Annotated in this window: 45 protein-coding genes, 1 tRNA gene and 1 pseudogene; 11 read left to right on the plus strand and 36 right to left on the minus strand. The window is 60.9% G+C overall.

What is annotated here, in order from left to right:
* Positions 1-41: 41 nt before the first annotated feature.
* From AB5Y76_RS01595 to AB5Y76_RS01605, 3 genes are all read right to left on the minus strand, one after another.
* Positions 42-392, minus strand: coding sequence for a TusE/DsrC/DsvC family sulfur relay protein (locus AB5Y76_RS01595; RefSeq protein WP_263717915.1), 351 nt, complete (start codon positions 390-392; stop codon positions 42-44).
* Positions 393-416: 24 nt separating this feature from the next.
* A complete protein-coding gene (gene yccS, locus AB5Y76_RS01600; RefSeq protein WP_263717914.1) occupies positions 417-2570 on the minus strand; it encodes a YccS family putative transporter in 2154 nt (717 codons plus the stop codon).
* Positions 2571-2823: 253 nt separating this feature from the next.
* Positions 2824-3480: a Bax inhibitor-1/YccA family protein gene (locus AB5Y76_RS01605; RefSeq protein WP_005338308.1), complete on the minus strand. Its 657-nt coding sequence runs from the start codon at positions 3478-3480 to the stop codon at positions 2824-2826.
* A 208-nt stretch (positions 3481-3688) separates the two neighbouring features.
* On the opposite strand from AB5Y76_RS01605, the gene AB5Y76_RS01610 reads away from it, so the two are divergent.
* Positions 3689-3776: transfer RNA gene (locus AB5Y76_RS01610), tRNA-Ser, on the plus strand.
* 138 nt (positions 3777-3914) lie between these two features.
* Here the strand turns inward: AB5Y76_RS01610 and exeN are convergent.
* From exeN to AB5Y76_RS01700, 18 genes and pseudogenes are all read right to left on the minus strand, one after another.
* Entirely contained in the window at positions 3915-4682 is a 768-nt protein-coding gene (exeN, locus tag AB5Y76_RS01615; protein WP_263717913.1) for a GspN family type II secretion system protein ExeN, read from the minus strand.
* Positions 4679-5170 carry a GspM family type II secretion system protein ExeM gene (gene exeM, locus AB5Y76_RS01620; RefSeq protein ID WP_263717912.1) on the minus strand — a complete coding sequence of 164 codons (492 nt, stop codon included), beginning with the start codon at positions 5168-5170 and terminating at the stop codon, positions 4679-4681. The genes exeN and exeM overlap by 4 nt, the downstream gene beginning before the upstream one ends.
* Entirely contained in the window at positions 5167-6351 is a 1185-nt protein-coding gene (exeL, locus tag AB5Y76_RS01625; RefSeq protein WP_263717911.1) for a GspL family type II secretion system protein ExeL, read from the minus strand. Before exeL ends, exeM begins: the two co-directional genes overlap by 4 nt.
* A 122-nt stretch (positions 6352-6473) precedes the next feature.
* Positions 6474-7475: a GspK family T2SS minor pseudopilin variant ExeK gene (gene exeK / locus AB5Y76_RS01630; RefSeq protein WP_083243736.1), complete on the minus strand. Its 1002-nt coding sequence runs from the start codon at positions 7473-7475 to the stop codon at positions 6474-6476.
* Positions 7476-7584: 109 nt separating this feature from the next.
* Positions 7585-8232: pseudogene (gene gspJ / locus AB5Y76_RS01635) on the minus strand (type II secretion system minor pseudopilin GspJ); the annotation flags it as partial.
* On the minus strand, positions 8229-8588 hold the full coding sequence (gene exeI / locus AB5Y76_RS01640; protein ID WP_021229089.1) for a GspI family T2SS minor pseudopilin variant ExeI: 360 nt from the start codon (positions 8586-8588) through the stop codon (positions 8229-8231). The gene exeI and the pseudogene gspJ, both read right to left, overlap by 4 nt.
* Complete coding sequence (gene exeH / locus AB5Y76_RS01645; RefSeq protein ID WP_263717910.1) at positions 8585-9157, minus strand: GspH family T2SS minor pseudopilin variant ExeH; 573 nt, start codon at positions 9155-9157, stop codon at positions 8585-8587. The genes exeI and exeH overlap by 4 nt, the downstream gene beginning before the upstream one ends.
* A 47-nt stretch (positions 9158-9204) precedes the next feature.
* Positions 9205-9636, minus strand: coding sequence for a GspG family T2SS major pseudopilin variant ExeG (exeG, locus tag AB5Y76_RS01650; RefSeq protein ID WP_005338297.1), 432 nt, complete (start codon positions 9634-9636; stop codon positions 9205-9207).
* Positions 9637-9733: 97 nt separating this feature from the next.
* Positions 9734-10954 carry a GspF family T2SS innner membrane protein variant ExeF gene (exeF, locus tag AB5Y76_RS01655; protein ID WP_005338296.1) on the minus strand — a complete coding sequence of 407 codons (1221 nt, stop codon included), beginning with the start codon at positions 10952-10954 and terminating at the stop codon, positions 9734-9736.
* A 1-nt stretch (position 10955) separates the two neighbouring features.
* A complete protein-coding gene (gene exeE, locus AB5Y76_RS01660; RefSeq protein WP_263717909.1) occupies positions 10956-12461 on the minus strand; it encodes a GspE family T2SS ATPase variant ExeE in 1506 nt (501 codons plus the stop codon).
* Positions 12461-14497 (minus strand): GspD family T2SS secretin variant ExeD, encoded by a 2037-nt coding sequence (gene exeD, locus AB5Y76_RS01665; RefSeq protein WP_263717908.1) that lies wholly within the window; start codon positions 14495-14497, stop codon positions 12461-12463. Before exeD ends, exeE begins: the two co-directional genes overlap by 1 nt.
* A gap of 21 nt (positions 14498-14518) precedes the next feature.
* Positions 14519-15352 carry a GspC family type II secretion system variant ExeC gene (exeC, locus tag AB5Y76_RS01670; protein ID WP_318528158.1) on the minus strand — a complete coding sequence of 278 codons (834 nt, stop codon included), beginning with the start codon at positions 15350-15352 and terminating at the stop codon, positions 14519-14521.
* Between the two features lie 227 nt (positions 15353-15579).
* Complete coding sequence (exeB, locus tag AB5Y76_RS01675; protein WP_227096043.1) at positions 15580-16275, minus strand: GspB family T2SS assembly factor variant ExeB; 696 nt, start codon at positions 16273-16275, stop codon at positions 15580-15582.
* Positions 16275-17843 carry an ExeA family protein gene (locus tag AB5Y76_RS01680; RefSeq protein WP_263717906.1) on the minus strand — a complete coding sequence of 523 codons (1569 nt, stop codon included), beginning with the start codon at positions 17841-17843 and terminating at the stop codon, positions 16275-16277. The genes exeB and AB5Y76_RS01680 overlap by 1 nt, the downstream gene beginning before the upstream one ends.
* Before the next feature lie 327 nt (positions 17844-18170).
* Positions 18171-19616, minus strand: a complete 1446-nt coding sequence (locus tag AB5Y76_RS01685) for an HD domain-containing phosphohydrolase (RefSeq protein ID WP_069526330.1) — start codon at positions 19614-19616, stop codon at positions 18171-18173.
* 49 nt (positions 19617-19665) lie between these two features.
* On the minus strand, positions 19666-20787 hold the full coding sequence (locus tag AB5Y76_RS01690) for a beta-ketoacyl-ACP synthase III (RefSeq protein WP_263717905.1): 1122 nt from the start codon (positions 20785-20787) through the stop codon (positions 19666-19668).
* 54 nt (positions 20788-20841) lie between these two features.
* On the minus strand, positions 20842-22005 hold the full coding sequence (locus AB5Y76_RS01695; RefSeq protein ID WP_263717904.1) for a VWA domain-containing protein: 1164 nt from the start codon (positions 22003-22005) through the stop codon (positions 20842-20844).
* 3 nt (positions 22006-22008) lie between these two features.
* Complete coding sequence (locus tag AB5Y76_RS01700; protein WP_013723987.1) at positions 22009-22851, minus strand: MoxR family ATPase; 843 nt, start codon at positions 22849-22851, stop codon at positions 22009-22011.
* 159 nt (positions 22852-23010) lie between these two features.
* Here AB5Y76_RS01700 and cysK point away from each other — a divergent pair, with 159 nt between their 5' ends.
* The 4 genes from cysK to crr all read left to right on the plus strand — a co-directional run bounded on the left by cysK (position 23011) and on the right by crr (position 27003).
* Complete coding sequence (gene cysK / locus AB5Y76_RS01705; protein ID WP_111805536.1) at positions 23011-23979, plus strand: cysteine synthase A; 969 nt, start codon at positions 23011-23013, stop codon at positions 23977-23979.
* Between the two features lie 440 nt (positions 23980-24419).
* A complete protein-coding gene (locus AB5Y76_RS01710) occupies positions 24420-24677 on the plus strand; it encodes an HPr family phosphocarrier protein (RefSeq protein WP_005338266.1) in 258 nt (85 codons plus the stop codon).
* 46 nt (positions 24678-24723) lie between these two features.
* The gene (gene ptsI / locus AB5Y76_RS01715; RefSeq protein WP_019446785.1) at positions 24724-26451 is read left to right on the plus strand and encodes a phosphoenolpyruvate-protein phosphotransferase PtsI; all 1728 of its coding nucleotides are present in this window, start codon (positions 24724-24726) and stop codon (positions 26449-26451) included.
* A gap of 42 nt (positions 26452-26493) precedes the next feature.
* Complete coding sequence (gene crr / locus AB5Y76_RS01720) at positions 26494-27003, plus strand: PTS glucose transporter subunit IIA (RefSeq protein ID WP_005338264.1); 510 nt, start codon at positions 26494-26496, stop codon at positions 27001-27003.
* Between the two features lie 98 nt (positions 27004-27101).
* Here crr and AB5Y76_RS01725 read toward each other — a convergent pair whose 3' ends face one another.
* The 5 genes from AB5Y76_RS01725 to pykF form a co-directional block, all read right to left on the minus strand.
* Positions 27102-28034: a GGDEF domain-containing protein gene (locus tag AB5Y76_RS01725; RefSeq protein WP_115522356.1), complete on the minus strand. Its 933-nt coding sequence runs from the start codon at positions 28032-28034 to the stop codon at positions 27102-27104.
* Positions 28035-28373: 339 nt separating this feature from the next.
* Positions 28374-30404, minus strand: coding sequence for a M13 family metallopeptidase (locus AB5Y76_RS01730; RefSeq protein ID WP_263717903.1), 2031 nt, complete (start codon positions 30402-30404; stop codon positions 28374-28376).
* Positions 30405-30458: 54 nt separating this feature from the next.
* Positions 30459-30863: a hypothetical protein gene (locus tag AB5Y76_RS01735; protein ID WP_042052664.1), complete on the minus strand. Its 405-nt coding sequence runs from the start codon at positions 30861-30863 to the stop codon at positions 30459-30461.
* Positions 30864-31269: 406 nt separating this feature from the next.
* Complete coding sequence (gene mscK, locus AB5Y76_RS01740) at positions 31270-34599, minus strand: mechanosensitive channel MscK (protein ID WP_263717902.1); 3330 nt, start codon at positions 34597-34599, stop codon at positions 31270-31272.
* A 150-nt stretch (positions 34600-34749) separates the two neighbouring features.
* Positions 34750-36162, minus strand: coding sequence for a pyruvate kinase PykF (gene pykF / locus AB5Y76_RS01745; protein WP_031227651.1), 1413 nt, complete (start codon positions 36160-36162; stop codon positions 34750-34752).
* A gap of 308 nt (positions 36163-36470) precedes the next feature.
* Between pykF and AB5Y76_RS01750 the strand changes: the two genes are divergently transcribed.
* Both AB5Y76_RS01750 and AB5Y76_RS01755 read left to right on the plus strand, forming a co-directional pair.
* Positions 36471-36713, plus strand: a complete 243-nt coding sequence (locus AB5Y76_RS01750; protein WP_263717901.1) for a hypothetical protein — start codon at positions 36471-36473, stop codon at positions 36711-36713.
* Between the two features lie 167 nt (positions 36714-36880).
* Positions 36881-37645 (plus strand): class III extradiol ring-cleavage dioxygenase, encoded by a 765-nt coding sequence (locus tag AB5Y76_RS01755; RefSeq protein ID WP_263717900.1) that lies wholly within the window; start codon positions 36881-36883, stop codon positions 37643-37645.
* A gap of 71 nt (positions 37646-37716) precedes the next feature.
* On the opposite strand, the gene AB5Y76_RS01760 is transcribed toward AB5Y76_RS01755, so the two are convergent.
* The 3 genes from AB5Y76_RS01760 to AB5Y76_RS01770 all read right to left on the minus strand — a co-directional run bounded on the left by AB5Y76_RS01760 (position 37717) and on the right by AB5Y76_RS01770 (position 43224).
* On the minus strand, positions 37717-41469 hold the full coding sequence (locus tag AB5Y76_RS01760) for an AAA family ATPase (protein ID WP_368177654.1): 3753 nt from the start codon (positions 41467-41469) through the stop codon (positions 37717-37719).
* On the minus strand, positions 41466-42692 hold the full coding sequence (locus tag AB5Y76_RS01765) for an exonuclease SbcCD subunit D C-terminal domain-containing protein (RefSeq protein ID WP_263717898.1): 1227 nt from the start codon (positions 42690-42692) through the stop codon (positions 41466-41468). The genes AB5Y76_RS01760 and AB5Y76_RS01765 overlap by 4 nt, the downstream gene beginning before the upstream one ends.
* A 103-nt stretch (positions 42693-42795) precedes the next feature.
* Positions 42796-43224, minus strand: coding sequence for a GNAT family N-acetyltransferase (locus tag AB5Y76_RS01770; RefSeq protein ID WP_005338252.1), 429 nt, complete (start codon positions 43222-43224; stop codon positions 42796-42798).
* A 177-nt stretch (positions 43225-43401) separates the two neighbouring features.
* Between AB5Y76_RS01770 and rdgC the strand changes: the two genes are divergently transcribed.
* Positions 43402-44313 (plus strand): recombination-associated protein RdgC, encoded by a 912-nt coding sequence (gene rdgC / locus AB5Y76_RS01775; RefSeq protein ID WP_263717897.1) that lies wholly within the window; start codon positions 43402-43404, stop codon positions 44311-44313.
* 191 nt (positions 44314-44504) lie between these two features.
* The gene (gene ggt, locus AB5Y76_RS01780; RefSeq protein WP_263717896.1) at positions 44505-46286 is read left to right on the plus strand and encodes a gamma-glutamyltransferase; all 1782 of its coding nucleotides are present in this window, start codon (positions 44505-44507) and stop codon (positions 46284-46286) included.
* Between the two features lie 144 nt (positions 46287-46430).
* Here the strand turns inward: ggt and AB5Y76_RS01785 are convergent, their stop codons facing one another.
* The 7 genes from AB5Y76_RS01785 to AB5Y76_RS01815 all read right to left on the minus strand — a co-directional run bounded on the left by AB5Y76_RS01785 (position 46431) and on the right by AB5Y76_RS01815 (position 55276).
* Positions 46431-46901 (minus strand): FKBP-type peptidyl-prolyl cis-trans isomerase, encoded by a 471-nt coding sequence (locus AB5Y76_RS01785; RefSeq protein ID WP_005338245.1) that lies wholly within the window; start codon positions 46899-46901, stop codon positions 46431-46433.
* A 174-nt stretch (positions 46902-47075) separates the two neighbouring features.
* Positions 47076-48224, minus strand: coding sequence for a Na/Pi cotransporter family protein (locus tag AB5Y76_RS01790; protein WP_263717895.1), 1149 nt, complete (start codon positions 48222-48224; stop codon positions 47076-47078).
* Positions 48225-48531: 307 nt separating this feature from the next.
* Positions 48532-49878 carry an APC family permease gene (locus AB5Y76_RS01795; protein ID WP_021230506.1) on the minus strand — a complete coding sequence of 449 codons (1347 nt, stop codon included), beginning with the start codon at positions 49876-49878 and terminating at the stop codon, positions 48532-48534.
* On the minus strand, positions 49878-50018 hold the full coding sequence (locus AB5Y76_RS01800; protein WP_005338239.1) for a hypothetical protein: 141 nt from the start codon (positions 50016-50018) through the stop codon (positions 49878-49880). The genes AB5Y76_RS01795 and AB5Y76_RS01800 overlap by 1 nt, the downstream gene beginning before the upstream one ends.
* Positions 50019-50682: 664 nt before the next feature.
* Positions 50683-52032 carry an APC family permease gene (locus AB5Y76_RS01805; RefSeq protein WP_005359067.1) on the minus strand — a complete coding sequence of 450 codons (1350 nt, stop codon included), beginning with the start codon at positions 52030-52032 and terminating at the stop codon, positions 50683-50685.
* Positions 52033-52398: 366 nt separating this feature from the next.
* The gene (gene gabT, locus AB5Y76_RS01810) at positions 52399-53688 is read right to left on the minus strand and encodes a 4-aminobutyrate--2-oxoglutarate transaminase (RefSeq protein WP_263717894.1); all 1290 of its coding nucleotides are present in this window, start codon (positions 53686-53688) and stop codon (positions 52399-52401) included.
* A 124-nt stretch (positions 53689-53812) separates the two neighbouring features.
* Positions 53813-55276 (minus strand): NAD-dependent succinate-semialdehyde dehydrogenase, encoded by a 1464-nt coding sequence (locus AB5Y76_RS01815; protein WP_263717893.1) that lies wholly within the window; start codon positions 55274-55276, stop codon positions 53813-53815.
* A gap of 413 nt (positions 55277-55689) precedes the next feature.
* On the opposite strand from AB5Y76_RS01815, the gene puuR reads away from it, so the two are divergent.
* Both puuR and AB5Y76_RS01825 read left to right on the plus strand, forming a co-directional pair.
* The gene (puuR, locus tag AB5Y76_RS01820) at positions 55690-56292 is read left to right on the plus strand and encodes an HTH-type transcriptional regulator PuuR (RefSeq protein WP_047440589.1); all 603 of its coding nucleotides are present in this window, start codon (positions 55690-55692) and stop codon (positions 56290-56292) included.
* A gap of 45 nt (positions 56293-56337) precedes the next feature.
* Positions 56338-57615, plus strand: coding sequence for an FAD-binding oxidoreductase (locus AB5Y76_RS01825; protein WP_263717892.1), 1278 nt, complete (start codon positions 56338-56340; stop codon positions 57613-57615).
* Positions 57616-57671 lie beyond the last annotated feature (56 nt).

Raw genomic sequence — 57671 nt, forward strand, 5'->3', positions numbered from 1 at the left:
GCAGTTGCGGCCCCCCGTTGTTATGGGATAGATGCATGGGATCAGATGCACTTCACCGGTTTGGGCAGGCCGCCAATCTTGGTCGCCTGCTTGGCGGGCCCTTCCGGGAACAGCTTGTAGAGGTAGCGGCTGTTGCCCTTCTCGGGGCCGTACTGCTTCTCCATCGCCTTGACCAGCGCGCGGATGGCGGGGGAGGTGTTGAACTCCAGATAGAAGGTGCGCACAAAGCGCACCACTTCCCAGTGCGGCTCCTCCAGCTCGATCCCTTCCTGCGCGGCCAGCACCAGCGCCAGCTCCTCGCTCCAGTCGTTGCTGTTGAGCAGGTAGCCCTTGGCATCGGTCTCGATGAGTTGGCCGTTGAATTCCAGCTGATGTTTTTCGGACGCAGACATGGGGGCTCCTCGCTAATGGGGCTATCAGGATTGGGCGGGCATGGTAGCGCCTTGATCCCCGGTGAGCAACCGGCTCTCGTTGGCCAAATGCAGCAGCTGATCCGCCAGCTCGCTGATCAGGTTGAGCTGCTGGGTCAGCATCAGCTGCTCCTCGCTGCTGTCCGGACTTATAACCGGGCACTGACCTCCGATGGAGCTGGAGGGGTTGCCCGCCAGATGGCCGGCGGCCTGCTCCAGGGTGTGGCAGATGTGGTGGCGCACCTCATCCAGCCCGCTGATGGCCTCCAGCTTGTCGCGATGGGCCCCCAGCGCCGAGATGTAGGAGAGCAGGGCGTGGTTGCGCCAGGTGAGGGTAAAGCAGAGATCGAGGAAGCGGCGGCGCTTTTGCGGCTCCACCAGCATGCTCTGCCAGGCGGTGGCCAGCTCGCTGTCCGCCAGATGGGCGCTCTTGCGCGCCACCCGATAGTCGATGGACTCGTCCCGCTGCTGCTTGAGGCTCGCCAGCACCGCCGAGAGATAGCGGGCGTTGGCCGAGAGCGAATTGGCGATAAGCGTCGGCAGCCGCTTGTACTGCCAGTCCGGCCAGAGCCAGGCCACCAGCCCGTAGGAGATCAGGCAGCCGAGCAGGGTATCGAGCAGCCGTGGCCCGAGAATGGCAAAGCCGATGCCATCGAGCAGGTTGAACGCCATCAGCACGTAGAGGGTGATAAAGCAGACCGCGGCGCTGTAGTTGTTGCGCACCTGGGTGAAAAACAGGAAGGCGGCCAGCCCCATCACCACCAGCTGAACGTGCAGCTCGGGGAAGAGCCAGAGCACCGGAATGCCCACCAGAATACCGGCGAAGGTGCCGAGCATCCGCTGCACCAGTCGGCGGCGAGTGGCGCTGTAGCTGGGCTGGCAGACAAACAGCACGGTCAGCAAAATCCAGTAGCCCTTTTCCAGATCAAAGGCTTGCAGTATGCCGTAGCCGATCACCAGACCAAGCGACAAACGCAGCGCGTGGCGAAACACCATGGAGTGCAAGGTGAGGTGCTGCTTGAGCTGGGTCAGCAGCGGCAGGCGGGGCGGCCGCGCCAGCGCGGGCAGCTCCTGCTCCGGCTGCTCGGGGTTTTGCAGCACTTCGGCGCTGCCCAGCAGCTGGTTGATGCTGGCCAGATTGCGGCGCAGGAACTTCATCGGTGTCAGCAGGGTTTTCGGGTAGTGCTGCTTGAGATTGGTGAACTCCAGCTGATCGCCAAGGGCCTCAAGCGTCCAGTGAATGCGCTTGTTATGGGCGTAGGGCTTGTGCACCAGAATGGCGTAACCGAGCAGCTGGCACGCCTCGGAGAGTTGCAGGAATACCTCCTGAAATCCTTCCAGCACTATGCCCTGCTTGAGCTCCGCTTCCAGCCGGCTGTAGGGATAGTGGCTGGAGGTGGCGCGCTCGTGAATTTCCAGCGCCAGCAGGTAGAGACGCAGCAGGCTGGCAAGCTCTGGACTGGCCGGATGGCGGCGGCTCAGGCGGGCGTTGAGGGCCGATTTGGTGAGGGTCAGCGCGCTCACCAGATTGATATTGAGCTGGGCCAGATTGTGGCGAATGGCCTGGGCGCCGTGCTCGTCCGCCGGGAAGAAGCGGGACTTTTCCAGCAAGTAGCGGCCAAGGGCGAAGTAGCTCTGGGCCAGTTGCTCGTGCAGGGTCTTGTAGGGCAGCAGCCAGAGCCAGATAAACGAGACCAGCCCGTACCAGAGGGCGCCAGCGCCGAGGGCCAGCGGTTGGTAGAAGAGATCCGGCGCCTTGGCGGCACCCAGCATGGTGTAGATGGCGATGAGCAGCGAGCCGAAGCTGATGGTGGCGTAGCGGGCGCCGAGCGCCCCCACCATCACGAAGATAAAGGTGGAGCTGGCGAGCCCGATGGCAAACAGCCAGGGGGTGGGGTAGAGATACTGCACACAGAGGGACGCGAACATGAAGCAGATAAGCGTCATGGCGAGGTTTTTGAGCCGTCCCCACAGGCTGTCGTCGGTTTCGGCGATTGCACCCGCCACTACCCCGAGGGAGAGCAGCACGGTGAGCTGGATATTGCCGGTGGCCAGGGTGAAGGCGAGCAGACCGAGAATGGCCAGCAGCACCTTGAGAGCGAAGTAGATGTGACTATCGGTCAGCAGTCGGCGTAACAAACCGGAGAATTCCATGGGCATGCTAGGCACCACCCTTGAGCGAAGCAAAATCGATGTGACTATCAATCAGCAGTCGGCGCAGCAGGCCAGAGAGATCCATCGGCATGAGACAGGTGAAACCCTTGATCGAAACGAGAGCGAGATAGTAACCCGCCAAGCGCGAAGTGGCCCTGATCCAAATCAGNCAGGGCCACTTCGCTTCATATCCTTGATTTACAACTTATCCTGACAAAAATCTGCGCCAATAAAAACCCCGCCGAAGCGGGGTTTCTGATTAGTTGCGGTTGCCGCCAAGCAGGCTCAGCAAGCTCAGGAAGATGTTGTAGATGGAGACATACAGGGTGACGGTGGCAGAGATGTAGTTGGTCTCGCCGCCGCGCACGATCTGCTGGGTAGTCAGCAGGATGGCACCGGAGGAGAAGAGCATGAACATGGCGGACAGCGCCAGGCTCAGGGCGCTCATCTGCAGGAAGATGTTGGCAATCATGGCCACCAGCAGTACCCAGAAACCGACGAACAGCATGCCGCCGATGAAAGAGAGGTCACGCTTGGTAGTCAGGGCATAGGCCGACAGACCGAAGAAGGTGAGCGCGGTGCCGCCAAGGGCGGTCATCACGATCTCGCCACCACCATTGTTCATGTACATGTTGATGATGGGGCCCAGGCTATAGCCCAGCAGACCGGTCAGGGCGAAGGTGAAGACCAGCCCCATGCCGTTGTTGCGATTCTTCTCGGTCAGGAACATCAGACCGTAGACGCCGATCAGGAACACGGCCCAGTGCAGCGGCGGCATGTTCATCACGGTAGCGACCCCCGCCACCACGGCAGAGAAGCCCAGAGTGAGGGAGAGCAGCATATAGGTGTTACGCAGCACCTTGTTGGTATCGCGTACGGCACTTTGGGTGCCAGTGTAGATAGAACGGGTATCCATCTTGGGTGTCCTCTTGATGTCCGGGTGAGACGGCGAGCAGCAGCCTCGTGATCGCTGTTTGTTACTGCATGTTTACGCATTGTATGTAGAACAAATAGGGATGACGAGGAACAATTTCAAGCCACCTGCCATTTTGCTCCCGCACACTATCCCACAGGAAATATGTATTGCATATGAACAAGGGCTTAGCGTAGTATGCACTCCGTTCGGAGGGGTGGCAGAGCGGCTGAATGCACCGGTCTTGAAAACCGGCGATGGGCGACCATCCGTGGGTTCAAATCCCACCTCCTCCGCCATATTCAAAGAGAAAGCCCAAGCGGTCACCCGCTTGGGCTTTTTTGTATCTGTCGTATCTGGTATTTCAACTGACATGTCACATGGATGATAAAAATGGCTCGGGTTGTCCCTGAGCCATTTTCACCTTGAATGATGGCTTAGATCCGCCCCTGATAGCGCAGGGGGAAGCGGCCCTGACTGTCGGGCTGTCCGAGGAAGGGGAGCCCCTGCTGCATCTGCGGTGGCAGTGCCGGGCCCGGTTTCAGGGTGCCCTGGAACAGGTATTGGCCATTGGGTTGCAGCTCGAGGCGACCCATGGCCTGCACCGCATCGGAGCCCTGCTTGAGTTCGGCCACCAGCTTGGAGTCGAGGCAGGTGAGTTTCAGCTCGGGGTCGGCCAGATCCAGCTTGCCCGCCGGGGTATCGGCGCTGGCGTTGTACCAGTCGAGGTTGCCGTAGAGGTTGTCACACCAGGGGTTGCCCTGGGCAAATTGCTCCACTTTGAGCTGCAGCTGGCCGGTGACGGTGAGCGGGATCGGCAGGCGCATCGGCACCCGGCTCAGCAGCCAGGGGGCGGGGGCGTTGAGGGTCAGGTCCCGGCCGAAAGCTGCGCCATTCCAGCCGACAACGCCCTGACCATTGAGTCCGTTGCGATCGCCAAAGCGTATGGCTACTTCGGGGGCGAAGCGCAGCAGCGACCAGCCGTTGAGATCCCAGCGCAGCTGGTTCACCGATTCGCTGGCATATTGCAGCCGGGCGATCTGGCCACTCCAGAGGGTGCCGCTCACCCCTTCCAGTTTCAGCAGGTTGGCAACATTGGCAGGCAGCGGCAGATGGCGAGCCACCAGTGCCGCGGGCAGGGTGGCCAGCAGGAATACCAGATAGGCTGCCAGAAACAGGCTGGCAATCAGGATGCGTTTTTTCATTGGGGACGACTCAACTGCAAACGTCTGACCTTGACCAGACCCGGGGCCAGATCCTCGCGGGCGATCTCGATGATTTGAACCTGAATACCGTGCTGCTCCACCAGCGTGGAGAGCCAGAGCAGCAAGTCATCGAACTGGACCGTGTCGATCCACACTTGCAGCTCCTGCGCCTGGGGTTGCAGCCGGGCAATCTTGATCTTGTGGTTGAAGGCGGTGCGGTTGACCACCCCTTCCAGGGTGCCGCTGGTATCGATCTGGCGACCCGAGCCACCCTGCATAGCCAGCACCTCTTCCCCCTTCTCCTTGAGCCAGGCGAGGGTCTGCTGCTGGTTCTGCACCTGCCGCTCCCTCTCTGCGATGCGGTTGGCGATGGGCTGCCAGACGCTCCAGTAGAAGAGACCAACCAGCAGCAGAATGCCGCCTGCGACCACCAGCCGCTGTTCCCGTGCGGTGATGCCGTGCCACCAGCTCTGCAATTTTTCCATCATGATGATTTACCCTTGAGCACCAGTGCGCCCTCTACCTTGCCCTCGGTGCTGCGCACCTCGCCTTGCTGTACCTCGAATTGCTTGCCGGCCAGCTCGCGGAACCGCTCGATCTCGGCAAAGCCGGGAGCGGTCACCTGTAGCCTCAGCTCGCGGCGACTGGCATCAAAGCGCATCACCTGTGGTTTCAGGCCGGGTACTTCGGCAAAGGTGGGGGCCAGCTCGGTGAGCATCAGCAGTACGCCGTTTTGCGGGGCTTGCCCCATCTGTTGCAGATGCTGGTTCATCTGGCTGCGCACGTTCACGATGCGGCTCTCACCCGGGAAGATGCGGGTATAGACGGCACGGATCTCCGCCTTGAGGGCCTTGTCCTGCTCGGTGAGCTGATAGAGCTGCACCCCGCGCTGGCCGAGGGCCACCAGCAGCAACAGACCGGCGGTGATGGCTACCTTGCGCCACTGCAACCAGTAGCGGGCATATTCGGTCTGCGGCCGGTAAGGGCCGGTCAGCAGGTTGGCCCGGCAGGTGAGGGCCCCCTTGGCCAGCAGCAGCATGGGGAGTTCGGGCTCCGCCGCCTGCCAGTTGGCGGTGGCAATGGCGGGCACCGGTGTGTGGCTGTGGATGGTGACCGGCTCCGCTTCGGTTGCCAGCAAGATAGCCAGCAGCGGCTCGTCGGCGACGATCCCCTGACAGGGGCCCTGGCGCACCAGCCACTCATTGCCGAGTTGCAGCGCAGACCAGCCATCAGCGGCCTGTGGCAGCGCCAGCACATCGGGCAGCAGTTGCAGGCTCTTGAGGCCAGCGGCATCGAGCCAGTCGAGCCACTCGGCCATCTTCTGCCGATCCACCGCCATCAGGTCGACCTGTTGACCTTCATGAGCCAGCACCACCAGATGGAGCTCGTCCACGTCGGAGGCGATCTGCTCCTCCAGCAGGTAGGGGAGGGCTGCTGCCGACTGGCGGTTGTAGCGACCCGGCAGGGTGACGCGCCGGAAGATCAGATCGCTGCCTGGCACTAGCGTGACCACGGGGCGGCCACCGGCCCGCTCCTGCAGCTCGCTCAGGGCATCGGCCGAGGGCAGGGCGCCGGAGGCGATGATCTCCTGCTCCTGACCGGACCAGACCAGCCAGGCTACGGGTTGTTGTTTATTGGTCCCCAGTCGGATGACCAGACTTTCGCTCACGCATCTCTCTCCTGCGATACCGGTTTGCAAAGGGCGTTATGCGCCCTGGCAACCGGTGCGCAGCCCGCAGGCTGCATCCAACATCTCTCGTACCCGCAGGCGATGGCCTGCAGGTGCGCTGTTTATTCGGCGCCGCTACTGAGGCGGCGCAGCATCACCAGTTTATTGTCCTTGCCACGCTGGAACAGGGTTTCGAGCCAGGCCCGGTTGTCGCCGACCTCGGCCACGACTCGGGCTTCGAAGAAGTCGCTCTTGACCACCAGCGCCTCTTTCAGTCCTTTCACCGAATCGACCGGAGCGAGCATGTCTGTCATCAGCTTGCTCTCTTTCCACCCCTTCTGTGGCCGCTCGTTCAGTACTCGCTTTGCATCATCCAGCCCGATAGTGCCCAGATAGAGGGCGACCAGCAGCTCGGGGCGCTGGGGGGCAAGGGTATTGATATTGATCTTCAACTTGTCGTTGGGCAGGGTGCAGACATAGGGGGCCAGTTTGGCATAGACCCTGGCCGTCACCCCGCGCACCGCCCTCAGCTCGTCCTTGCCCAGCATCCACTGGTTGGCGGTCAGATAGGGTGGCTTGAGACCCTCGTAATAGGCGTCCTCGGCGCCAAGGCTGGAGACCAGCACCGTATCCTTGTCGGTCCAGTCACGGATGGCGTCGGTGAGCTGGGCCGCCTCGTAATCATCCATCGCCAGCTGCTTGAGCAGTTCGCGAAACACCTGCACCGGATAGGGCTGCTGAGCCAGCTCCTCGCCGCTCCCCGCTTTGGAGGCCACGCTCAGGCTGTTGAGGTTGAAGCAGGATTGCAGGTCGGTCACCTCGCCCTTGAGCTGGCCATCGTCCACCGGAAACACAGTGTTCTTGCGGGCCCAGTTCTGGCTGAGGTTAACCACCTCGGGGTTGTCCTTGAAATCCTGCGTCAGCACCTTGCTCACCAGCGCTTCTGCCGAGAGGGCATACCACCATGCCTGTTTGCCGGTGGTGATGTTGGCGGTGCGGCGCAGCTCAAGCTGCAGGCGGCCGCTCATATTGCTGGCGATGATCACCATCACCGAGAGGATCAGCAGCACCACCAGCAGCGCCATGCCGCGCTGGCGACCGGGAGCGGCGAGATTAGCCCGCATTGGCGCCCCCTCCGTTCTGGCTGTCACCATTACCGCTATTGGTATTGCCGTTGCCGCCGTTGTTCCCGTTATTGTTGTTGCCGCCCCCCTGGTCGGGGTTGCTGCTCTGGCTGTTCTCTTCGGCTCGCTGGCCACCGGCACCAATCAGGAACTGGCGGCGAATGGTGCCGTAATCTTCCAGATCCAGCTCCACTGCCAGCCCGTGGGGCAGCACGCTGCGTTGGCTCCACTCCTCTTTCCAGTTGCCCTTGTCGAAGAAGTAGAGGCGAAACGCCGTGACCCCCGCCAGCACCGGCTGGATGCGCGGCTCGGTGCCTATCACCGAATCCGGATAGAGGTAGCTCAGGCGCTCCAGCTTCTGATCCTTGAGACGCCAGCCGACCCGCTGCAGATGGGAGCGGGGCAGCATGCCGTCCGGGTTGAGCCAGCCGCTGCGCATAAAGGCCATGCCCCAGTCATCGCTCTGCTGGCCGAACCGGGAAGCCGCCAGCAGCACCTTGTTGTTCTCCCCCTCGATGCGGCCGCTGCGCGGCACCATCTGGGTGATGTCTCGCTCCAGCAGGGTGAAGGCGAGCTGCAATTCGTTGAGGCGGGCCTCCTTGCGCTTGGCCACCTCGTCGCTGGTGAGCACCCCTTGCAGCACCTGATAGGCTCCCATGCTGAGAGTGGCGAAGATGGCGATCGCCACCAGCATTTCGAGCAGGGTAAAACCGGCGTGACGGAAGGGGCGAGGCGTGCGGGCAACGTGCTGGGTCATCGGCTGATATAGGTCCGCATCATGGCGACCGGGTTCTCGGCCTTGGCCTCGGTGCGCACTTCCATATCGAGCGCCCGGAAGTTGTTGTCGGCGGTGGCAACGCCGCGATAGCGCCAGTACCAGGTGCTGCCCGCCATCTGCTCATCCCCTTCCACCCAGCTGTCGCCGGGCCACTTGTTCTCGAGCTTCTGTTGCACCAACTGGTTCTCCACCACCCAGGTGGCGAGTGTCTTCTGCTCCAGATAGTTGAGGGCCGAGAGGTGTTCGCTGGCGGTTTTCATTACCGCGAGACCGGCGATGGCAAAGACGGCCAGTGCGACCATGACTTCAAGTAGTGTCATGCCCCGGGCTTTCATTCGCTCACCTCTTCATCTTCATCGCCGGTGAGCAGGGTGAGGCGGCCGAACTCGTCCCCCTTGACGATGCGGGTGTAGCGGGCATCGTCATCCTGCTGGGTGAAGGTGAGCACGAACGGGCTCAGCTCGCCGCCAGGGAAGATGAGCAACTGCGGCGTGCGCTCCTTCTCGTCGCGCTTCTGTTCGGTTTTCTCGTCGGAGTCCGGCTGCCAGCCAAAGCCTTCCAGCTCCAGTGTCAGCGTCATGTCCTCGGCCAGTTGTACCGGCCCCAGCTGCTTGTCGCCACTCAGGGCCAGCCACTTGCGATCCTTGGCCTGACGCTGCATAAACTGCCAGCCGTTATCCTCGATACGAATGCCCACCAGCCGACCATCCATCACCGCATACTCCTGCGCCAGCTGCAGGGTCGCCATCAGGCGGCGCGCCTGCTTGTCCAGCTCCCGATCCCCTCTGGCGCCTCCCATGCTGAGGGTGACGGCGGTAGCCACCAGCCCCATCAGCATGGCGACCAGCAGCACCTCCAGCAGGGTAAAGCCGGATTGGCGACGAGCAGATGGCGCAGCCTTCATTCAGGCTGCTCCAGCAAGGCGGAGTGAATGCGCTGGCGGCACATCACTTATTGGAAATCCTTCAGGTTCCAGTTGCCGATGTCGTCATCGGTACCGGCTTCACCATCCAGACCCATGGAGAAGATGTCGATCTTGCCGAACTGGCCCGGGCTCAGCAGCTGGTACGGGTTGCCCCAGGGATCTTGCGGCAGGCGCTTGATGTAGCCGCCATCGCGGTAGCTGCGCGGCGCCGGATCGATAGAAGGCTTGGTCACCAGTGCATCCAGCCCCTGTTCTGTGGTCGGGTAGCGGTTGTTGTCCAGCTTGTACATGTCGAGGGCGTTTTCCAGCGCCACGATATCGGAGACCGCTTTCTGCTGGTCAGCTTTCTCCTTGTTGCCCATCAGGTTGGGCACCACCAGACTGGCCAGAATGCCGAGGATCACGATGACCACCATGACTTCCAGCAGGGTAAAACCGGATTGACGACGTTTGTTCATGAGTTGCTCCGTAACGAATGAGATGGGATGGCCCATCAGAGAGTGATCACTGGGTGGGTTCGACGGGCCGCCAGCGGGGCTATCGAACGCCGGAAACTTACATATTCACCATATTGTTGAGCTCGAGGATCGGCTGCAGGATCGACATCACGATAAACAGCACCACCCCGGCCATGGAGACCACCAGCATGGGTTCGAACACCCCGAGGGCGATATTGACCTGGGATTCAAACTCCCGATCCTGGTTGTCTGCCGCCCGCTCCAGCATGCTGTCGAGCTCGCCGCTCTGCTCGCCGGAGGCGATCATGTGCAGCATCATGGGCGGGAAAATCTTGGTCTCGGTCAGCGACTTGCGCAGACTGGTCCCTTCGCGCACCCGTTCGGCGGCCTCGAGAATGCGCATTCTGGCAAAGTCGTTGGAGAGCACTTCGCCGGAGATCTTCATCCCCTCCAGCAGCGGTACCGCACTGGCGTTGAGGATGCTTAAAGTGCGAGCGAAGCGGGCGGTGTTGAGACCGCGACTGACCCGGCCAATCACCGGCAGGCCGAGCAGCACCTGATGCCAGCGTCGGCGGCGCTTTTCATCGGTGAGCCACCAGCGCCAGACAAAGCTGCCAAGGAAGATCAGCAGCAGGAACCAGAGGCCGTAGGCCTGCATCAGTTCGCTGGTGCCGATGAGAAAGCGGGTGGTGCCCGGCAATTGTTGACCCATGTGTTCAAACTGGGCCACCACCTTGGGTACCACGGCGGTGAGCAGGATCGAGATAACCCCGATGGCGACGCAGGTGAGAACTATGGGGTAGATCATCGCCTGCAGCAGCTTGGTGCGCATGTGCTGGCGCTGTTCGGTGTAGTCGGCGAGGCGGTTGAGCACCTTCTCCAGATGGCCCGATTTTTCACCGGCCGCCACCATGGAGCGAAACAGCTGGTCGAATACATGGGGAAAGGCCCCCAGCGAGTCGGCCAGCGAATAACCTTCCACCACCTTGCTGCGCACGGTCGCCACCAGAGAGCGCAAGTGGGCTTTTTCGCACTGCTCGGCCACCGCCTTGAGCGCCTCTTCGATGGTGAGACCGGCGCCCACCAGAGTGGCCAGCTGGCGAGTGATCAGGGCCAGCTCGGCAGTGCTGGCACCACGACGAAACAGGGCGAAGCGGGTCGCTTCCCGTTTCGCCTTCTCGGTGGTCTCGTTCACCTCGAGGGGGGTGAGCCCCTGTTCGCGCAGCAGCTGGCGTACCTGACGGGCCGAGTCGCCCTCCATCACGCCGCTCTTGCTGCGCCCCTTGTTGTCGAGGGCCTTGTATTCGAATGCCGCCATCTCAATCTTCCCGGGTCACGCGCAGCACCTCTTCGAGGCTGGTCTGCCCCTTGAGGACCTTGTCGATGCCGTCACGGCGGATGCTGGGGGTGTGGCCGCGGATCAGCCGCTCGATGGCGAGCTCGCCGCTGGCACTGTGAATGGCTTCACGCACCGCTTCATCGATCACCACCAGCTCGTGGATACCGGTCCGGCCACGGTAGCCGGTGTGGTTGCACAGCTCGCAGCCGACCGGACGCCACACCTGCTGATCGGGAGCCAGCTCGATGCCCATGGCGATGCGCTCCTGCTCGGTGATGGGTCGCGGGGCACGGCAATCGGGGCAGAGGGTTCGCACCAGCCGCTGGGCCAGCACCGCCAAGAGCGACGAGGAGAGCAGGAAGGGCTCGATCCCCATGTCCCGCATCCGGGTGATGGCGCCGATGGCGGTGTTGGTGTGCAGGGTCGACATCACCAGGTGACCGGTCAGCGACGCCTGCACCGCAATCTGGGCGGTTTCCAGATCTCGAATTTCCCCCACCATCACCACATCCGGATCCTGACGCAAAATGGCGCGCAAGCCGCGGGCGAAGGTCATATCCACCTTGGTGTTGACCTGGGTCTGGCCCACCCCTTCGAGGTCATATTCGATGGGGTCTTCCACCGTCAGGATGTTGCGATCCCGCGAGTTGATTTCAGACAGCGCCGCATAGAGGGTGGTGGATTTACCGGAACCGGTCGGGCCGGTCACCAGAATAATGCCGTGGGGCTTGCGGATGAGTTCGCTGATGATGGTGCGGTTGGCCGCGGTCATCCCCAGCTGCTTGAGCTCGAGGCGCACGTTGTTCTTGTCGAGCAGACGCAGTACCACCCGCTCGCCGTAGCTGGACGGCATGGTGGAGACCCGCACGTCGACGGCGCGGCCGCCGATACGCAACGAGATACGGCCATCCTGCGGCACCCGTTTCTCGGCGATATCCATCCGCGACATCACCTTGATCCGCGAGACCAGGAGCGAGGCCAGCTTGCGATGGGGGCGCAGGATCTCCCGCAGCACCCCATCGATGCGAAAACGAATGACCAGTGCCCGCTCGAAGGTCTCGATATGGATATCGGAGGCCTCCTCCTTGATCGCCTCGCTCAGCATGGCGTTGATGAGACGAATGATGGGGGCGTCGTCATCGGCATCCAGCAGATCTTCGCTTTGCGGCAGCTCTTCGGCCAAGGCGAAGAAGTCCATCTCGTTGCCGAGATCTTCCATCAGCTGGCGCGCTTCGGAGGAGTCTCGCTGGTAGTGAGCCATCAGCAGCTCTTCGAAGGCCTCGTTGTCGAGCTGCTCCACCGCGAAGCTGCAACCCGCGACCCGCCGCACTTCCAGCAGGGCCTGCGGGGTAACGCCGGGGCGGCACTGCAGCACGGGGGCGCCGTCCCGCTCAATCAGGATCACCCCGAAATTGCGTGCAAAGATAAAGGGGAGCTCGGGCAGTGGCGCAGGCCCGACGCTTCCATCCAGATGGTAGGCACTCATCAGGGCTTACTCTGCACAAACGGGGTGGTGGTCTCGACAGTGCTTTGCTGTCTGCTCCGCATCTCGTTGATCTGCTTCTGGATCTCTTTTTGCAGCTCGGGCGACACCATCACATCCTGGCCATAGGCAGGCAATACCTGACGTTTGGGCGAGGTGAGATAGCCCTCCTGGGCAGCCGCATCCAGCTGTTCGGCGCGGAACAGGGAATATTTGCTATTGGATAGGCCGGAGTACACATCGGCATCACGCAAAATTGTCGGGCGGATAAAGACCATCAGATTGCGCTTGGAGGTTGAGTTGGAGGTGGAGCGAAACAGATAGCCCAGCACAGGAATATCACCGAGCAGCGGTACCTTGGAGATTTCTTCTTTGGTCTGTTCATCCATCAAACCGCCAAGCACGACTGTTTCACCGCTCTTCACCAATACCGAGTTTTTCACTGTACGGGTATCAAATGTTGGGCCCAGGCCTGAGGTACCTTCAGCCTGTTTGCCAACACTGGAGACCTCCTGTTCGATATTGAGCAGCACCGAATCCCCTTCGTTGATCTGAGGGGTGACGGTTAACTTGGTTCCGACCGTTTTGCGCTCAATGGTATTGAAGACGCTGTCACTACTGGTCGAACTTTGAGTGCCGGTCTGGACAGGTACTTCCTTGCCTGCATTGAAAGAGGCTTCCTTGTTGTCCATGGTGACGATACTCGGGGTCGAGAGAATATCGTTCTTGGTATTGGAAGCCAGCGCTGTCGTCAGCATGGCCCAGTCGCCGTGATAGAAACCGGCAGCCATGCCATTTACGGTCGACATGAGTTTGGTAATGGGTTCCGGATTCCCGTTATCTTTGAGTTTGTCTGCTGTGACTTTCGAGGTAATGGGGACTCCGGTATCTGGATATTGAATCGAACCATAGTCGGCATGATTCCACTGTACCCCGAGGTTCAGACCATCGCTGTCAGCTATTTCGACGATGATCGCCTCCACCAGCACCTGGGCGCGGCGGATATCGAGCTTGGCCACCACCTGCTCCAGTTCGGACATCACGTCCGGCTGGGCGGTGATGACCAGCGCATTGGTGGTCTCGTCGGCTGAGATAGCCAGCTTGCCACCGCCGATGCTGGCGCCACCTGTGGTTACGCCGCCGCCTTTTTTGTCGGCCTCGATGCTGGAGCTGACCCCCTTGAGCACCTCGACCATGTCTTTGGCCTTGCCATATTTGAGGTAGAAGACCCGGGTGTTGCCCTGGCTCTGCAGGTCGCGGTCGAGCTGGCGCACCATCTGGATGATGCGGGCACGCGCTTTGGGCTCACCACTCACCACCACAGAGTTGGTGCGCTCGTCGGCCACCACCTTGGGGGAGAGCAGCAGGGAGGCGGTGCCGCCCTGGGGGTTGCCATCCTTGTTGAGGTTGGTCACCAGCCGCACCATTTCACCTGCCGAGGCGAACTTGAGCTTGATGATGTCCACATCCTGATCGCCGGCGCGGTCGACCCGGTTCACCACCTCCACCAAGCGGTTGACCACGGCGGCGCGGCCGGTGATCAGCAGCACATTGGAGGGCTCGTAGTGCACCACGTTGCCACCACCGGCGTTGTCGTTGAGCTGGCGCAGCAGTGGCGCCAGTTCACGGACCGAGACGTTGCGCACCGGCACGACCCGGGTCACCATCTCGTCGCCCATGCCTGGGTTGCTGCCATCCACCACCGGAATGGCGGAGGTCTTGGCATCCCGCGAGCGCAGCACCTTGAGTACCCCGTTGTCCATCGGCACCACGGCAAAGCCGTAGACGTCGAGCACGCTCAGGAAGAACTGGTAGTACTGCTCCTCATTGAGCAGGTCGTAGCTGCGCACGTTGATCTTGCCGCGCACCGATGGCTCTATGATGATGGTTTTATTGAGGTTCTTGCCCACCGTATTGATGAACTCTTCAATGTCGGCGTTCTTGAAACTGGCAGAGTATTCGGTGGCCCAGGCTGAGCCCGCCATCATCAGTGCCGCTGCGATAGTGGCCAGACGCCAGCCTTTCCCTTTAGTGGTCATTATTGGTACGACTCCAAATCATTATTCTGACAAGCGCACATAGATGTCGAACTGTTCGCCCTGTCGCTCGACGGTCACTGTCATTTCCGTTGCGCCAGCCATCTGCTGCATCGCCTGCATGGCTTGCATGTTGTCCCGTAAATCCAGCCCGTTGATGCTGATGGCCAGGTCATTGGCCTGCAGCCCGCTCTGGTTGAAAAACTCTGGATTGCTGCCCGGATTGAGGCGATAGCCGGTCATGCGGCCATCCACCTGAACCGGTGAAATATTGAGGTAATCGGTGATCTTGCCCGGATCGGCCATCAGCTCGCTGCGCAGGGAGCCAAGGGGGGCGGTGTTGGTCTGCGGCAGTGGCTTGCCATACTCCTCGCCATCCAGCATCAGGGTCTCGTCGCGGCCATCCCGCTCGATGATCACCCGATCTGGATAGACCTGCCGGATCCGCGCCTGGGTGCCGTCAATCATGTCACCGACCCCGTAGGAGTTCTGGATGCCGGACATGGCGATGATAGCGATGGATTTGGCGGGATCCGAGCTGGCCAGCACCCCGTTGAGCTGGGCATTGAGCTGGGTACGCGGCGCATTGGCGGCCACGGCGGCTTTGGCCTGCGCCTTGGGGATCGCTTTGCCAAACAGCGCCAGTCGGCTTACCTCGCCCAGTTCAAGGTGCGGGTTGCTCTGGCCGCTGACCGCCACTGCGGAGGGTTGCCACGGTTGGCTGGTTTGCGGGCTTGCCAGGGTGAGCAGACGCCAGGTGAGGGCGGCGCTCTGCTGGGCCAGTATGATCAGCAGCGCCAGAAAGGCCACCTGGGTGACTCTGGTCATGGGAAGCCGCCGGCACTGGGCCAGCAGCATGGTCAAGATGTCATCCCTGAATCGTAGCGTCATATTAATCAACAAATTCCAGGCTCTGGGGCGGCTGCGTATTGTGTACGGCGGAGTGCTGTGACACAACGGGTCGGGGCGCGCCAAACCGTAAAAATGGATATTTCATCACACCGTAAACCTTTGAATGCTCACAAAAGTGGCACTCAGGTGAGGTGCATCCTGCTTGCCTGCGAACATCAGGGCTCGGTGCGTACTCATCCTCGCCAATCCTGCAGCGCCTTGAGGGTCACGCTCTGTCCGGCGACCTGCAGCACAATGTATTGCTGGTCGATGGTGGCGAGCACGACCCCCGGGGCGATTTCGCTCCCCTCCCGGTATTCCCGGCCATTGAGCACCACGGCTCGCTTGGCGGGGTTGGAGGAGAACACATGAGAGCCATAGCTCAATTGCGGCACCTGCTGGCGCACCGATTGGGGTGCCGAGCCCAGCGCCATCAACTGGGCCGGTTGCACGTTATTCTGGCCGGTGGGGTGTGGCGTCTCCTGCAATGGGGTTTCATTGAGGGCTTTCATCAGCTGCTCGGCCAGACTCAGCGCGGGGGTATTCCCCTGACTGGTCCCTTCGTTTTTGGCCACGGCTCTGGGTTGGACCACCGGCTCCGGCAGGGGCGGGGGCAGCGGACGGGTCACCATCGCCTTGGGTTCGACCCGCACGAAGGGTGGAGTGATCACCTCTTTCACCTCCACCTTCTCCTCGATGGGGCGCAGGTGGAGCAGATGCCAGCCATAGTTGGCGCCCGCCCCCAGCAACAGGGCCAGGGGGGCCAACAGCCAGCCGATGCGGCGTGGGCTGCGCTCCTCTTCCCGGGGCATGGGCAAGCCCATGGCCGGAATATGGGCGGAGAGTTGCGGTTGCTGCGCACGACGCAGCGCCTTGAGCAGGGTAGACATCAGGAGGCCTCCTCCAGTCTGGGCATGGGTTCACCGGAGAGGGCGTTGAGACGCAGCAGGGTGTTGCTGCCAGCGATGCCATCAGGGGTGAGCCCCTGATCCCGCTGGAACTGCTGCAGCTTGTTCTTGAGCTCGCTATCGAAGCGGCGCACCTTGCGTTCGGGTTGTTGCAGCGCACGGCTCAGGGCGTTGTCGAGCCACTGGATCTGGGTCTGACCGGCATTGCTGGCGATCAGGCTGACGCCCCCTTTCGGCATGCGCCAGAGCAGGGTGTAGCTGCCGCCCCAGTTGTCGCTGAGCCACTGGCGATCCACCTGCCAGCTCTGGTCGCCTATCATCAGGCTGGCCTTGCTCGGCCCCAGATTGACCAGGGTCGCGTAGTAGAGGCCGCCAGTCTGATCAGTGAGCGTGATCATGGCGGGATACTGCAGGGCGCGCAGCTCGTCAAGGCTCGCCTCACCCTCCTGGCAGCGCAGACCGGCACGGGGGGCGTTGTCACAGGTTGCCTCGAACGGTTCCGGTTCATAACCCCAGACCCGATAGAGATTCTGCATGGCGCTCTCGGGGTCGATGGCCTGATTGATCGCCTCGGTCAGCTGCTCCTGCTGCTCGGCGGTCTCGTCGATGGTGACCGGCACCTCGACCTTGACTACCGGACGGGTGGGGAACACGCCGAAAAATTGCCAGCCCCACCAGCCTGCGGCCACCAGCAGGGCGCCCGCCAGCGTCACCATCAGACCGGAGGCCCAGCTTCCTTCGTCCCGAACGCCATTGACCTCGAAGGCGGCCTGGCTGATATCGCTGTGGACAATCTTGTAGCTGCCACGGGCGAAAGCGGCGATCAGGGCGCGGTCGCAGATGAGGTTGATGAAACGGGGGATGCCGCCACTCAGGCGATGGAGTGTCTTGATGGCGCGCGGGGTGAAGATGGGTTGTACGCAGCCTGCAACTTGCAGCCGGAAGCGAACGTAGGCATCCACATCGCTGTGGGAGAGCGGCAGCAGGTGATAGCGGGCGGTAATGCGCTGGGCCAGCTGGCGCAGCAGGGGTTGGCGCAGCATCTGTTGCAGCTCGGGCTGACCGATCAGCACCACTTGCAGCAGTTTTCGTTCGTCGGTTTCGAGGTTGGTGAGCAGACGCAGCTGCTCCAGTACGCCGGGCAGCAGGTGCTGCGCCTCATCCACCAGTACCACGCTGCGCTTGCCTGCCGCCAGGTTGGCCAGCAGGTGATCGCGAATAAGGTCGAACAGCCGCTTGATCCCGGCATCTTCGGGATAGGGGAGTTGAAACTCGTCACAGATGGCGGCCAGCAGATCCCGTTCGGTCAGAGAGGGGTTGAGGATATAGGCGATCTCGGTCTCGGCGGGCAGCTGTTGCAGCAGGCAGCGGGAGACGGTGGTTTTGCCGGTGCCCACTTCGCCGGTCAGCAGCACAAAGCCGCCGCCATCCTGCAATCCATAGTTGAGATGAGCAAGGGCTTCGCCGTGGCGCTCGCTCATATAGAGGTATTTGGGATTGGGCGAGATGGAAAACGGGTGTTCCGAGAGGCCGAAGAACTGTGTGTACATGAGGGTATTCTTTTGTAGCCGGCGACAGATGAAAAATGTCTCCGGATGATAGCAAACCTCGCTTTCATTGGAAGCCATCATTGGCGCCGAAGGGCAAATTGCGGCCTGTTCCTGCCATCTTGTGATCCCGGTTGCGTCATTGGCACGAACCCGGATCACAAAATGACAAAAAACAGCTGTAAATAAAGGGAAATATCAATATGGGCGCGGCCTGGCAAATGCCGTCAGCATGGCGCTGAATCGGCGACAATCAGACCTGTTTGTGTACAATTTATGACGCTGGTTGCCCTGTCAGCCATCAGGGTAAGCTGGTCGGGATGAACTTGCTCAGTGGTGATCCTGAAACTGCGCGGCAATCTCCCTGAACTGCGCCTCACAGGCGAGAAACGCCGCGACGATGCCGGGATCAAAATGGCTGCCGCTCCCCTTCACGATGATTTCCTTCGCTTCCTCATGGCTGAAAGCAGGTTTGTAGACCCGTTTCGAGATGAGGGCATCGTAGACATCCGCTACCGCCATCAAACGCCCGGAGAGGGGAATCGCCTCACCCGCCAGCCCTGCCGGATAGCCGCTGCCATCCCACTTCTCGTGGTGGGTGAGGGAGATCTCCCGGGCCAGTCGCAAGAAGGAGTTGGAGCCCAGCTGCGCCTCGGCACTCGCCAGCGCATCGGCGCCGATCTGCGGGTGGCGCTTCATGATGGCGAACTCCTCGTCGGTCAGCTTGCCCGGTTTGAGCAGGATGGCATCGGGAATGCCCACCTTGCCCACATCGTGCAGCGGGGCCGATTTGAACAGCAGATCGATGGTGGCGTCATCGAGCGGATAGCGATCCCAGTCGCTGCGACTGAGGTATTGCGCCAGCGCCTTCACATAGTGCTGGGTGCGGATGATATGGGCGCCGGTCTCGTTGTCCCGGGTCTCCGCCAGCGAGGCGAGGCCAAGGATGGCCACGTCGCGGGTCAGGTTGAGCTCGTCGCTGCGGGATTTCAGCTCACCGATCATCTGATTGGTGCTGGCGGCGATAAGGCCGAACTCGTCATCCCGGGTGACCGGCACCCGGGCGTCGAAGTCACCACACTGTACTCTGGCCATTGTGCGGGTCTGCTGGCGCAGGGATAGGCCGAGATTGCGACCATAACCGTGAATAATGAGGGCGAGATAGCAGAAGGTCACCGTCATTACGAAGGCGATCTCCCAGAGGATGTAGTGCTGGGCATCGACCCTCGGCAGGCTGCGCTCCACCGTCACCAGCCACTCCAGATCCTTGTTGAACAGCAAGAAGAAGACGCCCCCCAGCAGGGTGAGGGTCGCCAGGGTAAAGAGGGTGAACTTGCGTGGCAGCGGCATGGCCAGCGGGTGGCTCAGTGCCAGGCTCTGCTCGGCTTGCCGTGTTCTGGCTCGATTCCAATCCCGCTCCAGAGTCAGGTCGGCCGCCACCAGAAAGCCGAGGGTGGTCATCCCCAGCAGCACCTTGAGGTGACTCTCCAGCGGGAAGTCGTGGGCCAGGGCGTTGTAGCCCGACAGCAGCAGTGCCCCCAGCAGGTAGAAACCCACCTCCAGTCCAAACCCGTCCAGCCCGTTGCGCGGCAGGGGCCGCCTTGAGAGCAGCCAATTGCGCACGGCAAACATGATGGCGAACGTCACTAGGGTCGGCCCCAGCAACTGGGGCAGGGTGAGACTCTCGAGAAACGGGCAAACCTGCCAGCCATAGAGACAAAATAGTGACAGGGTTACCCCGTAGTGCAGGGCGCAGCGCCCCGTGATCCTCTGCATATTCCCACCCATGTTGCTGGTTATTGTTATGTCGGCGGGAGGCCCGCCATTACAGGCGTCGCAGCAGCAAGCTACCGATGGAGTAGCCAGCGCCAAATGAGCAAAGTACGCCGCGAGCCCCCGCAGGAAGGTCGCGATTGTACAGATGAAACGCGATGATGGAACCCGCCGAGCTGGTATTACCATAGCTATCAAGAATGACCGGCGCCTCCTGCTGGCTGGCATCGTGGCCCAGCAGCTTGCGACCGATGAACTGGTTCATGGTGAGGTTGGCCTGATGGAGCCAGAGCCGGTTCAGGCTCTCGGCGGGCCAGCCCTGCTCATCGAGCTGGTTGGCTATCTGGTCGCACACCAGCGGCAATACCTCCTTGAACACCTTGCGTCCCTGCTGGCGAAACAGCTTGTCGTCGCTGTAGCGGGTACGCGGGCTCAGTCGGTTCAGAAAGCCAAAATTGTTGCGGATGTTGTTGGAGTATTGGGTCACCAGCTTGCTGGCTACCAGCTGCCACGGATTGGCCACCTTGCAATCGGTCTCCCGCTCCAGCAGCACCGCGGTGCAGGCATCGCCGAAGATAAAGTGACTGTCTCTGTCCCGGAAATTGAGGTGTCCCGAGCAGATCTCCGGATTGACCACCAGCGCCACGTTGGCGGTGCCTGCCGCCAGCATGTCGGCGGCTGTCTTGATGCCGAAGGTGGCAGACGAGCAGGCCACGTTCATATCAAAGGCCATGCCGCTCGCCCCCAGATAGTGCTGCAGCTCGATGGCCAGCGCCGGGTAGGGGCGCGGCATGTTGGAGGCGGCCACGATCACCAAATCGATCTCGCCGGGCTCGCGGCCGGCGGCGATCAGCGCCTGCTCGGCGGCGGCCACCGCCATCTCCACCATGATGGAGGGCATCTCATCGGGCCGCTCCGCCAGCAGCGGCTGCATGATGTCGGGGTTGAGCACCCCCTCGCGGCTCACCAGATAACGGCTCTTGATGCCGGAGGCCTTCTCGATGAACTCGCAACTGGAGTGCTGCTTGGCGGGGAGCTGGCCGGCATCGATGGCGGAGGCGTTCTCGTCGTTGTAGAGATCCACATACTGGTTGAAGGCGGCCACCAGCTCTTCATTGCTGACGGCAAAGGGTGGGGTATAGAGGCCTGAGCCACTGATCACGATAGAGGTCATCTTTGCTCCTCGCCGGGTGCGTTCCCGGCTTGTCGGTTTATAGGGGTGAGAGGGTTACAACTGGTCGATCGCCGCGGCGAGACCCGCCAGGGTCAGCGGATGCATCCGTCCGCCAACCACGTCATTCATCAGTTTGATGGAGGGGTGCCAGAGCCACTCCCGCCGCGGGGTGGGGTTGATCCACACCAGTTTGGGAAAGTGCTGCTGCAATCGGGTGAGCCACACCTGACCCGACTCCTCGTTCCACTGCTCGACACTGCCGCCCGGCCAGGTGATCTCGTAGGGGCCCATGGTGGCATCCCCCACCAGGATCACCCGGTAGTCGCTGCCGTAGGTGCGCAGCAGCCGCAGGGTATCGAACCGCTCCTCAAAGCGACGCTTGTTATCCTTCCAGACGAAGTCGTAGAGGCAGTTGTGAAAATAGAAGTACTCCAGATGCTTGAACTCGTGGCGCAACGCAGAGAAGAGACGCTGCACCTCGGCAACGTGGGCATCCATGGAGCCTCCCACATCGAAAAAGACCAACAGCTTGACCCCGTTGTGGCGCTCGGGCCGCAGCTTCACATCGAGCCAGCCTTGGCGGGCCGAACTTTTTATGGTGTCGTCGAGATCCAGCTCGTCGGGATTGCCTCTGCGCACCCAACGCCTGAGTTTGCGCAGTGCCAGCTGGATGGCGCGCTGGCCGAGCGGTGAGTCGTCGCTGAAGTTGCGATAGTGACGGGCCTCCCACACCTTGGCCGCCTTGCCGTGCTGCCCCTCTCCACCCATGCGCACCCCCTCGGGGTGAAAACCGCCGTGGCCAAACGGGCTGCTGCCACCGGTTCCCACCCACTTGTTGCCGCCGGCGTGGCGTTCTTTCTGCTCGTTCAGCCGCTGATTAAGGGTTTCCAGCAGCTTGTCGAGTCCGCCGAGGGATTTGAGCAGCGCCTTCTCCTCTGGGCTCAACAGCCGTTCGAACTCCTTGCGCAGCCACTCCTCGGGCAGGCTCTCCGGCAGCAGGGGGATGGCGTCCAGCCCTTCGTAGTATTCGGCGAAGGCGCGATCGAAGCGATCGTAGTGGGCCTCGTCTTTTACCAGCAGGCAGCGGGAGAGTTGGTAGAACTCCTCCATATCGACAGCGACCAGCCGGGCTGCCAGTGCGGCGTGCAAGTCCAGCAGCTCACGCAGGCTGCAGGGGAGCTTGTGGCGGCGCAGGTGGGTAAAAAAGTCGATCAGCATGGGTCAGCTGCCGCGCCGGGCCAAAAAGGCGAGCTTCTCGAAGAGATGCAAATCCTGCTCGGTCTTGAGCAGGGCGCCATATAGTGCGGGCACCAGCTTGCCCGGCTCGCGGGCGCGCATCGCCTCAGGGGCGATATCGTCGGCCAAGAGCAGGCGGATCCAGTCCAGCAGCTCTGAGGTGGAGGGTTTCTTGCGCAGCCCCTCTACCTCGCGCAGCTCGAAGAAGAGATCCATTGCCTCGCCAAGCAGGCTCTCCTTGAGGTCGGGGTAGTGGAGTTTGACGATGGCCTGCATCTCGGCCTTGTCGGGGAAGCGGATGTAGTGGAAGAAACAGCGGCGCAGGAAGGCATCCGGCAGCTCTTTTTCGTTGTTGGAGGTGATGATGACCACCGGCCGCTGGCGCGCCTTGACTCGTTCGCCGGTCTCGTAGACGTCGAACTCCATCCGGTCCAGCTCCAGCAGCAGATCGTTGGGGAATTCGATGTCGGCCTTGTCGATCTCATCGATCAGCAGCACAGGTCGCTGCTCGGCGCTGAAGGCCTGCCACAACTTGCCTTTACGAATGTAGTGGCTGATATCGGCCACTCTGGGGTCGCCGAGCTGGGAGTCGCGCAGCCGGGCCACCGCATCATATTCGTAGAGTCCCTGCTGAGCCTTGGTGGTGGACTTGATATGCCAGGCAATGAGGTCTGTGCCGAGATGGTCGGCGACCGCTTCCGCCAACACCGTCTTGCCGGTGCCCGGCTCCCCTTTGATCAGCAGCGGTTTTTCGAGGGTGATGGCGGCATTGACCGCCATCTTCAATGCATCGGAGGCGAGATACTGGCTGCTTCCTGAAAATCCCATAACGTCGGTTCCTTTGACGATTGGCGCCCGGAGTCAGGGGCCAGAGAGAATAAGCTCTATATGTTGTAATACCATATGGTTATAACGAATAGTCACTTCTCATTCAGAAACCACAGGGTAATCTTGTTTCATCGTCGTAACAAACACAGGGATAGCACCATGAGCAAAATTTTTGAGGACAACAGCCAGACTATCGGTCACACCCCGCTGGTTCGTCTCAACCGTGTTACCAAAGGCCGCGTGCTGGCCAAGATCGAGAGCCGTAACCCCAGCTTCAGCGTGAAGTGCCGTATCGGTGCCAACCTGATCTGGGATGCCGAGAAGCGCGGCATCCTGACCAAGGGTAAGGAGATCATCGAGCCCACCAGCGGCAACACGGGTATTGCTCTGGCCTTTGTCGCGGCAGCTCGCGGCTATCCCATCACCCTGACCATGCCGGCCACCATGAGCCTGGAGCGCCGCAAACTGCTCAAGGCGCTCGGTGCCAATCTGGTGCTGACCGAAGGGCCTCTCGGCATGAAGGGGGCCATTGCCAAGGCCAACGAGATCCTCGAGTCCGAGCCGGGCAAGTATGTGTTGCTGCAACAGTTTGAAAACCCGGCCAACCCGGAGATCCACGAAAAGACCACCGGCCCCGAGATTTGGGATGCCACTGACGGCGAAGTGGATGTGTTCGTGGCCGGGGTCGGTACCGGCGGCACCATTACCGGGGTCTCCCGCTATCTGAAGCAGACTCAGGGCAAGGCGGTGGTCTCTGTCGCGGTCGAACCGGCCGAGTCGCCGGTCATCAGCCAGAAGCTGGCAGGTGAAGAGATCAAACCGGGTCCCCACAAGATCCAGGGTATCGGCGCCGGCTTTATCCCGGGTAACCTGGATCTGTCCCTGATTGATCGGGTTGAGCAGGTCACCAGCGACGAAGCCATCGAGATGGCCCGCCGTCTGATGGAGGAGGAGGGGATCCTGGCCGGTATCAGCTCCGGTGCTGCGGTGGTGGCTGCCAGCCGTCTGGCCGAGCTGCCGGAATTTGCGGGCAAAACCATTGTGGTCATCCTGCCGAGTGCGGCGGAGCGTTACCTCTCCAGCGCCCTGTTTGCCGGGGTGTTCAGCGAGCAGGAGCTGCAGCAGTAACTGATCGGAATCTTTCAAAACAGCGGCGCTCCCAGGAGCGCCGCTTCTTTATGGGCTAGACTCAACCCCTGTTAGTGTCACTTGATCCTTATTTTTTGGGGTAAAATAACAAGTTCCGGAGTGAGAAAAAAAGCAGACATTCCGCTCTAAATCTCATATCCTGTGCGGCGTCACGCGGTGTTTGCTGGCTGGGTATCACAAAGTAACAAAGTGTTATTTTTCGTTATAAAATAATTTCAGGCCAGTCCTGATGCGGCTTGTAGCCCAATAACTGAAAATTGCCAACCAGCGCGCCGATTACTGCACAGAAACTTGACCTGGATTAAACCATTGCGGGTCTGCTTTCGTTACTTTACAACATATCCATACTGACACGGTGGGTCAGGTTGCCTCAAAAACGACCAATCCACCAAAAAATATCAATAATATGGGGTGAAACCATGTACGAGAAGTCTGTTGTTATTACTGCTGAAAACGGCCTGCACACCCGTCCGGCAGCTCAGTTCGTGAAAGAAGCCAAAGAATTCCAAAGCGAGATCACTGTGGTCTCCGGTGGCAAGTCCGCCAGCGCCAAGAGCCTGTTCAAGCTGCAGACCCTGGGCCTGACCAAGGGTACCAACGTAACTATCCAGGCTGACGGCCCGGATGCTCAGCAAGCTGTTGAGAAGCTGGTTGCCCTGATGGACGAGCTGGAGTAATCCAGCTTTAGATTCCTCCCCCACAGTCGTTTTAATAGGAAGGATTATGATATCTGGCATTCTTGCGTCCCCCGGTATCGCATTCGGTAAGGCGCTTCTTCTGAAAGAAGATGAAATCGTTATCAATCAGGGCAAAATCTCTGCTGACCAGATTGATGCCGAGATCAACCGTTTCCTCGAAGCTCGTACCAAGTCAGCTACCCAGCTGGAAGCCATCAAAGAGATGGCCGGTCGCACCTTCGGTGAGGAAAAAGAGGCCATCTTCGAAGGCCACATCATGCTGCTCGAAGATGAGGAGCTGGAAGGGGATATCAAATCCTTCATCAAAGAGAACAAGGCTTCCGCTGACAAAGCCATCTATGAGGTGATCGAACAGTACGCCAAGATGATGGCCGAGCTGGATGACCCTTATCTGCGCGAACGCGCTACCGACTTCCGTGACATCGGTACCCGTCTGGTCAAGAACGTACTGGGCATCGCCGTTGTCAACTTGAGCACCATCGACGAAGAGGTGATCCTGGTCGCCAAAGACCTGACCCCGTCTGAAACCGCTCAGATCAACCTGAAATATGTGCTGGGTTTCGTCACCGACATCGGTGGCCGTACCTCTCACACCTCCATCATGGCCCGCTCCCTGGAGCTGCCGGCCGTGGTAGGCACCAACGACATCACCGAGCGCGTCAAGAACGGTGACATGCTGGTGCTGGATGCGATCAACAACCAGATCATCATCAATCCGACCGCTGAACAGCTGACCGAAGCCAAGAAGTTCCAGGCTCAGTTCCAGGCCGAGAAAGATGAGCTGGCCAAGCTGAAAGATCTGCCTGCCATCACGCTGGATGGTCACCAGGTCGAAGTGTGCGCCAACATCGGTACCGTCAAGGATACCGAAGGTGCCATCCGCAATGGCGCCGAAGGCGTGGGTCTGTACCGTACCGAGTTCCTGTTTATGGACCGTGACGCGCTGCCGACCGAAGAAGAGCAGTTCAAAGCCTACAAAGAAGTGGCCGAAGCGATGCCGGATCAGCCGATCATCGTGCGTACCATGGACATTGGCGGCGACAAAGAGCTGCCGTACATGAATTTCCCGAAAGAGATGAACCCCTTCCTGGGCTGGCGTGCCGTGCGTATTTTCTTCGACCGCGAAGACATCATGCACGCTCAGCTGCGGGCCATTCTGCGCGCCTCTGCCTTCGGCAAACTGCGCATCATGTTCCCGATGATCATCTCTGTCGAAGAGTTCCGTAGCCTGAAAGCTACCGTAGAGACGCTGAAAGCCGAACTGCGTGCCGAAGGCAAAGCCTTTGATGAATCCATCGAAGTGGGTATCATGATCGAGACCCCGGCCGCTGCCGTGATGGCTCATCATCTGGCCAAGGAAGTGGATTTCTTCAGTATCGGTACCAACGACCTGACCCAGTACACCCTGGCTGTCGATCGTGGTAACGAGATGATCTCCGCCATGTACAACCCGCTGTCACCCTCCGTCCTGACCCTGATCAAGATGGTTATCGATGCGTCCCACGCCGAAGGCAAGTGGACCGGTATGTGTGGTGAACTGGCTGGTGACGAGCGCGCTACCCTGCTGCTGCTGGGTATGGGTCTGGATGAGTTCTCCATGAGCGCCATCTCTGTACCGCGTATCAAGAAGCTTATCCGCAACACCAACTTCGAAGATGTGAAGGCAATGGCTGATCAAGCACTGAGCTTTGCCACCGCCGCTGAAATCGAAGCATGCGTAGATAACTTTATTAAGCAGAAAGCAGTCTGCTAAGATCGGCTGCAAACAGCGACAAATCATCTCTAGGAGCTTTATATGGGTCTGTTTGATAAACTGAAGAAACTGGTTTCCGACGATAGCTCTGACACCGGCGGCATCGAAATCTTTGCTCCGCTGTCTGGCGAAATCGTGCCGATCGAAGATGTGCCTGACGTTGTCTTCGCCGAGAAGATCGTTGGTGACGGTATCGCCATCAAGCCGGCTGGCAACAAGATGGTTGCGCCGTGCGATGGTACCATCGGCAAGATTTTCGAGACCAACCACGCGTTCTCTCTGGAATCCGACTCCGGTATCGAGCTGTTCGTTCACTTCGGTATCGACACCGTTGAACTGAAAGGCGAAGGCTTCAAGCGTATCGCTCAGGAAGGCCAGCAGGTCAAGCGCGGCGACACCATCATCGAGTTCGATCTGGCCGTTCTGGAAGCGAAAGCCAAGTCTACCCTGACTCCGGTTGTTATCTCCAACATGGACGAGATCAAAGAGCTGATCAAAATGACTGGTGCCGTGACTGTGGGCGAGACCCCGGTTATCCGTATCAAGAAGTAATGCCCGGCTGGCTCACGCCAGTTGCGCAGTAAAAAACCGAAGCCTTGTGCTTCGGTTTTTTTATGGCCGCGAGTCGGCTTTTCTTTCTGGTTATTACTCTATTCCGTCGAGATGACAACCCGGTTACGGCCCTGATCCTTGGCCTGATAAAGGGCCCGGTCAGCCATCATCAGCAGATAGTCGATGCTCTCTTGCCCCTTCATGCTGGCACACCCCAGACTGATGGTGAGGGAAAGCTGCTTCCCCTGCCATGGCAAGCGGGTGGAACTGACATGCTGGCGCAGCTGTTCGGCGCGCCGTGCTGCCTGTTCAATATCGCAACCAGGCAGGATCAGCAGGAACTCCTCTCCGCCCCAACGGGCCAAACTCTCCCCCGGCAACAGCTGGCCCGCCATAGCGTGGGCGACGGCGCAGAGCGCGGCATCGCCCGCAGGGTGGCCGTAGCGGTCATTGACCTGTTTGAAATGGTCGATATCTCCCAACACCACCGAGAGGGGCTCACCTTGCAACCAAAGGGCCTGCAACTGTTGCTGGGCGCCACGCCGGTTGGTCAGTTCGGTGAGCGGATCGGTGCAGGAGAGGCGGCTCACCTCTTCCACCATGCACTGCAGGTCGTGGATATCGCGAAAGGTGACGATATGGCCATCCGGGATGGCATCGGCTCCCAGCTGGGCAGTGACGATAAACCAGCGTGACTGACCGCTCTTGCAGCGGATCAGCGCAGGCATCTCGGCGACCTCCAGCCCTTGCGACAAGCTCTGTTCCACCTGGGAGTGCCAGGAGTCGATGATGGTGCGGCGATACCCTTCATCCGGGTAGGCGACCTGAAACCAGGAGGCCATGTCCGGCAGATCGTCAAGGTTGTAGCCCAGCTGCTCAATAAAGGCTTTATTCAGGAAGCGGTGGCGCCGCTGCGGGATCATGTCGGGTGAGCAGCCATCGTGACGGGCAATGGATTCGGACACCAGAATAGGCAGCGGGATCACATCGAAGGAGCGAAACAGGATCTGTTGCAGTTCTCGGTCATTCATAGGAAAAGCGGCTCCACGATGCATCTTTTATATGCTTTACCATAGGTCAGACCAGTGTGGTGGTAAACCGATTTATGGCGGTTACGCCGCCGGTTTTTCAGCCAATGGCAAAGGCGAGAAAACGGCGGAGTTGTTTGCCGTGGCCGTATCGGGTGAAAGCAGGGCAGGCTGAGGAGAAGGGGCAGAGCAAAAGGGTCAAAAAAACCCACATGGTCAGGCACATGTGGGTCGGGAAAAACCAGACAGGGTAAAACAGACACTCCCTGTGTCGGTCATCTTCAGCTCAGGTGGAGGTGGTCCATCTGCTGGAGCTTTTCGGGCCAGGGCCCCTGCTGGTGGTCACCAAATCTTCACACGCTCGGAAGGTGGCAGATAGAGCTTGTCTCCCGGCTTGATAGCAAAGGCACTGTAGAAGGCCGGTATGTTGACGACGACGCCGTTGACCCGGTACTCCAGCGGTGAGTGGGGATCTGTCTTGAGCAGAACGGCAGCGAGCTCGGGCCGGTACTTCCCTTTCCACACCTGAGCCCAGCCGATAAAGAAGCGCTGCTCGGCGGTGAAGCCATCGAGCACCGTTGGCTGGCGGCTGCCCAGGGCGAGCCGGTACGCCTTGTGGGCGATGGTCAGGCCGCCGAGATCGCCGATGTTCTCGCCAAGGGTCAGCTGGCCGTTGACATGCTCCCCCTTGATGGGCTCGAAACGGTCGTACTGTTTTGCCAGTTTTTGCGCTCTGGCGGTGAACTCCTTGAGATCGGCCGGAGCCCACCAGTTGTGCAAGGCACCGTTGCCATCGAATTTGGCCCCCTGATCATCGAAACCATGGCTCAACTCGTGACCGATGACCGCGCCGATAGCGCCATAGTTGACCGCATCATCCGCCTTCAGATCGAAGTAGGGCGGTTGCAGTATGGCTGCCGGGAAGACGATCTCGTTGTTGTTCGGGTTGTAGTAGGCGTTCACCGTCTGCGGATTGTCGAACCACTCCTCCCGATCCACCGGTTGATGGAGGCGGGCAAGGTGCTCGTTGTAACGCACCGTGGCCGCGCGCTGGGCATTGCCGACCAGATCATCGGGACGGATCTCGATTGCGCTGTAATCCTGCCACTGGTCGGGATAGCCGATTTTGACCCGTACCTTCTCCAGTTTCGCCAGCGCCTGCTGTTTGGTCGGGGCAGACATCCAGTCGAGCCCACCGATCTCCTGGCGATAGGCAGCGATCAGATTGCGTACCATGGTCGCCATCTGTGCCTTGGCTTCGGCCGGGAAGTAGTGCTCCACGTAGAGTTTGCCCACCGCCTGACCCAGATAGTCGTCCAGCACCTCCATGGCCTGCTTCCAGGGCTCCCGCTGCCGGGGGATGCCGCTCAGGGTCGTGCCGTAGAAAGCGAAGTGCAGGGCATTGCTCTGGCTGTCGAGATAGGGCGCATAAGTGCGTAGCAGATGGAACAGGCAGTAGGATTGCCACTGCGCGATGCTGGTCTCCTGCATCACGGCGGCCAGCTTCTCCAGATAGTCCGGCTCACTGACGATGATCTCCGTTTCCCCGGCGATACCGGCCTCTGTCAGGTAGCGTTGCCAATCCAGTGTGGGCAGCAACTGACTGAGGCGAGCGATGGGCAGTTTGTTGTAGGTGAGGTTGTCATCCCGTAGCTTGACTCTGTCCCACTGCAGGCTGGCGAGGCGGGTCTCCAGCGCCAGAATGCGATGGGCCTGTTCGCTCGCCCCCTCGATGCCTGCATGGTGTAGCAGGGCGGTAATGAACTGCTCGTAGCTGGCCCGCACTGCCTTGCTGGCGGCATCTGCTTTCAGGTAGTAGTCCCGATCCGGCAGACCGAGACCGGATTGCTGCAGGTGGATCCCGTAGCTGTCAGGCTGCTTCTTGTCGGCCATGAACCCGATACCAAAGGGTGCGCCGCCCCCCAGCTTGTTAACATGGGCAAAGTAGGTGGCCAGCGAGGCGCCATCATGGATGGCCATGATCTCGTCGCGTAGCGGCTGAATGGGGGTCAGCCCTTTGGCATCCCGTCCGGCCTGATCCAGATAGCTGGCGTAAAGATCGGCGATCTGCTGGTGAGGGGTTCCGGCCTGTTGCGGGCGCTTGAGCAGCGCCTCCAGCAACACCTTGCGATCCTCCAGCGACTTGTCTGCCAACAGATTGCCGATGGTCTGCCCCGGCATGTCATCCGGTATTTGGGTCTGGGCCAGCCAGTTGCCGTTGACGTGGCGAAACAGATCGTCCGCCGCGCGCACGCTGTTATCCATGCTGGCCAGATCCACCCCGGCGTGGCCGCTGGCGGCACCGGTGCATGGGGCCATGCCGATCAGGGCCAGCGCAATCAGGCTGGCGATCATGCTGCGTTGCTGTTTCATCTTGTGTGTCCTGTATGGGGTGCCAGTAGTGAATTGGCTATACCCGATGGTCAATCAGCTGCGAACGACCGAGAGGAAGCGACCGTCGTGATTGAAGGTGCAGGTAAAGTCGACCGCATCATCGTCGGTCTCGTACTGGCCATAGACCTTGTATCTGTGGCCACTCTCTTCTGCCGACTCGGTGGTGATATCGCGCGGGGAGACATGGAATTTGCTGGCTGCTTCCCCCGAGCAGTAACGGGGCATCTTGCTGGTGGCCATATGCTGGTCATCGCTATCGTCATGCTGGCCATCATGCTCGTGTTTGTTATCGCTGTGCTTTTTCCCGGCGTAATAGCCAGCGGCGCCGATGGCACCCAGCGCAGCTGCACCTATCAGGACTTTCTTGGTATCCATATTCTGGCAGCCGCTCAATGCCAGACAGGCGGCCAACCCCATTACCATCAAGGAGTGTTTCATCTCTCGGATCCTTTCAATTATCAAATGAGCAAGTCGGTGTCAGCCGGACGGTGGTCACAGTGCCCGGCGCTGGAATGGCGCCACTTTGCAATGGTCAGGATGAAGAGGACACTCAAATAAAATTAAAAAAAGTTATAAAAATCCGGGAGCCGGAGCGAGCGCGGTATGGGGGCGCGGTGAGGGGAGAAGGGCGCAGGTTTCATCCATGCGGTAAGTAGTGGTGTGGGGCAAGTGTCTGTTTTTAGACTTTTATTTCTCTTTATATTTTATCAAGGGTGATGGCTGCCAGTTGTGCGGCGGCCAGCCATGCTGGCGGTGGATAGCCGTCTCTATCGCCACAAACTGGCATAAAAAAGCCGCTCACCTGGGTGAGCGGCTGTTGTCATCAGAACCGTGCAGTTCGCTATCAGACTGGCTGCTTGCCATCTTCCGCGGGCGGCGGCAGGGCGGCGGAGTTGGACTCCACCTTCTGCTCTTCGCCCTGCATGTTCTTGATGTAGACATCCATCTGGTTGAAGGCGATCTCGATGCCATTCTCGCGGAACAGCTGGTCGATCTTGCGGTTCAACTCGTCCACCGCCGGGTTGCGATCCCCCAGTTCGCTCACGAAGAAGCGCAGCTCGTGATCCAGCGTGCTGGCGCCAAAGGTGAGGAAGTAGACGATGGGAGCCGGGTCTTTCAGTACCCGACTGTTTTCGTCGGCCGCCTGTTTGAGCAGGGTGCGGGTCAGTTCCAGATCCGAGCCATACGCCACGCCCACCCGTACGATCACCCGGGTGACGGTGTCACTCAGCGACCAGTTGATGAGCCGTTCTGTCATCAGCTGCTGGTTGGGGATGATCACCTCTTTGCGGTCGAAGTCGGTCAGGGTGGTGGCGCGAATGCGGATCCGCGAGACGGTGCCGGAGAAGGAGCCGATGGTGACGGTGTCACCGATCCGCACCGGACGCTCGAACAGGATGATGATGCCGGAGACGAAGTTGGAGAGGATCTCCTTCATGCCGAAACCGATACCGACTGACAGACCACCCGCTACCCACTGCAGCTTGTCCCACTGCACGCCCATCATGGAGAGAGCGGTGAGGGAGCCAAAGCCGATCAGCACATAGTTGAGCATGGTGGTGATGGCGTAGGCGGTCCCCTGAGCCAGGTTGAGCTTGGAGAGCACCAGCACCTCCAGCAAGCCCGGCAGGTTGCGCGCCAGTGACCAGGCACCGCCGAGCAGCAGGAAGCCGATCAGCACGTCACTCAGGCTGATGGGGAAGAGCACGGCGTTGGCGCCGGTGCCTTCGCTGCGGTGCCACAGCACCATGCTGTCGAGGTAGGAGAAGACCGCGACCAGATCGGACCAGAGCCAGTAGAAGGCGACGCCAAAGATCAGCATCAGCACGGTACGGGTCAGACGCAGGGACTGCTGGCTGACATCCTCCAGATCCATGGGCTGCTCTTCAATGGACTCACCACCTTCCGCATCTTCCGAAGATTTGTGCTCACGCTTGGCCACCGCACGGCGGTAGGCCAGACGACGGGCCGCCAGCTCCAGACCACGCAGGGCGGTGCGGTAGACCAGGCTCCAGATGATGATGAGGTAGAAGGATTCGATCAGGCGACCGGTCAGCTTCAGCGCGGTGTAGTAGTAACCGAGCACGGCCAGCACGATCAGCGCCACCGGCGCCAGCGCCAGGGCGATGGCGATCAGCGACTTCTGCATGCTCGCCTCGCCCTTGATGCGGGCGCGGGAGATGGGGAACACCAGATAGGCGGCCAGCCCCAGCAGGGTCAGGGTCATGGCCTGACCGATCACGTCGTTGCCCAGGGTGGAGGGTTCAACCACCGCCTTGGTTGCGAGCATGATGAGCGGCAGCAGTGGCAACCAGATGTAGCGCATGCTGTTGCGCTTGGCCTGCAGCTCCGCTTTCGGGATCCGGAAGTGGGTTTCGGCGATGCCGCCCGGGCGCATCACCGCCAGATAGACGCTGAACACCAGATAGCCGAGGGCGAGGTTCAGGGTGATCTGGAACATCAGCTTGGGACTGAGCAGACCGCAGTAGGTGAGCAGCAGACCGCCAGCCAGAATGAACATGCTGCCCGGCAGGCGTTGCAGCACGGTATAGAGCAGGGCGCGCGGGGTGTGCCACTGGCTGTCCTGACGGAAACGGCCAAGGTCCTTGGTGATCTTCTTCTCGCGCTCAACCAGCGCCGGACGTTTCCAGACCAGCAGGCCGCCGATCAGCAGCAGCGGGAAGGCTAGCAGGGAGATCCCCAGCAGCTCTTCGCGCCAGCGTTTCCAGTCCGGTTTCAATACCCAGTCGGAGGCCTGTTTGTAGGCCTGGGCGGGCCAGCTGATAAACCACTTGCTGTCGATGGGCTTGTTGCTGCTCACCCAGAAGATGTGTTGCTGCAGGGTAAATTCGATAGAGGCATAGACCCGCGCCAGCTGCTGCTGGGTCAGCTGCAGGCTGATGGCGTTGGTGAGCTGGCTGTCGAGTTGGCGGTTGAGCTGATCGAGCAGATTGATGCGGGTGTCGAGCAGCTTGGCAAGGCTCTCTTTGTCCTCCTCGCTGACCGGATCCTTGCTGCCGGCGATCAGATTGTCCAGATAGAGGTTCTTCTGGAACAGCTGGTCACGCTGCTGGCTCAGTTCAAACTGGGCCAGATGCAGATCGGCGATCTGCTCTTCCAGGTTTTTGACAGCGATGGTGGGTGCCGCTTCCAGCTGCTGATAGAGCTGATAGAGGATGCGCGACAGCAGCAGATTGCCCTTGAGCATCTGCACCTGTTCATTGAGGTTGCGTTCGGTCTGGATGCCGCGCTCCAGCCAGCTCTTGGCTTGCAGGTTTTTTTGTACCAGCGAGTTGAGGCTGGTGGTGGCACCGATCAGCTGCTGGCTGAGCTGGTGGTTGAGCTCCTGCTCTTTTTGCACCAGCGGGCTGTCTTCGGTCGCCACCAGTTCACCGGTCTGCTCGGCGGTTTTCTCTGTGTCGCCAAGGCGCTTGGCGCTGCTCTGATCCTGCAACAGCTGCAGTTTCTGCTCTTCGCTGGCGAGACGGGCACTCTGGTAGTCGCGCTGCTTGATCGCCAGATCCTGCATGCTGGTACGGTTATCCAGCTCCTTTTGCAGGTGGGCCAGTTGCAGGTCGAGCAGGGCCAGTTCGGCACCGAGCTTCATCTTCTCGGCGCTGGAGACGCTTTCACCTGCGTTGAGGCGGGTACGGATCTCCTGACTGCGCTGGTAGGCACGGCTCATGCTGGCCTGGGCCCGTTCCGGCAGGGTCTGCAAGCTGGTGAGCTGGCTGCCGATGGCGCCGAGGGCCTCCTGCGCCGCCTGCATGTTGGCCAGCACTTCCGGCTGACGGCTGTCGAGCTCTGCCAGACTCATGCTGGCGTATTCGCTCTTGATCTGCTCGGCACTCTTGCCCTTGGTCAGGGCATCGAGCTTGGCGCTGATCTCTCTGAGTTCGGTGGGCAGGTTGCGGATCCGCTGGGCCTGAGTCTTGGCCTTTGCCTCTTCCTTGTCGATGCTGTCGAGCAGGCCGAGGGTTTCGGTCAGCAACTTCTGATCCGCTTGCTGACTGACGGTCAGGGTCTCTGATTTACCCAGACCATCAAGCGCTCGCTGAACAGCGTTGCGAGAGGGGACATCTTGCGCCATGGCTTGCGGGACGCAGAGGCTGGCGAGGAGACAGAGCAGCGGCAACAGGGTGGCCGAGACTCTTTTAAAACGTATTGAGGGCATATAACTTCCGGGTTATTACGCGATATTCGGGAGATTTCCCGCATAGATTAAATTCGCGTGGATTCTAACACCGGGCTTGTCAGGTAAGCAGGGGGGAGGGACAAAAAAAACGGCGCCCGCAGGCGCCGTTTTCAACTCGTTCAGCTCTGATTAAAGAACGTGAACAGAAGCGGTGTTGGTGGTGCCGCTCGGTACCAGAGCACCGGAGACCATCACAACCACGTCACCTTTCAGACCCATGCCGATTTCCAGCGCGGCTTCTTTACCGATGCGATAGAAATCGTCGGTAGAGGCGATGCTGTCAACCACGTGAGCAACCACACCCTTGGTCAGAACCAGCTGGGCAGCAGTTTTCTTGTTGGTGGTGATAGCCAGGATCCAGGCTTTCGGGAAGTACTTGCGAATGGCCTTGGCAGACTTGCCGCCTTCGGTAGCGACCACGATCAGCGGGGCGTCCAGCTTCTCGGAGGTCTCTACGGCGCCTTTACATACGGCTTCGGTGATGCGCAGCTTGTTGCTGTCGTTTGCAGCAGACAGGTTGGACGGCATCACGGCATCGGTACGCTCGCAGATGGTGGCCATGATGGTCACGGCTTCCAGCGGGTACTTACCTTTGGCGGATTCACCGGACAGCATCACTGCGTCGGTACCGTCCAGGATGGCGTTGGCCACGTCACCAGCTTCGGCGCGGGTCGGACGCGGGTTCTTGATCATGGAGTCCAGCATCTGGGTGGCAGTGATAACCACTTTGCGGGCTTTGTTGCACTTGGCGATGATCATCTTCTGGGCGAAGATAACTTCTTCAACCGGGATCTCTACACCCATGTCGCCACGAGCAACCATGATGCCGTCGGAAACAGCCAGGATCTCGTCGAAGTTGTCCAGACCTTCCTGGTTTTCGATCTTGGAGATGATCTGGATGTTCTCGCCACCGTGGGCTTTCAGGTGCTCACGGATTTCCAGAACGTCTTCTTTCTTACGGATGAAAGAAGCAGCAACGAAATCAACGCCTTGCTCGCAACCGAAGATCAGGTCGCGCTTGTCTTTCTCGGCCAGGGCCGGCAGCTTGATGGAGACGCCCGGCAGGTTAACGCCTTTGTTCTCGCCCAAGTCACCGTTGTTCAGCACTTTACAGATAACTTCGCGCTCGGTGATTTCGATAACGTCCAGACCGATCAGGCCGTCATCAACCAGAATGCGGTTGCCGACGCGCAGATCGTTGGCGAAACCTGCATAGGTCACGGCCACTTTGTCTTTGTTGCCAACCACGGTTTGGTCGGTGGTGAAGGTGAAAGTCTGGCCAGCGACCAGCGCGACGTCGTTGCCGCCTTCCAGCTTCATGGTACGGATTTCCGGACCCTTGGTGTCCAGCAGGATAGCGGCGTGCTTGCCGGTCTCGGCCATTACAGCGCGCAGGTTGCTGATGCGGCTGCCGTGCTCGGCGTAGTCACCGTGGGAGAAGTTCAGGCGCATGACGTTCATGCCGGCGTCCAGCATTTTGGCCAGCATTTCTTTGGATTCGGTCTTCGGACCGATGGTGCAGACAATTTTGGTCTTTTTCATGTCAATCTTCATGGTTAAGGAATTTCCGCCGAGCAATATACACCAGTTTTTGGAATCTTTTTATGATCCAGAAACAACGTTTTGACCAGATAACGTTTTCTTTTCAGGGATAACGTTTTCCTGTGAGTCACATTTTAGAGCATACGGCCACAGGTTCGGGCTGAAGGGATACAAATGTTGCCATCTGTGGTTGTTTGGCCGGGTTGAGGTTCAGATGTTGTAAAATGACCACCCGTCCGCTGTCACCGTCTTGTCACCGGCTTGCGCAAAAATGTTAGTTCATTGGCGCACGGGTGAAGGAGGCCGGGATGAAAAACAGCCATGAAACCGGATGGGCTCTGCTCTTGCTGGGCGCCGCCCTGCTGCTGGTTCAGACGCTGCCAGCCCGCTACTGGCCTGATAATGCCGGTCTGCTGGCGATCTTCTCCCATCCAGTGAAAGGGGAGGCTGCCGCCGAGGGATTGGCGTGGCGAGAGTGGCAGGATCACAGTGCAGCGACCTGGATGGCGCTTCGTGCAGCCCGACTGCAGCCGGAAGCGCCGCAGCCTTGATATCTATTGCTGCTTACCGGTCGTGAAGGCGTGAAATTATCAACCATTAGTTGATAGTTCTTATCTATCTTGCCGGATTGTCCACCTTTCATGGCAGGGGGATAATCGATTCCAACAGCGATATCCCCTCCGGTATCGCCCCCTGATACTTTGTTGGAGTCTGCTTTATGTCCCTCGCCCCCGTCTGGTTTATCTCTCACGGCGCACCGGATCTGGTGCTGCGTGAGCAACCCGCCACCCGCTTTCTGCGAACCCTGCGTCTGGGTGAGCTCAAGGGGCTGGTGGTCATCTCCGCCCACTGGTTCAGCCGCGAGCTGCAGATCAACGTCGAGCCCAAACCGGCGCTAATGTACGACTTTTACGGCTTTCCCGAGCCCCTCTACCGGATGCGCTGGCATGCCAGCAGCCCCGAGTGGCTGCAACAAGGGGTGAGCGACCAGCTGGCACTGGCCGGACTGACCGCCACCCCGGTGCGGCGCGAGCTGGATCACGGGGTCTGGTCACCGCTCTCCCTGATCGACCCAAACAGCGAGATCCCGCTGGTGCAGATCTCCATTCCAGCGAGCTTCACCCCGGCCCAGTTGTGGCAACTGGGAGAGATTTTGGGGGCGCTGCGCAGTCAGGGTATTGGCATCCTCGCCTCTGGCGCCATCACCCACAACCTGCGGGCGCTGGCACCGGAAGGCTCGCCAGTGCCGGAGTGGGCCAGCCAGTTTGTCGACTGGCTGGAGCAGAAGATGGCCGACGAGGATCGGCTGGCGCTGCTCGACTATCGCCAGCAGGCTCCAGGCGCGGTGGAGTCTCATCCCCACGATGACCACCTGCGCCCGCTCTTTGTGGCGTTGGGGGCCGCCGATGGTGTGGCGCCGACCCGGCTGCACGAGAGCTGGGATGGCGGCAGCCTCTATATGGGCGCCTACCGCTTCGGTTGATTGCCTCTCAGCAAGACCCCGCCAATTGGCGGGGTCTTGTTATTTACGGCGTGGGGGGGAGCCGAAGGCTCTCAGGGAACCACTACCCGGCTCTCGCCGCCGCCGAGAGCTTCGACCCTGATCTGCACGCCAATCCGCTCCACCAGGGTCTGGACGTGGGAGATGACCCCGATCTGGCGACCGGCGGCTTGGAGGGCGTCGAGGCTGGCGAGCGCCAGATCCAGACTATCCGGATCGAGGGTGCCAAACCCCTCGTCGATAAACAGCGACTCGACCTGGGTCTGCCGTGACGAGAGGCTGGAGAGGGCCAGCGCCAGCGCCAGCGACACCAGAAAACTCTCGCCACCGGAGAGGGAGTCCACCGAGCGCACCTCGTCCCCCATATCGAGATCCACCACCTGCAGCGCCAGATCGGTGCCGGGCACCCGCTCCAGCCGGTAGCGCGGTGATAGTTCGGCGAGCTGGGCGTTGGCTTCCAGTAGCAGACGCTCGAGGGTGAGGCTCTGGGCGAAGGTGCGGAACTTGGCGCCGTTGGCCTGCCCAATCAGATCGCACAGCTGCTGCCAGTGGTCGGCCACCGCCTGCTGGGCGGCCAGCTCCTGTTGCAGGCTGCCTGCCTTGAGGGCGGCGGCTTCGGCCTGTGCCAGCTTGCTCTTGCACTCGAACAGCTGCTCTTCAAGGGCGCGACAACGGGCATCGAGCGCCGCCAGTTGATCGCTCAGCTCTGCATCCGGCAGGGCGGCCAGCTCGGGGTGGTGCTCGCGATAGCGATCCCGCTTGCTCTCCTCCAGTGCCAGCGCCCGTTGCCGCTCGGCAAGGCGGGTGCGCGCCTCGCCAACAGCATCCTCCAGCCCTTGCAGGGCGGCGCGGCGTGCCTTGAGCTCATCGGGGCTGATGGCAAGCAGGCGGCGAAGGTCGTACTCGGCAATGCCGAGGGTACTGGCGTGGGCAGCCCAGCGCCCCAGCACCTCCCGCTTGCGGCGGCTGCTGGTCTGCTTTTCCTGCTCCACATGAGTGAGGCGGGTCTTGAGTTCGGTCTGCCGCTCCCGCAGAGCGCGGGCGCCGCTTTGCATCAGCTCCAGTTCGTTGGCGAGTTGTTGCAGCCGCTGTTGCCAGCGGCTCTCGACCAACGGGATCTCCTCGCCATTCAGACAGGCGGCGCGGCTGGTGAGCAGCCCCTGCCGCTGCTGCTCATGCTCCTTGTAGTCCCGCTCGAGTTTGTGCAGCAGCTCGCGCTGGGTCTGCAGGCGCGCCTCCTGCGCACTTAGTGCCGGGGTGAGGCTGGCGATCTCGCTGGCCAGCCGCTCCCACTCGCTCTGGCCGTGCAGCCAGGCTTCGCAGGCTCGCTGCCACTCGTGCCACTGCTGGCTGCCGAGCCACTGGCGCCACGGTTGGCCGCCCATCTGCTCGTCGAGGCGGTGGGCGCCTTGCTCAAGGCGCTGGCGCAGGGTCGCCTCCTGCTCGCCCATCCCCTTCACTTCCCCTTCCAGCGCGATGCGCTGGCGATCGGCCTCCTGCCACTGCTGGTCAAACTGCTGGTGCTGGGCAGCCAGTTGGCTCAGTTGCTGACGCACCCCTTGCAGCTGTTGTTGACCAAGCTGGGCCTGACGCAGCTGCTGCTGGCTCTGGGCCAACCCCTGCTCCAGCGCCTGGCCATGGCCAAGCAGTGTGCTCATCAGCTCGTTCCACTCAATGGGGCTTTGGCGCAGCGGCAGCGGATGGCCGAGCAGGGTATCGCCTCCCAGCTGTTGCCAGCGCTGGGTCAGCTGCTCGGCGCGCGCCTCCAGCTCCGGCAGGTGCTGCTGGCGCACTGCTAGCTGGCGAGCCAGCTCCTGACGCTCACTTTCGCACTGAATGTATTGATGGTTGAGCCGCTCCCATTCGAGTTCGAGGCTGCGGACCCGCTCCGCCAGTTGACCGAGAATACCCGCCACCTGGGGTTGGCTCTGGCTGTAGGGGTGCTCCCCGGAACCGCACAGCGGGCAAGGTTCGCCATCGCTCAGGATATGGCGATACTGCTCGAAGCTGGCGATGGCGCGGGACTGCTCCAACGCATGGCGCGCCTCATCCCGCTGCAGGGCGAGCCGCTCGCGGGCGGGGGCCAGCTCTTCACCGAGGGTGGCGAGTTTGCCGAGCGCCTGCTCCAGCTGGGCAATCTCCTGCTGCAAGCGGCCATGCTGCTCGCCGTGGTTGCGGCCATAATCGGCCAGTTCCAGCAGCTGGCGCAGCTGACCCAGTTGTTCAGTCTGCTGCTGCCACTGCTCCTGCGCCTTGGCGAGGCGGCTCTCCCACTGCTGCTCCTGCAACTCGTTCTGTTGCTGTTGCAGCCGAGCTTGTTCATGTTGCCAGTAGTCGCGCTCCTGCTGACCTTGCTCCAGCTGGCGCTGCAACTGTTGCAGGGCGCGCAACTTGTGATCGCGCAGGGTGAGCAGTTGCTGCAGCTTGTCGGCATCCCCGGCCCAATCCTGCATGGCGGTGAGCAGGGGCTGCCACTGGCGAGCAACCGGTGCCAGCTCCTTGTGCTCTTCGAGCCAGAGCCCCCACTGCTGGTGCTGCTGCTTGAGCAGTTCCACCTGTCTGCTCTGCTCGCGCCAGCCCTGCTCGAGGGTGAGCTGCACTTCTCGCTCCTGTGCCCCCTCCTGCTGGATCTTCTGCAACTGCTGCACTTTTTCCCGGATGCGGGTATCGAGCTCCTGCGCCCGCTTGAGTTCGGGTTGCAGGGCACCCCATTCCCGCTCGGCGGCGATCTTCTCCGCCAGCAGTTGCTGCTCGGTCAGCGCGCTCTGCTGGGTCTGCTCCTCGAGCTTGGCCAGCTCCGGCCCCAGCTCGGCGATCACCTTCTCCTGCTGCTGCACTTCCAGAGTGAGGCGGGCCAGCTCGTCGTGATCGGCGCGGGCCACCTGGGCCTGTTCGGCACGAGCGAACTCCTCGCGCTCGGGGGCCGCGGCGCCGTGGGCCTGCAGGGCGGCATCGAGCGCCGCTTGCCCCTCGGCGCAGCCCTGCAACTGGGCTGCAATGCGGCTGTTGAGGTCGCGCAAGTCCTGCATCAGCTGCTGCTGTTGCTGTTCATGCTTGAGGGTGGTGGAGAGGCTTATCTGCTGGCTTACCCACTGTTCGCGGGTGGCCTCGTCCATCAACGCCACGTCGCCGAGGCGCTGGGCGATGGTGGCCAGCTTCTGCTGCTCTTCCCGCGCCCGTTCATAGGTCTGGATGGAGATGGCGGAGTAGAGCTCGGTGCCGGTCATCCGTTCGAGCAGGGCGGAGCGCTCGTTGGCATCCGATTTGAGGAAGGCGGCAAACTCCCCCTGCGGCAGGATCACCGCGCGGCGGAACTGCTCCCAGGAGAGACCCACCAGCTCGTCGATGCGATCCTGCAGCTCCCGCTTGCTGCCGGAGAAAACCTGCCCGGACTCCACATCGGTCAGGGTGCGCTCTTGCGCCTGAAAACGCCCCTCCGAGCGGTTTCGCGCCCGGCGCACCGCCCAGCGGGCCAGCCAGATGCGGCCATCGCAGCCACGAAACTGCACCTCGGCAAAGCCGCTGGCGTGGCCGCGACTGAGAATGCCGCGCACGTCGTTGGCCTTGAGCTTCTCCTCGTCATCCATGCGGCCCACTTCGGCCACGTTCTTGCGATTGGCAATAAAGCGCGGCATCTCGTCGTAGAGGGCCAGACAAATGGCGTCGAGCAATGTGCTCTTACCGGCGCCGGTATTGCCGGTGATGGCAAACAGACCGGCGGCGCCGAGCGCCCCCCTGGTAAAGTCGATGGTGAAGGGGCCGGTCAGACTGGCCAGATTCTCACCTGACAGAGACAAGATTTTCATTGGTTTGACTCCTTCACCTGCTCCAGGATCTCTTCAAACGAGGCAACCAGCCCAGCCTCGGGCTCCCCTTCGAACTGGCGCTGATAGCAGAGGCGAAACACCTCGGTGGGGGAGAGCTCATCGAGCCTGCGCCGCTCGCGACCATCGGCCAGCCCTTCGCCCGAGCCCTGATATTGGGTGCTGATGCGGGCCAGACGCACCGGTTTGTCTGCGATGGCAGCGAGGATTCGCTCGCGGATGCGGGCCTCGGGCTTTGGTAGCAGCAGCCGCACTTCGAGGAAGGGTTGTGCCTCTTGTGGACAAGCAGGCAGCTCGAGCGAAGCGATGGCTTTGAGTGCGTCGTCGAGGGTGCTCTGGGGCAGGCGGATCATCTCCACCGCGCGGGGCACCGGGATCCGCTCCAGCCCGGCCAGTTTCCCCCTCGCAAAGGTCACTTCCAGCACCTGATGGTTGTAGTTGGCTTCGGCAAGCGAGAGCGGTAGTGGCGAACCGCTGTAGTGCACCCCCTCGGCCGGGCTCTGGGCCAGATGGAGGTGGCCGAGCGCCGTGTAATCAGCCGCGGCAAACAGGTCGACAGGCAGGGCGTGCTGGTTGCCGCCGAGCACCCGCCGCTCCGATAGCTCGGAGAGCTGGCCCGCCGCCAGATAGGCGTGGCCCATGGCGATGAGCGGCAGCGCCTCCCCGCAGCGGACGCGCCCTTCGGCCAGCACTTCTGCGTAGACCTGTCGAACCCCTTCGATCAGCCTGTCTTGTCCTTCTTCCAACGACTCTACCCGCAGATCGCTGCTGCGCAGGAACGGCACGGCAGCGCACCAGGCAGCAATGTTGCCCTCCCGGTCTTGCAGCGGCACCAGCAGACGGTTGGTGTCGAGTTTGCCATCGCCATCGCGGCTGATGCTGCCCACCAGATGCAGGTCAAAGGCCCGCAGCAGCTCGTGGGGGGCATCGAGCTTGGAGGGGGAGTCGTGGTTGCCGCCGATCAGCACCATGTTGAGGCGGGGCATTTCGGCGCGCAGCCGCGCCAGAAAACGGTAGAGTTGTTGCCAGGCGCTGGCGGGGGGATTGGCGGTATCAAACAGATCACCCGCCACCAGCAGGGCGTCGATCTCGCGCGCCTTGAGGGTGTCGCTCAGCCAGTCGAGAAAGGCATCGTGTTCAAAACGGCGGTCATGACCATGGAGTTGATGGCCAAGGTGCCAGTCGGCGGTATGGAGGATTTTCATTGGAAAGCAGCCCGGTTGCAGGGACGGTGCCTGTGGCACCCGATGAGGACAAGATGAGGATGCCCCGTGCTTTTTTCAAGTAAAACAGGGGGCTGGCATCGATTCAGGCGGGTTCGCAGCACATCCGGTATTGGGGGTGGCCGGTAAGGGGATCGGACTCCTCGGCCTCGATAACGAAGCCGTGGCGACGATAGAAACGCACCGCCTGATCGTTCTCGACAAAGACCCGGGCGTGGAGCGACGCCCCCTGACGCTTGGCCTCCTGCAGCAGGGCGTGGCCGACACCGCGCCCCTGACGGTCGGGGCGCACGAAGAGTGCGGCGAGATAGTTGTCCACCAGCGCCATGAAACCGAGCAGATCGCCACGCTCCTCGAACACCCAGATGGCGGCGCGATCGAGATAGCGGGTACGAAGATCCTCCTGGGCCTGCCACCAGCAGGAGGCATCGACGAAATCGTGGGCCTGCAGGGAGGCCAGCAACCAGATTTCGACGATCTCTTCCATGTCTTCCGGGCGACTGGGCCGCAACATACCTTCATCCTTATTAACAATTTACTTTCGCAGTCTAGGAGAACTTGATGAACAAACTGGTGACATAAATGAGACCCTGTGAGGTCGATCGCCCTTTATTTAGCGAGAATGATTGGCTGATCACAAAGCGCCTCTCTAGTACAATGCCCGCCGGACAATCTAGAGACCGAGGACGCCATGTGGTTTAAAAACCTGCAGATTTATCGCTTTACCCGCCCCTTTGACCTGACCGTTGATCAGCTGGAAACCCAGCTGGAAGCCTGTGCCTTCACCCCTTGCGGCAGTCAGGACATCTCCCGTTTCGGGTGGGTCAAGCCCCTTGGCAAATTCGGCTCAACCCTGACTCACTCTGCCTCCGGCCACATCCTCATCTGCGCCCGCAAAGAGGAGAAGATGCTGCCCGGTACCGTGGTCAAGGAGATGCTGGCCGAGAAGGTAGAAGCGCTCGAGTTCGAACAGGGACGTGCCCTCAAGAAGAAAGAGAAGGAAGCGCTGAAAGAGGAGATCCTCCACACCCTGCTGCCCCGTGCCTTCAGTCGTACCAGCCAGACCTTCGCCTGGATCAATCCGGCCGACAATTTGATGGTGGTGGATGCAGGTTCTGCCAAGAAAGCGGACGACCTGCTGGCTCTGTTGCGCAAATCCATCGGCTCCCTGCCGGTGGTGCCGGTGGCTCTCAAGAACCCGCCGGAGATCACCATGACCGAGTGGTTGAACGAGGGCAACCTGCCCGCCTCCTTCACGCTGGAAGATGAAGCCGAGCTGCGCAGTGCCATGGAGCACGGCGGCATCATCCGCTGCAAGCAGCAGGATCTGATGACGGATGAAATCAAGAACCATCTGGCCAACGACAAGCTGGTGACCAAGCTGGCCCTCAACTGGGGCGAGACCGTCAGCTTCGTGCTGGGGGATGATCTCTCCATCAAGCGTCTGAAATTCAGCGAAGAGCTGCGCGAGCAGAACGACGATGTCACCAGCGAAGATCCGGCTGCCCGTCTGGATGCGGACTTCGCGCTGGTCACCGCTGAGCTATCCCAGTTTATCCCGGCGCTGTTTACCGCCCTGGGTGGCGAAGAGCAGTCCATCTAACCGGACTTGCGCCTGTTTGGCCTCTGCCATCCCATCGTAAAAGCCGCCTTCGGGCGGTTTTTTTATATCTATTGCGGATAGCCATTATTGATAGATAAGTAAGATATTGATCTTGTTCAATAACTTGAGCTGTCAGCGCCAATCGTGACATAGTCCCTCTTCATGGTCATAAAACAGACAAGGAGAGTGTCATGTTGCGCAAACCTCTGGGGCTGGCTGTCGCCCTTGCCCTGCTGGCCGGTTGTGCCAGTGACAACGGCTTTCACTACACCCCGCCAGTCCAGACCCTGATCGCACCCGAAGCCTCCAGTGGCTGGACCGACAAACAGGGCTGGCAGGGCCATGACTTCATGGTGGCGGCCGCCAACCCGCTGGCGGTGGATGCGGGCTACCAAATCATCAAGGCCGGTGGCAGTGCTGTCGATGCTGCCATTGCGGTGCAGCTGGTGTTGACGCTGGTGGAGCCGCAATCCTCCGGGATCGGTGGCGGGACGTTGCTGCTGGTGTGGGATGGCCGCAAGGTGAGTGCGGTGGATGGCCGCGAGACGGCGCCGGTTGCCGCCACCGATCAGCTGTTTATGCAAGATGGCAAGCCGCTGGCGTTTTATGACGGGGTGGTGGGAGGCCGCTCGGTCGGCGTTCCCGGTACCCTGCGCGCTCTTGCACTGGCCCATCAGCGTTATGGCAAGTTGCCCTGGGCTGCGCTGTTCGAGCCTGCCATCACGCTGGCAGAACAAGGATTTGTGATTAGTCCACGGCTGGCCACATTGCTGGCTAGGGATCCCTATCTGGCACGGGATCCGGAGGCGCGTGCCTACTTCTATCAGGCGGATGGCAGCCCCAAAACGGCGGGTACCCGGCTGACCAATCCGGCGCTGGCCAAGGTGCTGCGCACTCTGGCCACAGAGGGGGCGGATGCCTTCTATCGGGGGCCGCTGGCGGATGCCATGGTGGCCAAGGTACGCCAACATCCCACCAACCCCGGGGTACTGGCGGCCACTGATCTGGCCAGCTATCAGGCCAAAGTGCGGGATGGCCTCTGCTTTGACTATCGCCAGAGCAAGATCTGCGGTTTCCCCACTCCCTCATCCGGCACCCTGGCGCTCGGCCAGATCTTCGGCATGCTGGAGAGCCGTGATATGGCGGCCCTCAAGCCGATCACCACGAAAGAAGGGGGGCTGGCAGCCTCCAGCGAGGCTATCCACCTCTACAGCGAAGCGGCGCGTCTCGCCTTCGCCGATCGCAACCAGTACGTCGCCGACAGCGATTTTGTCAGCGTGCCAGTGAAGGGGCTGCTGGACAAGGGCTATCTGGCCGAGCGCGGCAAACTTGTCGGTCAGCACTCCATGGGGATTGCCAAGCCCGGTACGCCGCCACTGGCGCTGGCGCGCGGCAAGGATGCGACTCCGGAACTCCCCTCTACCAGCCATGTCTCGATTGTCGACAAGGCGGGGATGGCCATCTCCATGACCAGCTCCATCGAGGATGGTTTTGGATCGCGTCAGATGGTCAACGGCTACCTGCTCAACAACCAGCTCACCGATTTCTCCTTCACCTCGGTAGATGCCGCCGGTCTGCCGGTGGCAAACCGGGTGGAGCCGGGCAAGCGGCCCCGCTCCTCCATGTCACCCCTGCTGGTGTTTGACAAGCCAAGCGGCGAGCTGACCATGACGCTGGGCTCGCCGGGGGGCTCCGCCATCATCAACTACGTGGGCAAGACCCTGCTCGGCACTCAGGATTGGGGCCTGAACCTGCAACAGGCCATCAATCTGCCCAACTTTGGCAGCCGCAACGGTCCCACCGAGCTGGAAGCGGGACGCACCCCCATGTCGGTGGTCGAGGGGCTGAAGGCGAGGGGACATGAGGTGGTACTGAACGAGCAGACCTCCGGCCTGCAGGGGGTTGAGCGCAACACTGGCGGCTGGTTTGGCGCAGCCGATCCGCGCCGGGAAGGGATCGCCAAGGGGGAGTAAGGTTCCCATAACAACAAGGCCAGCATAATGCTGGCCTTGTTGTTGATGGAGCGTGACGGAGCGCTTACTGGATACCCAACAGCTCCACGTCAAAGATCGGCACGGGCGCGCAGTGGGATATTGCCACTGGAGCATCCTGCGCAGTTACTGGATACCCAGCAGCTCTACGTCAAAAATCAGCACGGATCCCGGCGGGATTTTGCCAGCGGCGCGGTCGCCGTAGGCGAGGTTGGCGGGGATGTAGAAACGGGTCTTCTCACCTTCCACCATCAGCTGCACCCCTTCGGTCCAGCCAGCGATCACCTGATTGAGGCCAAACTCGATGGGCTCGCCACGGGCGACCGAGCTGTCAAAGACGGTGCCGTCCAGCAGCTTGCCCTCGTAGTGCACCTTCACCTTGCTGGTGGCGGTGGGGTGAACAGTGCCGGTGCCCGGGGTCAGCACTTCGTACTGCAGGCCGGAGGCGGTGGTGGTCACCAGCGGTTTGTCCTTGTTGCTGGCGAGGAACTCGGCGCCAATCCGCACGTTGTCGGCCGCCAGCTTCTTGTTGTTGCTGCTGGAGTAGAAATAGTAGGCCACACCGGCGATGAGCAGCGCGATCAGTATGAATTTCATCGGTTTTTCCTGTTCCATGAAATGTAAAAAGTGCAATGAGGTCGCCATCTTATCGCGCACCGCCCCTGATGGCGAGCCACAGGGTGGGAGGATGTGAGCGGGCAGGCAAAGCCCGGAGAGCTGGACGCAAAAAGGGGCGAGTCAGTGACTCGCCCCTCGTCATGGCGGCGGCGCTTACTTGGCGGCCACCATCATCAGGGCGGGCAGGGCGAAGAAGAGACCCGTTACATAACCCAGAGCCAGCAGCTTGTTCTCGCTGCCTACCCGGGCCAGCCCCTCGGCGGCGCGCACCGGCAGGTCACGCAGGAAGGGGATGCCATAGATGATGACCACGGCAAAGAGGTTGAACAGCACGTGGACCAGCGCGATGGTCAGGGCCAGCTGGGCACCGGCTCCGCTGATGGCGGTGGCAGCCAGCAGGGCGGTGATGGTGGTACCGATATTGGCCCCCAGGGTGAAGGGGTAGAGCTGACGGGTGCTGAACACGCCGCCGCCGGCCAGCGGGATCATCAGGCTGGTTGTGGTGGAGGAGGATTGCACCATGATGGTCACCAGCGCACCGGAGGTGATGCCGGTCAGCGGGCCACGGCCCAGCGCCTTGTGCAGCACCTCTTTGGCTCGGCCAACCAGTACCTGTTGCAGCACTTTGCCGAGATACGTGACGCAAGCGAGGATCAGCAGGATACCGATGATGATGGTCGCGATGGCGGCACCCTTGCCCGGCAGGAATGCCACGGCGCTGTCAATCAGCTGCTGGGCCGGTGTGGTCAGCGGCTTCATGAAATCCATGCCCTTCATCGACATATTGGCGGAGCCTACCAGCAGGTTGGCCAGCCACTCGGCGCTGTGTTGCAGCAGGCCGAACATCAGCTCCAGCGGCAGGAAGATGAACACCGCCAGCAAGTTGAAAAAGTCGTGCACGGTGGCGGCGGCGAAAGCGCGGCGGAACTCGGCGCGATCCCGCACATGACCCATGGAGACAATGGTGTTGGTGATGGTGGTGCCGAGGTTGGCACCCATCACCATGGGGATGGCCATGCTGATGGGCAGGCCGCCAGCCACCAGACCGACGATCACCGAGGTGACGGTGCTGGAGGATTGCACCAGCGCGGTAGCGAGAATACCCAGCAGCAGGGCGACAAAGGGGTTGTTGGCAAAGGCGAAGATCTGGGCTGCGCCCTCGGCGCCGCCGGAGAAATCTTTGAAGCCGTGGGAGATGGCGCCCACGGCAACCAGGATCAGGTAGACCAGTACGATGACACTCATCCAGTTGAACAGGGCGCGGGTCGCGGGCGGCTGTGACAAGGAGTGATGGTGTTGCATAAAGCCTCTTGAGACGGTCGTTCCGTCTTGGGTTGTTGATGACCCGCGCATTTAATCAGTGGTTAATGACAGAAATATGACAACGTGACACTTTTATGATGGTTTTATGACTTACTTTGGTGGTTTGCTCGTCAATAGATGATGGGAATGGCGAGAAATATGGCTGGTGGCGCCATCCGCCCGGTCTGTTCCTTGCCGACCAAGCAAGTGCGGGAGAGTGGCAATAGTCGAGCCCCATATTCAGCCCGTCAAATAGCAAGAAGGGGAGCCATGGCTCCCCTTCAGTCTATCCATTATCCGCAAAGGATCAGGCGTCAGCCGCCTCTTCGTACTGACGGAACGGGATACGGAACACCGCCAGACGCAGGAACAGATAGGTTGCACCTAGGCCAGCCCAGATCAGGCCCAGCTCCAGCGAGCTCTGCTCCAGGTTGATCCACAGCGCACCGATGGTAGCGGCGCCGAGCAGCGGCATCAACAGGTAGATGACGTGATCCTTGAGGGTCTTGTTGCGCTTCTCGCGCACCCAGAACTGACCGATCACCGACAGGTTGACGAAGCTGAACGCCACCAGTGCGCCGAAGTTGACCAGCGCCAGCGCGGTATCCAGGTCAAACGACACGGCGGAGAGGGCCAGACCGCCCACCATCAGCACGTTGATGGCCGGAGTGCGGTATTTCGGGTGGATGTAGCCAAACACCCGCTCCGGGATCATGCGGTCACGCCCCATCACGTAGAGGATGCGCGACACACCGGCGTGAGCCGCCATGCCGGAGGCCAGTACCGCGACCGTGGTGCAGACCAGAACCACGGACTGGAAGAAGGTGCCGCCAACGTAGAGGGCGATCTCCGGCAGTACCGCGTCGGGATGCTGGAAGCGGGCGAGGCTCGGGAAGTAGAGCTGCAGGCAGTAAGAGACCACCACGAAAATGATGCCGCCGATAAGGGCAGTCAGCACGATCGCCTTGGGGATCACCTTGCCGGCATTCGGAGTCTCTTCGGAGAGGGAGCTCAGACCGTCAAAGCCCAGGAACGAGAAGCAGAGAATGGTCGCACCGGTGAAGAGCGGAACCAGCTGTGCTGACTCGAAGTGGAACGGACGGCTGCTCATCAGGGTGCCAGCCCCTTCGCCGTGGTAGATGCCCCACGCCATCAGGCCGATAAAGAGGGTGATGATGGCCAGCTGGATTACCACGATCAGACCGTTGAAGTTGGCCACCAGATTGATGCCGCGCAGGTTCAGGAAGGTCATCACGGTCACCAGACCGAAGATGAACACCCAGGGCTCGACGCCCGGGAACATGGCGGTCAGGTAGATCTTGGCCAGCAGGATATTGATCATCGGCATGAACATGTAGTCGAGCAGGGATGACCAGCCGACCATGAAACCGACGTAGGGGTTGAACACCTTCTGGGCATAGGTATAGGCAGAGCCCGCAGAGGGGAACTTGCGTACCAGATGTCCGTAGCTGAAAGCGGTGAGCAGGATGCCACCCAGAGCCAGCAGATAGGCGGTGGCGACCCGGCCATCGGTGATGTCACCGACGATGGCGAAGGTGTCGAAGACAGCCATGGGGGTCAGATAGGCCAGACCCATCACAATCACTTGTGTCAGGGTAAGGGTCTTGAGCAGCTTGGCGTTTTGCGATGCCATTACGCTTTCTCCTCAATCAGTGCCGCAGCACGTGCTTGCAACGAGCGCAGGGATACGATGGATTCGCAAGCCTGTACATCAAGGGCGCCGGGGAGGCGCATACCGGGCTGTACCGGCAGGAAAGCATTAAAACGCCCCATTGTTATCCTCTCAACGTCGGGAGATTGTTTGGCAATCTCGAATATCACTTCCGGAAACGTTCCGGCCTCTTGTGGTGGGTTTGTACTGCACTTCAAAAATACAAAAACCGATGTCGCAGTGAACATCGGTCCTTTATTGGCGGCGTATTGTGCATTCGGTCAGCCCCCTTGACAAGCAAAAAAGGGCGGATTAACGCATTTTTTTGCATACGTACGGGGCAGGTAAGTGGTCACTCGCCCCCTGCAGCCGTCCCCGAGCCGCTCCCCCTTTTTCGGGGGGGAACAGAACCCTGTCGTGGCGTATGAAAAATCGGCAAATCGGGGCTGCAGGGTGCATAGCGCCTCAACATTGATCCTGATCATATTTGGCGGCGTTCCCCCGGGCTCGAGTCCAGCGAACTGATCGGCTGGCGGGGGATGGGAGGGGTTGAAGTGGATAAAGAGTGACTGCATATCCATTCACATTAATGACTGAGGATAGAAGGCGACGCGGCTCGGGCCATGGCACGGCGAGCGGTCCGGCTGGGTAGTTATTTGAAATCAGTCACACTTCCTGCAGAAACCGCATTTCTGGCAACCCGTGCTGCTGGCAACCAGAGCACTGCAAAAACAACAAGGAGCCCGCAGGCTCCTTGTTCGCTATCGAGGGGAGGGGCGCCAGCGGTTACTGGGCGATCTCCACCTTGTCGGCGGTATGCAGCGGGATGCGGAACACAGTCAGGCGCAGGAACAGGTAGATGGCCCCCAGCGCCGCCCAGATCAGCCCCAGCTCGAAGGAGGAGGGCTCGAGGTTGAGCCACAGTACCCCGATGCAGGCGGCGCCACAGAGCGGCAACAGCAGGTACATCAGGTGATCCTTGAGACACTTGTTGCGGCCCAGCTTCACATAGAAGTGGGCAATCACCGCCAGATTGACGAAGGTGAAGGCCACCAGGGCGCCGAAGTTAATCAGCGCCAGCGCCATCTCCAGATCCAGCGACACCGCAGAGAGGGCCAGCAGGCCGACCAGCAGCACGTTGAACGCCGGGGTTTGCCACTTCGGATGGATGTAGCCGAAGAAGCGGGCAGGCAGGGCGCGATCACGACCCATCACGTAGAGCAGGCGCGATACACCGGCGTGGGAGGCGAGCCCCGAGGCCAGCACCGCTACTGTGGTGCAGACCAGCACCACAGCCTGGAACAGCTTGCCGCCGACATAGAGGGCGATCTCCGGCAGTACCGCATCCGGATGCTGGAAGCGGGAGATGTCCGGGAAGTAGAGCTGCAGGAAGTAGGAGGTGGTGACGAACAGCACACCGCCGATCAGCGCCGTCAACACGATGGCGCGGGGGATCACCCGATCCGCGTCCGGGGTCTCTTCCGACAGGGTACTGATGGCGTCAAAACCGAGGAACGACAGACAGAGGATGGAGGCCCCCATCAACAGCGGCGATACCTGGATCTGCTCGGAGAAGAAGGGACGGCTGCTGGCCACGGTCCCCAACCCTTCACCATTGTGAACGCCCCAGGCGATCAGGCCGATGAAGATGGCGATGATGCTGAACTGCATCACCACGATCAGGCTGTTGAAGTTGGCCACCAGCTTGATGCCGCGCAGGTTGAGGGCGGTCATCACCGCCGCCAGACCGAAGATATAGGTCCAGGGCTCCACGTTCGGGAAGAGTGCTTCCAGATAGATCTTGGCCAGCAGCATGTTGATCATCGGCATGAACATGTAGTCGAGCAGGGAGGTCCAGCCCACCATAAAGCCGACATAGGGGTGAAACACCTTCTGGGCATAGGTATAGGCGGAGCCGGCTGACGGGAACTTGCGCACCAGATGGCCGTAGCTCAGGGCAGTGAACAGCATGCCGATCAGGGCAAACAGGTAGGCGGTCGGCACATGGCCTTCGGTGATCTCGGTAACGATGCCGAAGGTGTCGAACACAGCCATGGGGGTGAGGTACGCCAGTCCCATAACCACGACCTGCCACAGTTTGAGGGTCTTTTTCAGACCAACCTGCTGGGCCGCCATTATGCATGTTCCTCATGCAGTGCCAGAGTGGCACGGTCCATCAACGAAACCGGGAGAGAGGCCCGGGAATCAAGGGCGCCAGGGCGGCGCACACCGGCCATGGCCGGTTGGAAAGCATTGAGATGCCCCATGTTGTTCCTCACTAGACTTGGTATCGGGAGACTGCTGCCAATCTCGCTATCTTTTCCGGGGGTGATCCGGCCTCGTTTATGGGTGTGTTCACTGTCTAAAAAAGAACCGATGCCATTGTTTTACATCGGTTCTTTCAGTGGCGGCGCATTGTGCATTTGCAGGGCCCCCTTGACAAGAAAAAAAGGGGGCAAAATTGCATTTATTTGCACAGGTGAGTGGTCACTTTCCTGCTGGTCAGGCCAGCACGGCCTCCAGTGATTTTTCAAGGAGTTGCAACCCCTCGTCAATCACTGCCGCAGGGGCTGTCAGGGGGGCGAGAAAACGGATGACATTTGCGCGCACCCCGCATGAGAGCAGGACCAGACCCCGTTTGCCCGCCTCGGCCACCAGTCGCTTGGTAAGGTCGGGATCGGGCTGGCTGGCATCACGCCGTTTCACCAGCTCCATGGCCACCATGGCACCGGGGCCGCGAATTTGACCTATGCAGTCAAAACGCTCGGCTATGCGTTCCAGCCCCGCCTTGATCTGTTCCCCCTGATCCAGCGCTTTCTGGTTGAGTTTCTCCTCGTCAATCACCTGCAAGACTGCCAACGCAGCGGCGCAGGCGATGGGGGAACCGGCATAGGTGCCACCCAGGCCCCCCGGCTTGGCCGAGTTCATGATCTCCGCCTTGCCCACGACAGCCGAGAGAGGGAAGCCACCCGCCAGACTCTTGGCCAACGTCATGATGTCCGGCTCGATGCCGGCATACTCGGTGGCGAAGGTCTTGCCGGTGCGGCAAAAACCGCTCTGGATCTCGTCGCAGATCAGCAGAATGCCGTGCTGGTCGCAGATGCTGCGCAGCTTCTGCATAAAGCTTGGGGAGGCGGGATAGAAGCCCCCTTCTCCCTGTACCGGCTCGATGATGATGGCGGCAACCCTGCTCGGCTCGATATCGGCGCTGAAGCAGAGCTCGAGGGCGTGCAGGGCATCCTCTTCACTCACCCCCAGATAATCGGCGGGGAAGGGGATGTGGTAGACCTCGCCCGGGAAGGGGCCAAAGCCGGTCTTGTAGGGGACCACCTTGCCGGTGAGCGCCATGCCCATCATAGTGCGACCGTGAAAGCCCCCCTTGAAGGCGATGGTGCCGCTGCGCCCGGTGTGGGCGCGGGCAATCTTGATGGCGTTCTCGACCGCTTCGGCACCGGTGGAGAGAAACAGGGTGCGCTTCGGGGTCGGGCCGGGTACCAGGGTGTTGAGCTTTTCGGCAAGCTCGATATAGCCGGGGTAGGGGGTGACCTGAAAGCAGGTGTGGCTGAACTTTTCCAGCTGCTCGCGCACCGCCGCCACCACTTTGGGGTGGTTGTGGCCGGTATTGAGCACGGCGATGCCGGAGGCAAAGTCGATGTAGCGGTTGCCCTCCACATCCCACAACTCGGCATTTTGCGCCCGGTCGATGAAGACCGGCAGCAGGGTGCCAACGCCGTTGACCACGGCCGCTTCGCGGCGCGCTTGCCACGCCTTGTTTGATTCTGACTGACTCATCTTCCCTCCCTGAGGGGCCGCAGCCCCCGATATTCCCTGAAAATGTGGCAGGCGTTTTGGCGCCTATTACCGCCAATTAGCCCATAAGGCCAGATCGGCGGCGCCTTGTCTCTCTGTTGCTGCCCTAGCGAATGGCGCCAAAGCAGAGGTATTTGGTCTCGAGATACTCCTCCAGCCCCTCGGCTGCACCCTCCCTACCCAGACCCGACTCCTTGATGCCGCCAAAGGGGGCCAGCTCGGTTGAGATGATCCCCTCGTTGATGCCGACCATGCCGTACTCCAGCTGCTCGGCGACGCGCCACACCCGGGCGATATCGCGGCCATAGAAGTAGGCGGCCAGTCCATAAGGGGTGTCGTTGGCAATGGCGATGGCCTCGGCTTCGGTCTCGAAGCTCACCAGCGGGGCGACCGGGCCGAAGATCTCCTCCTGCAGGATGGGGTTGGTTTTATCCACCTTGCCCAGAATGGTGGGGCGGTAAAAAAGGGGACCGGCGGGGTGAGCTTCGCCCCCCAGCAGCACTTCGGCACCGGCGGCGACCGATTGCTGCACCAGCTCGGCCACCTTGCTGGCGGCGGCGGGGTTGATGAGCGGGCCGATCTGGGTGCCCTCCGCCATGCCATCTCCCACCTTGAAAGCCTTGACGGCGGCAGTCAGCTTTTCGGCGAAGGCGTCATAGACGCTGGCCTGCACCAGAATGCGGTTGGCGCAGACGCAGGTCTGCCCGGCGTTGCGGTATTTGGAGGCGAGCGCCCCGGCCACCGCGGCATCGAGGTCGGCGTCGTCAAAGACGATAAAGGGGGCGTTGCCACCCAGCTCCAGCGACAGCTTTTTCATGGTGTCGGCGCACTGGCGCATCAGCAGCTTGCCGATGCGGGTGGAGCCGGTGAAGGAGAGCTTGCGCACCACCGGATTGCTGCACAGCTCGTTGCCTACTGCGCTCGCCTGATGGCTGGTGACGATATTGATGACACCGGCGGGGATCCCCGCCTGCTCGGCAAGCAGCGCCAGTGCCAGCGCGCAGAGCGGGGTCTCGGCGGCAGGTTTGATGACGATAGTGCAACCGGCGGCCAGCGCCGGGCCCGCCTTGCGGGTGATCATGGCTATCGGGAAATTCCACGGAGTGATGGCGGCGACCACGCCCACCGGCTGCTTGATGGTGGCCAACCGGCGATCGCCGCTAAAGCCCGGGATGGTGCGGCCATAAGCGCGCTTGCCCTCCTCGGCGAACCACTGGATAAAGCTGGCGCCGTAAGCCACCTCGCCTTTTGCTTCCGCCAGCGGCTTGCCCTGCTCGCAGGTCATGATGCGGGCCAGCTCGTCGCTGTGGGCGGTGATGGCGGCAAACCAGGCGTAGAGCTTGTTGCTGCGCTCCTTGGCGGTCAGCGCTGCCCAGGCGGGTTGCGCCGCGTGGGCGGCCGCGATGGCGCGGCGGGTATCCTCGGCATCCATATCGGGCACCTGGGTAATGACGGCACCGCTGGCGGGGTTGGTGACCTCGAAGGTGCGGCCGCTGGCGGCCTCGCACCACTGCCCATCTATATAGGCGCGGGATGTGATCAAGCTGGAGTGGGATGTTGTTCCTGACATGAGAAGCCTCGAGTGTGGGTCAGAGCAGCTGGTTGCCGGAGTGAGCCGACCCTTCCTGCGCCGCTGCCGTATAAAATAATAAGCACAGGAAGACCATAATTTGAGCTGAAATGTTTTTCAAGTGTTAAATATATTTGAATTGCTGGGGGGCGCCATGCTAGAAAATGGGCTGTGTAGCGTGCTTTCTCCGGTTCGCTTGCAGGCTGCAAGTGGGCAGACGACCGGGGGATGGTAAATCAGGTGTGCAAAATAATGAACGGTTTTGCTGTGTAACATAGTGAACGGCAAGGGAAAGCTGGTCGGCTATTTTAACCAGCAGGGTAAACAGGCAGCGCCTGATCCGATGCGATCACGCGCAAGCAGGAGAGGCTGATGATGCAAGGATGCAGACATGGCGCAGCAGGGGGCCTTTCATGAGTGGGCCACAGAGTCGGGAGGGCGTGGCTCGACCGTTGAGTGGGGCTGACGCCGGGGCGCGCACCATGGGGGAACGTCTGGCGGCGGTACGCCATCAGCTGGGGCTCTCCCAGCGGCGGGCGGCCGAGCTGAGCGGCCTGACTCATGGCGCCATCTGCATGATCGAGCAGGACAAGGTGAGCCCCTCGGTGGCCTCCCTGCAAAAGCTGCTCACCATCTATGGCCTGCCGCTGTCGCGCTTCTTCGCCGAGGAGGAGAGCCGCACTCCGGAGGTGGTGATCAAGGCGGATCAGCTGATCGAGCTGGGCAGTCAGGGGGTCTCTCTCAAACTGGTGCACAACGGCAACAACCGCCGCCAGCTCGGCTTTATGCTGGAGACCTATCCCCCCGGCACCGACACTGGCGGTCAGGTGACCCATCAGGGGGAGGAGGTCGGCACCGTGCTGGAGGGGTCGGTGATCCTGACGGTGGCTGGCCAGAGTTATCAGCTGGAGGCGGGCGACAGCTATGTGATCGACACCGGCGAGCCCCACAGCTTCAGCAATCCGTCGGGGGAGACCTGTCGCATCGTCAGCGCCCACACCCCGGCGAGCTTTTAATCCTGACAGTAGTTTGGCAACCGAACCGGTAAGGAAACAGGGATCATGACCGAACATGTAAACAGTTACTATGCAGCCAGCGCCAATAAACACGCGCCCTATCCGACACTGACCGAGCAGCTGGAGTGCGATGTCTGTGTCATCGGGGCGGGCTATACCGGCCTCTCCAGCGCCCTGCATCTGGTAGAGAAGGGCTACAAGGTGGTGGTGCTGGAGGCCGCGCGAGTCGGCTTTGGCGCCAGCGGCCGCAACGGCGGCCAGATCGTCAACTCCTACAGCCGCGACATCGACACCATAGAAGCGAACTGCCCGCCGGATCAGGCCAGGCTGCTCGGTTCCATGTTGTTTGAGGGGGGCCAGATCATCCGCGAGCGGATCAAGCGCTACAACATCCAGTGCGATCTGCAGGAGGGGGGCGTCTTTGCCGCCGAGACCGAGAAGCAGCTGCACGAGCTCAAATCCCAATACGCCCGCTGGCAGAAGTGGGGCAACGACCAGCTGGAGCTGCTCGATGCCAAGGGGGTGCGCGAGGTGGTGGCGAGCGATCGCTATGTCGGCGCCCTGCTCGACAAGAGCGGCGGTCATATCCACCCCCTCAACCTAGCGTTGGGGGAGGCGGAAGCCATCCGCATGCTGGGGGGGCAGATCTTCGAGCAATCCGCCGTCACCAGCATCACCCCGGGGCAGCCAGCCTTGGTCAAGACCGCCAAGGGGGCGGTGAAGGCGCGCTTTGTGGTGGTGGCGGGCAACGCTTACCTCGGTAATCTGGTGCCGGAACTGGCCAGCAAGAGCATGCCTTGCGGCACCCAGGTGATCGCCACCGAAGTGCTGGGAGAGGAGCGGGCCCGTTCACTGCTGCCGCAAAACTACTGTTTGGAGGATTGCAACTACCTGCTCGACTACTACCGTACCTCCGGCGATCACCGGTTGATCTATGGCGGCGGTGTGGTCTATGGCGCGCGGGATCCGGCGGATATCGAGCGGCTGATCATCCCCAAAATGCTCAAGACTTTTCCGCAGCTGGCAGACGTCAAGGTGGAGTACACCTGGACCGGCAACTTCTTGCTCACTCTGTCGCGCCTGCCGCAGTTTGGTCGCATCGGCCCCAACATTTACTACATGCAGGGCTACAGCGGCCACGGCGTCACCTGTACCCATCTGGCGGGCAAACTGCTCTCCGAGGTGCTGAGCGGTCAGGCGGAGCGCTTCGATGCCTTTGCCAAACTGCCGCACTACCCCTTCCCGGGTGGCCGTCTGTTCCGTATCCCCTTTACCGCCGCGGGCGCTGCCTGGTACACCCTGCGCGATCGGCTGGGGGTATAAGAGACGCTATGCGAGAAATGTGTGCTGGTGGTTGCCGTTTAGCGAGCGCAGATGCC

The sequence above is a fragment of the Aeromonas sp. R1-2 genome, assembly GCF_040908505.1.
GTDB classification, from domain to species: Bacteria; Pseudomonadota; Gammaproteobacteria; order Enterobacterales; family Aeromonadaceae; genus Aeromonas; species Aeromonas veronii.

Coding starts and splice junctions, on each gene's coding strand:
- AB5Y76_RS01595 (WP_263717915.1), bottom strand. CDS start 392: ATGTCTGCGTCCGAAAAACATCAGCTGGAATTCAACGGCCAACTCATC.
- yccS (WP_263717914.1), bottom strand. CDS start 2,570: ATGCCCATGGAATTCTCCGGTTTGTTACGCCGACTGCTGACCGATAGT.
- AB5Y76_RS01605 (WP_005338308.1), bottom strand. CDS start 3,480: ATGGATACCCGTTCTATCTACACTGGCACCCAAAGTGCCGTACGCGAT.
- exeN (WP_263717913.1), bottom strand. CDS start 4,682: ATGAAAAAACGCATCCTGATTGCCAGCCTGTTTCTGGCAGCCTATCTG.
- exeM (WP_263717912.1), bottom strand. CDS start 5,170: ATGATGGAAAAATTGCAGAGCTGGTGGCACGGCATCACCGCACGGGAA.
- exeK (WP_083243736.1), bottom strand. CDS start 7,475: ATGCGGGCTAATCTCGCCGCTCCCGGTCGCCAGCGCGGCATGGCGCTG.
- exeI (WP_021229089.1), bottom strand. CDS start 8,588: ATGAAAGCCCGGGGCATGACACTACTTGAAGTCATGGTCGCACTGGCC.
- exeH (WP_263717910.1), bottom strand. CDS start 9,157: ATGAAGGCTGCGCCATCTGCTCGTCGCCAATCCGGCTTTACCCTGCTG.
- exeG (WP_005338297.1), bottom strand. CDS start 9,636: ATGAACAAACGTCGTCAATCCGGTTTTACCCTGCTGGAAGTCATGGTG.
- exeF (WP_005338296.1), bottom strand. CDS start 10,954: ATGGCGGCATTCGAATACAAGGCCCTCGACAACAAGGGGCGCAGCAAG.
- exeE (WP_263717909.1), bottom strand. CDS start 12,461: ATGAGTGCCTACCATCTGGATGGAAGCGTCGGGCCTGCGCCACTGCCC.
- exeD (WP_263717908.1), bottom strand. CDS start 14,497: ATGACCACTAAAGGGAAAGGCTGGCGTCTGGCCACTATCGCAGCGGCA.
- exeC (WP_318528158.1), bottom strand. CDS start 15,352: ATGCTGCTGGCCCAGTGCCGGCGGCTTCCCATGACCAGAGTCACCCAG.
- exeB (WP_227096043.1), bottom strand. CDS start 16,275: ATGTCTACCCTGCTCAAGGCGCTGCGTCGTGCGCAGCAACCGCAACTC.
- AB5Y76_RS01680 (WP_263717906.1), bottom strand. CDS start 17,843: ATGTACACACAGTTCTTCGGCCTCTCGGAACACCCGTTTTCCATCTCG.
- AB5Y76_RS01685 (WP_069526330.1), bottom strand. CDS start 19,616: ATGCAGAGGATCACGGGGCGCTGCGCCCTGCACTACGGGGTAACCCTG.
- AB5Y76_RS01690 (WP_263717905.1), bottom strand. CDS start 20,787: ATGACCTCTATCGTGATCAGTGGCTCAGGCCTCTATACCCCACCCTTT.
- AB5Y76_RS01695 (WP_263717904.1), bottom strand. CDS start 22,005: ATGCTGATCGACTTTTTTACCCACCTGCGCCGCCACAAGCTCCCCTGC.
- AB5Y76_RS01700 (WP_013723987.1), bottom strand. CDS start 22,851: ATGGGATTTTCAGGAAGCAGCCAGTATCTCGCCTCCGATGCATTGAAG.
- cysK (WP_111805536.1), top strand. CDS start 23,011: ATGAGCAAAATTTTTGAGGACAACAGCCAGACTATCGGTCACACCCCG.
- AB5Y76_RS01710 (WP_005338266.1), top strand. CDS start 24,420: ATGTACGAGAAGTCTGTTGTTATTACTGCTGAAAACGGCCTGCACACC.
- ptsI (WP_019446785.1), top strand. CDS start 24,724: ATGATATCTGGCATTCTTGCGTCCCCCGGTATCGCATTCGGTAAGGCG.
- crr (WP_005338264.1), top strand. CDS start 26,494: ATGGGTCTGTTTGATAAACTGAAGAAACTGGTTTCCGACGATAGCTCT.
- AB5Y76_RS01725 (WP_115522356.1), bottom strand. CDS start 28,034: ATGAATGACCGAGAACTGCAACAGATCCTGTTTCGCTCCTTCGATGTG.
- AB5Y76_RS01730 (WP_263717903.1), bottom strand. CDS start 30,404: ATGAAACAGCAACGCAGCATGATCGCCAGCCTGATTGCGCTGGCCCTG.
- AB5Y76_RS01735 (WP_042052664.1), bottom strand. CDS start 30,863: ATGAAACACTCCTTGATGGTAATGGGGTTGGCCGCCTGTCTGGCATTG.
- mscK (WP_263717902.1), bottom strand. CDS start 34,599: ATGCCCTCAATACGTTTTAAAAGAGTCTCGGCCACCCTGTTGCCGCTG.
- pykF (WP_031227651.1), bottom strand. CDS start 36,162: ATGAAAAAGACCAAAATTGTCTGCACCATCGGTCCGAAGACCGAATCC.
- AB5Y76_RS01750 (WP_263717901.1), top strand. CDS start 36,471: ATGAAAAACAGCCATGAAACCGGATGGGCTCTGCTCTTGCTGGGCGCC.
- AB5Y76_RS01755 (WP_263717900.1), top strand. CDS start 36,881: ATGTCCCTCGCCCCCGTCTGGTTTATCTCTCACGGCGCACCGGATCTG.
- AB5Y76_RS01760 (WP_368177654.1), bottom strand. CDS start 41,469: ATGAAAATCTTGTCTCTGTCAGGTGAGAATCTGGCCAGTCTGACCGGC.
- AB5Y76_RS01765 (WP_263717898.1), bottom strand. CDS start 42,692: ATGAAAATCCTCCATACCGCCGACTGGCACCTTGGCCATCAACTCCAT.
- AB5Y76_RS01770 (WP_005338252.1), bottom strand. CDS start 43,224: ATGTTGCGGCCCAGTCGCCCGGAAGACATGGAAGAGATCGTCGAAATC.
- rdgC (WP_263717897.1), top strand. CDS start 43,402: ATGTGGTTTAAAAACCTGCAGATTTATCGCTTTACCCGCCCCTTTGAC.
- ggt (WP_263717896.1), top strand. CDS start 44,505: ATGTTGCGCAAACCTCTGGGGCTGGCTGTCGCCCTTGCCCTGCTGGCC.
- AB5Y76_RS01785 (WP_005338245.1), bottom strand. CDS start 46,901: ATGAAATTCATACTGATCGCGCTGCTCATCGCCGGTGTGGCCTACTAT.
- AB5Y76_RS01790 (WP_263717895.1), bottom strand. CDS start 48,224: ATGCAACACCATCACTCCTTGTCACAGCCGCCCGCGACCCGCGCCCTG.
- AB5Y76_RS01795 (WP_021230506.1), bottom strand. CDS start 49,878: ATGGCATCGCAAAACGCCAAGCTGCTCAAGACCCTTACCCTGACACAA.
- AB5Y76_RS01800 (WP_005338239.1), bottom strand. CDS start 50,018: ATGGGGCGTTTTAATGCTTTCCTGCCGGTACAGCCCGGTATGCGCCTC.
- AB5Y76_RS01805 (WP_005359067.1), bottom strand. CDS start 52,032: ATGGCGGCCCAGCAGGTTGGTCTGAAAAAGACCCTCAAACTGTGGCAG.
- gabT (WP_263717894.1), bottom strand. CDS start 53,688: ATGAGTCAGTCAGAATCAAACAAGGCGTGGCAAGCGCGCCGCGAAGCG.
- AB5Y76_RS01815 (WP_263717893.1), bottom strand. CDS start 55,276: ATGTCAGGAACAACATCCCACTCCAGCTTGATCACATCCCGCGCCTAT.
- puuR (WP_047440589.1), top strand. CDS start 55,690: ATGAGTGGGCCACAGAGTCGGGAGGGCGTGGCTCGACCGTTGAGTGGG.
- AB5Y76_RS01825 (WP_263717892.1), top strand. CDS start 56,338: ATGACCGAACATGTAAACAGTTACTATGCAGCCAGCGCCAATAAACAC.